At 64.9% G+C, this 53,580-nt stretch carries 57 protein-coding genes and 1 pseudogene (1 of these 58 only partly in view); 31 read left to right on the forward strand and 27 right to left on the reverse strand.

All coding sequences use genetic code 11. From position 1 onward, the window contains the following. Window positions 1–236 precede the first annotated feature (236 nt). From BM171_RS02705 to aat, 4 genes are all read left to right on the forward strand, one after another. A complete protein-coding gene (locus BM171_RS02705) occupies window positions 237–551 on the forward strand; it encodes a hypothetical protein (RefSeq protein WP_093009295.1) in 315 nt (104 codons plus the stop codon). Between the two features lie 182 nt (window positions 552–733). Continuing rightward, window positions 734–1,231, forward strand: a complete 498-nt coding sequence (gene accB / locus BM171_RS02710) for an acetyl-CoA carboxylase biotin carboxyl carrier protein (protein WP_093009296.1) — start codon at window positions 734–736, stop codon at window positions 1,229–1,231. A gap of 10 nt (window positions 1,232–1,241) precedes the next feature. Beyond that, window positions 1,242–2,594, forward strand: a complete 1,353-nt coding sequence (gene accC / locus BM171_RS02715; protein ID WP_093009297.1) for an acetyl-CoA carboxylase biotin carboxylase subunit — start codon at window positions 1,242–1,244, stop codon at window positions 2,592–2,594. A gap of 50 nt (window positions 2,595–2,644) precedes the next feature. Further along, a complete protein-coding gene (aat, locus tag BM171_RS02720; protein ID WP_245760169.1) occupies window positions 2,645–3,226 on the forward strand; it encodes a leucyl/phenylalanyl-tRNA--protein transferase in 582 nt (193 codons plus the stop codon). Here the strand turns inward: aat and BM171_RS02725 are convergent. After that, the gene (locus BM171_RS02725; protein WP_245760170.1) at window positions 3,190–3,552 is read right to left on the reverse strand and encodes a DUF2155 domain-containing protein; all 363 of its coding nucleotides are present in this window, start codon (window positions 3,550–3,552) and stop codon (window positions 3,190–3,192) included. The two genes, aat and BM171_RS02725, sit on opposite strands and share 37 nt — an antisense overlap. Next, window positions 3,549–3,932, reverse strand: coding sequence for an NADH:ubiquinone oxidoreductase subunit NDUFA12 (locus BM171_RS02730; protein ID WP_093009299.1), 384 nt, complete (start codon window positions 3,930–3,932; stop codon window positions 3,549–3,551). The genes BM171_RS02725 and BM171_RS02730 overlap by 4 nt, the downstream gene beginning before the upstream one ends. A gap of 203 nt (window positions 3,933–4,135) precedes the next feature. On the opposite strand from BM171_RS02730, the gene BM171_RS02735 reads away from it, so the two are divergent. Both BM171_RS02735 and BM171_RS02740 read left to right on the forward strand, forming a co-directional pair. Further along, complete coding sequence (locus tag BM171_RS02735) at window positions 4,136–4,822, forward strand: FkbM family methyltransferase (RefSeq protein WP_245760171.1); 687 nt, start codon at window positions 4,136–4,138, stop codon at window positions 4,820–4,822. Window position 4,823: 1 nt separating this feature from the next. Further along, window positions 4,824–5,909: a glycosyltransferase family 61 protein gene (locus tag BM171_RS02740; RefSeq protein ID WP_245760172.1), complete on the forward strand. Its 1,086-nt coding sequence runs from the start codon at window positions 4,824–4,826 to the stop codon at window positions 5,907–5,909. Between the two features lie 68 nt (window positions 5,910–5,977). Here BM171_RS02740 and clpX read toward each other — a convergent pair whose 3' ends face one another. Next, entirely contained in the window at window positions 5,978–7,243 is a 1,266-nt protein-coding gene (clpX, locus tag BM171_RS02745; RefSeq protein ID WP_093009302.1) for an ATP-dependent Clp protease ATP-binding subunit ClpX, read from the reverse strand. Window positions 7,244–7,403: 160 nt separating this feature from the next. Continuing rightward, window positions 7,404–8,036 (reverse strand): ATP-dependent Clp protease proteolytic subunit, encoded by a 633-nt coding sequence (locus tag BM171_RS02750; protein WP_093009303.1) that lies wholly within the window; start codon window positions 8,034–8,036, stop codon window positions 7,404–7,406. 182 nt (window positions 8,037–8,218) lie between these two features. Here BM171_RS02750 and BM171_RS02755 point away from each other — a divergent pair, with 182 nt between their 5' ends. From BM171_RS02755 to BM171_RS02765, 3 genes are all read left to right on the forward strand, one after another. After that, on the forward strand, window positions 8,219–9,439 hold the full coding sequence (locus BM171_RS02755) for an FAD-binding domain-containing protein (protein WP_093009304.1): 1,221 nt from the start codon (window positions 8,219–8,221) through the stop codon (window positions 9,437–9,439). Window positions 9,440–9,663: 224 nt separating this feature from the next. After that, entirely contained in the window at window positions 9,664–9,981 is a 318-nt protein-coding gene (locus BM171_RS02760) for an ArsR/SmtB family transcription factor (RefSeq protein ID WP_425438938.1), read from the forward strand. Between the two features lie 76 nt (window positions 9,982–10,057). Next, window positions 10,058–11,224: an MFS transporter gene (locus BM171_RS02765; protein WP_093009306.1), complete on the forward strand. Its 1,167-nt coding sequence runs from the start codon at window positions 10,058–10,060 to the stop codon at window positions 11,222–11,224. On the opposite strand, the gene BM171_RS02770 is transcribed toward BM171_RS02765, so the two are convergent. After that, window positions 11,194–11,781, reverse strand: coding sequence for a riboflavin synthase (locus tag BM171_RS02770; RefSeq protein ID WP_093009307.1), 588 nt, complete (start codon window positions 11,779–11,781; stop codon window positions 11,194–11,196). The genes BM171_RS02765 and BM171_RS02770 overlap by 31 nt on opposite strands. Before the next feature lie 117 nt (window positions 11,782–11,898). Between BM171_RS02770 and BM171_RS02775 the strand changes: the two genes are divergently transcribed. The 3 genes from BM171_RS02775 to BM171_RS02785 all read left to right on the forward strand — a co-directional run bounded on the left by BM171_RS02775 (window position 11,899) and on the right by BM171_RS02785 (window position 16,489). Beyond that, window positions 11,899–13,191 (forward strand): capsule biosynthesis protein, encoded by a 1,293-nt coding sequence (locus BM171_RS02775; RefSeq protein WP_245760173.1) that lies wholly within the window; start codon window positions 11,899–11,901, stop codon window positions 13,189–13,191. A 98-nt stretch (window positions 13,192–13,289) separates the two neighbouring features. Continuing rightward, window positions 13,290–14,450 (forward strand): polysaccharide biosynthesis/export family protein, encoded by a 1,161-nt coding sequence (locus tag BM171_RS02780; RefSeq protein WP_093009308.1) that lies wholly within the window; start codon window positions 13,290–13,292, stop codon window positions 14,448–14,450. A gap of 5 nt (window positions 14,451–14,455) precedes the next feature. After that, complete coding sequence (locus tag BM171_RS02785; RefSeq protein ID WP_093009309.1) at window positions 14,456–16,489, forward strand: capsular polysaccharide biosynthesis protein; 2,034 nt, start codon at window positions 14,456–14,458, stop codon at window positions 16,487–16,489. 45 nt (window positions 16,490–16,534) lie between these two features. Here the strand turns inward: BM171_RS02785 and ribD are convergent, their stop codons facing one another. The 4 genes and pseudogenes from ribD to BM171_RS02805 all read right to left on the reverse strand — a co-directional run bounded on the left by ribD (window position 16,535) and on the right by BM171_RS02805 (window position 18,897). Further along, complete coding sequence (gene ribD, locus BM171_RS02790) at window positions 16,535–17,629, reverse strand: bifunctional diaminohydroxyphosphoribosylaminopyrimidine deaminase/5-amino-6-(5-phosphoribosylamino)uracil reductase RibD (protein ID WP_281244600.1); 1,095 nt, start codon at window positions 17,627–17,629, stop codon at window positions 16,535–16,537. After that, window positions 17,626–18,084 (reverse strand): transcriptional regulator NrdR, encoded by a 459-nt coding sequence (gene nrdR, locus BM171_RS02795; RefSeq protein WP_093009311.1) that lies wholly within the window; start codon window positions 18,082–18,084, stop codon window positions 17,626–17,628. The genes ribD and nrdR overlap by 4 nt, the downstream gene beginning before the upstream one ends. 108 nt (window positions 18,085–18,192) lie before the next feature. Next, window positions 18,193–18,604 (reverse strand): annotated as a pseudogene (locus BM171_RS02800) (secondary thiamine-phosphate synthase enzyme YjbQ). A 35-nt stretch (window positions 18,605–18,639) separates the two neighbouring features. Further along, complete coding sequence (locus BM171_RS02805; RefSeq protein WP_093009312.1) at window positions 18,640–18,897, reverse strand: hypothetical protein; 258 nt, start codon at window positions 18,895–18,897, stop codon at window positions 18,640–18,642. Window positions 18,898–19,073: 176 nt separating this feature from the next. Between BM171_RS02805 and BM171_RS02810 the strand changes: the two genes are divergently transcribed. Beyond that, window positions 19,074–19,748, forward strand: coding sequence for an SDR family oxidoreductase (locus tag BM171_RS02810; RefSeq protein ID WP_093009313.1), 675 nt, complete (start codon window positions 19,074–19,076; stop codon window positions 19,746–19,748). Between the two features lie 40 nt (window positions 19,749–19,788). Here BM171_RS02810 and BM171_RS18830 read toward each other — a convergent pair whose 3' ends face one another. From BM171_RS18830 to BM171_RS02835, 6 genes are all read right to left on the reverse strand, one after another. Further along, entirely contained in the window at window positions 19,789–19,947 is a 159-nt protein-coding gene (locus BM171_RS18830) for a hypothetical protein (RefSeq protein ID WP_175497477.1), read from the reverse strand. 98 nt (window positions 19,948–20,045) lie between these two features. After that, entirely contained in the window at window positions 20,046–20,339 is a 294-nt protein-coding gene (locus tag BM171_RS02815; protein ID WP_093009314.1) for an HlyU family transcriptional regulator, read from the reverse strand. A 10-nt stretch (window positions 20,340–20,349) separates the two neighbouring features. After that, the gene (gene rpoD / locus BM171_RS02820) at window positions 20,350–22,377 is read right to left on the reverse strand and encodes an RNA polymerase sigma factor RpoD (protein ID WP_093009315.1); all 2,028 of its coding nucleotides are present in this window, start codon (window positions 22,375–22,377) and stop codon (window positions 20,350–20,352) included. A gap of 119 nt (window positions 22,378–22,496) precedes the next feature. Next, window positions 22,497–24,449, reverse strand: coding sequence for a DNA primase (gene dnaG / locus BM171_RS02825; RefSeq protein ID WP_093009316.1), 1,953 nt, complete (start codon window positions 24,447–24,449; stop codon window positions 22,497–22,499). A gap of 78 nt (window positions 24,450–24,527) precedes the next feature. Further along, window positions 24,528–24,824, reverse strand: a complete 297-nt coding sequence (locus BM171_RS02830; protein WP_093009317.1) for a hypothetical protein — start codon at window positions 24,822–24,824, stop codon at window positions 24,528–24,530. A gap of 122 nt (window positions 24,825–24,946) precedes the next feature. Next, entirely contained in the window at window positions 24,947–26,332 is a 1,386-nt protein-coding gene (locus BM171_RS02835) for a Glu/Leu/Phe/Val family dehydrogenase (protein ID WP_093009711.1), read from the reverse strand. A gap of 510 nt (window positions 26,333–26,842) precedes the next feature. On the opposite strand from BM171_RS02835, the gene BM171_RS02840 reads away from it, so the two are divergent. Genes BM171_RS02840 through BM171_RS02850 form a run of 3 tightly spaced genes read left to right on the forward strand, consistent with a single transcriptional unit; the run spans window position 26,843 to window position 29,484 of the window. Beyond that, a complete protein-coding gene (locus BM171_RS02840; protein WP_245760174.1) occupies window positions 26,843–28,186 on the forward strand; it encodes a Tad domain-containing protein in 1,344 nt (447 codons plus the stop codon). Beyond that, window positions 28,183–28,740: a TadE/TadG family type IV pilus assembly protein gene (locus BM171_RS02845; RefSeq protein ID WP_093009319.1), complete on the forward strand. Its 558-nt coding sequence runs from the start codon at window positions 28,183–28,185 to the stop codon at window positions 28,738–28,740. The genes BM171_RS02840 and BM171_RS02845 overlap by 4 nt, the downstream gene beginning before the upstream one ends. Window positions 28,741–28,749: 9 nt before the next feature. Beyond that, complete coding sequence (locus BM171_RS02850; RefSeq protein ID WP_093009320.1) at window positions 28,750–29,484, forward strand: TadE/TadG family type IV pilus assembly protein; 735 nt, start codon at window positions 28,750–28,752, stop codon at window positions 29,482–29,484. A 3-nt stretch (window positions 29,485–29,487) separates the two neighbouring features. Here the strand turns inward: BM171_RS02850 and BM171_RS02855 are convergent, their stop codons facing one another. After that, window positions 29,488–29,964, reverse strand: a complete 477-nt coding sequence (locus tag BM171_RS02855; protein ID WP_093009321.1) for a hypothetical protein — start codon at window positions 29,962–29,964, stop codon at window positions 29,488–29,490. 123 nt (window positions 29,965–30,087) lie between these two features. On the opposite strand from BM171_RS02855, the gene BM171_RS02860 reads away from it, so the two are divergent. From BM171_RS02860 to BM171_RS02870, 3 genes are read left to right on the forward strand one after another with little or no spacing between them, the layout of a single operon-like run. After that, window positions 30,088–30,771: a haloacid dehalogenase type II gene (locus tag BM171_RS02860; protein ID WP_093009322.1), complete on the forward strand. Its 684-nt coding sequence runs from the start codon at window positions 30,088–30,090 to the stop codon at window positions 30,769–30,771. Next, the gene (locus tag BM171_RS02865; protein WP_093009323.1) at window positions 30,771–31,592 is read left to right on the forward strand and encodes an alpha/beta fold hydrolase; all 822 of its coding nucleotides are present in this window, start codon (window positions 30,771–30,773) and stop codon (window positions 31,590–31,592) included. The genes BM171_RS02860 and BM171_RS02865 overlap by 1 nt, the downstream gene beginning before the upstream one ends. After that, window positions 31,592–32,572: a threonine ammonia-lyase gene (locus tag BM171_RS02870; protein WP_093009324.1), complete on the forward strand. Its 981-nt coding sequence runs from the start codon at window positions 31,592–31,594 to the stop codon at window positions 32,570–32,572. Before BM171_RS02865 ends, BM171_RS02870 begins: the two co-directional genes overlap by 1 nt. Here the strand turns inward: BM171_RS02870 and BM171_RS02875 are convergent. The 3 genes from BM171_RS02875 to BM171_RS02885 are packed head-to-tail and all read right to left on the reverse strand — an operon-like array spanning window position 32,539 to window position 34,743. Further along, window positions 32,539–33,876 (reverse strand): MATE family efflux transporter, encoded by a 1,338-nt coding sequence (locus BM171_RS02875; RefSeq protein WP_093009325.1) that lies wholly within the window; start codon window positions 33,874–33,876, stop codon window positions 32,539–32,541. The two genes, BM171_RS02870 and BM171_RS02875, sit on opposite strands and share 34 nt — an antisense overlap. After that, the gene (locus BM171_RS02880) at window positions 33,869–34,384 is read right to left on the reverse strand and encodes a PaaI family thioesterase (protein ID WP_371418175.1); all 516 of its coding nucleotides are present in this window, start codon (window positions 34,382–34,384) and stop codon (window positions 33,869–33,871) included. Before BM171_RS02880 ends, BM171_RS02875 begins: the two co-directional genes overlap by 8 nt. Beyond that, window positions 34,381–34,743, reverse strand: coding sequence for a PaaI family thioesterase (locus BM171_RS02885; protein ID WP_093009712.1), 363 nt, complete (start codon window positions 34,741–34,743; stop codon window positions 34,381–34,383). Before BM171_RS02885 ends, BM171_RS02880 begins: the two co-directional genes overlap by 4 nt. Window positions 34,744–34,969: 226 nt before the next feature. On the opposite strand from BM171_RS02885, the gene BM171_RS02890 reads away from it, so the two are divergent. From BM171_RS02890 to BM171_RS02925, 8 genes are all read left to right on the forward strand, one after another. Continuing rightward, window positions 34,970–35,344 (forward strand): MerR family transcriptional regulator, encoded by a 375-nt coding sequence (locus BM171_RS02890; RefSeq protein ID WP_093009327.1) that lies wholly within the window; start codon window positions 34,970–34,972, stop codon window positions 35,342–35,344. Window positions 35,345–35,551: 207 nt separating this feature from the next. After that, complete coding sequence (locus BM171_RS02895; RefSeq protein ID WP_093009713.1) at window positions 35,552–35,956, forward strand: MerR family transcriptional regulator; 405 nt, start codon at window positions 35,552–35,554, stop codon at window positions 35,954–35,956. Between the two features lie 26 nt (window positions 35,957–35,982). Further along, complete coding sequence (locus tag BM171_RS02900) at window positions 35,983–37,761, forward strand: acyl-CoA dehydrogenase (protein ID WP_093009328.1); 1,779 nt, start codon at window positions 35,983–35,985, stop codon at window positions 37,759–37,761. Window positions 37,762–37,808: 47 nt separating this feature from the next. Continuing rightward, on the forward strand, window positions 37,809–38,021 hold the full coding sequence (locus BM171_RS02905; protein ID WP_093009329.1) for a hypothetical protein: 213 nt from the start codon (window positions 37,809–37,811) through the stop codon (window positions 38,019–38,021). A 34-nt stretch (window positions 38,022–38,055) separates the two neighbouring features. Beyond that, on the forward strand, window positions 38,056–38,691 hold the full coding sequence (locus tag BM171_RS02910) for a glutathione S-transferase family protein (protein ID WP_093009330.1): 636 nt from the start codon (window positions 38,056–38,058) through the stop codon (window positions 38,689–38,691). A gap of 14 nt (window positions 38,692–38,705) precedes the next feature. Next, the gene (locus BM171_RS02915) at window positions 38,706–39,917 is read left to right on the forward strand and encodes an acetyl-CoA C-acetyltransferase (protein WP_093009331.1); all 1,212 of its coding nucleotides are present in this window, start codon (window positions 38,706–38,708) and stop codon (window positions 39,915–39,917) included. A gap of 4 nt (window positions 39,918–39,921) precedes the next feature. Continuing rightward, the gene (locus BM171_RS02920; RefSeq protein WP_093009332.1) at window positions 39,922–40,401 is read left to right on the forward strand and encodes a hypothetical protein; all 480 of its coding nucleotides are present in this window, start codon (window positions 39,922–39,924) and stop codon (window positions 40,399–40,401) included. Between the two features lie 151 nt (window positions 40,402–40,552). Next, entirely contained in the window at window positions 40,553–42,754 is a 2,202-nt protein-coding gene (locus BM171_RS02925) for a 3-hydroxyacyl-CoA dehydrogenase NAD-binding domain-containing protein (protein WP_093009333.1), read from the forward strand. 21 nt (window positions 42,755–42,775) lie between these two features. Here the strand turns inward: BM171_RS02925 and xseA are convergent, their stop codons facing one another. Then, window positions 42,776–44,329, reverse strand: a complete 1,554-nt coding sequence (xseA, locus tag BM171_RS02930; RefSeq protein ID WP_093009334.1) for an exodeoxyribonuclease VII large subunit — start codon at window positions 44,327–44,329, stop codon at window positions 42,776–42,778. Window positions 44,330–44,408: 79 nt separating this feature from the next. On the opposite strand from xseA, the gene purD reads away from it, so the two are divergent. Next, window positions 44,409–45,671, forward strand: coding sequence for a phosphoribosylamine--glycine ligase (gene purD / locus BM171_RS02935; RefSeq protein WP_093009335.1), 1,263 nt, complete (start codon window positions 44,409–44,411; stop codon window positions 45,669–45,671). 17 nt (window positions 45,672–45,688) lie between these two features. Here the strand turns inward: purD and BM171_RS02940 are convergent, their stop codons facing one another. The 3 genes from BM171_RS02940 to BM171_RS02950 are packed head-to-tail and all read right to left on the reverse strand — an operon-like array spanning window position 45,689 to window position 48,316. Next, complete coding sequence (locus BM171_RS02940) at window positions 45,689–46,663, reverse strand: quinone oxidoreductase family protein (protein ID WP_093009336.1); 975 nt, start codon at window positions 46,661–46,663, stop codon at window positions 45,689–45,691. 11 nt (window positions 46,664–46,674) lie between these two features. Next, window positions 46,675–47,328, reverse strand: a complete 654-nt coding sequence (locus BM171_RS02945) for a class I SAM-dependent methyltransferase (protein ID WP_093009337.1) — start codon at window positions 47,326–47,328, stop codon at window positions 46,675–46,677. Window position 47,329: 1 nt separating this feature from the next. Beyond that, window positions 47,330–48,316: an NAD(P)H-quinone oxidoreductase gene (locus BM171_RS02950; RefSeq protein WP_093009338.1), complete on the reverse strand. Its 987-nt coding sequence runs from the start codon at window positions 48,314–48,316 to the stop codon at window positions 47,330–47,332. 97 nt (window positions 48,317–48,413) lie between these two features. Between BM171_RS02950 and BM171_RS02955 the strand changes: the two genes are divergently transcribed. Next, a complete protein-coding gene (locus tag BM171_RS02955) occupies window positions 48,414–48,746 on the forward strand; it encodes a hypothetical protein (protein ID WP_139218660.1) in 333 nt (110 codons plus the stop codon). On the opposite strand, the gene BM171_RS02960 is transcribed toward BM171_RS02955, so the two are convergent. Further along, entirely contained in the window at window positions 48,737–49,420 is a 684-nt protein-coding gene (locus BM171_RS02960; protein WP_093009340.1) for a COQ9 family protein, read from the reverse strand. The two genes, BM171_RS02955 and BM171_RS02960, sit on opposite strands and share 10 nt — an antisense overlap. Window positions 49,421–49,535: 115 nt before the next feature. Here BM171_RS02960 and rpsU point away from each other — a divergent pair, with 115 nt between their 5' ends. Continuing rightward, window positions 49,536–49,742 carry a 30S ribosomal protein S21 gene (gene rpsU, locus BM171_RS02965; protein WP_036556662.1) on the forward strand — a complete coding sequence of 69 codons (207 nt, stop codon included), beginning with the start codon at window positions 49,536–49,538 and terminating at the stop codon, window positions 49,740–49,742. A gap of 119 nt (window positions 49,743–49,861) precedes the next feature. Here the strand turns inward: rpsU and BM171_RS02970 are convergent, their stop codons facing one another. Then, complete coding sequence (locus tag BM171_RS02970; RefSeq protein WP_093009714.1) at window positions 49,862–51,454, reverse strand: GMC family oxidoreductase; 1,593 nt, start codon at window positions 51,452–51,454, stop codon at window positions 49,862–49,864. Between the two features lie 58 nt (window positions 51,455–51,512). After that, window positions 51,513–51,971: an Lrp/AsnC family transcriptional regulator gene (locus BM171_RS02975; RefSeq protein WP_093009341.1), complete on the reverse strand. Its 459-nt coding sequence runs from the start codon at window positions 51,969–51,971 to the stop codon at window positions 51,513–51,515. 137 nt (window positions 51,972–52,108) lie between these two features. Between BM171_RS02975 and ald the strand changes: the two genes are divergently transcribed. Next, window positions 52,109–53,233: an alanine dehydrogenase gene (gene ald / locus BM171_RS02980; protein ID WP_093009342.1), complete on the forward strand. Its 1,125-nt coding sequence runs from the start codon at window positions 52,109–52,111 to the stop codon at window positions 53,231–53,233. A 63-nt stretch (window positions 53,234–53,296) separates the two neighbouring features. Here ald and BM171_RS02985 read toward each other — a convergent pair whose 3' ends face one another. Beyond that, window positions 53,297–53,580 carry the 3' portion of a hypothetical protein gene (locus tag BM171_RS02985; protein WP_093009343.1) on the reverse strand. It continues 115 nt past the right edge of the window, so only the last 284 of its 399 coding nucleotides appear in the window; the start codon falls outside the window, past its right edge — the gene reads right to left on this strand; the stop codon is at window positions 53,297–53,299.

Genomic DNA, 53,580 nt, shown 5'->3' on the forward strand with positions numbered 1-53,580 from the left:
AAGATCGCAGAGAACGACTACGGATCCCTCGGCGACACCTCCACCCTCGCCGAACCCGAAGTCGTCGACGACCTCATCGAGAACAGGATGAACCGCTAGCGGCGGCAGCGCGCCCGGTCTTCCGCCGGGCGCGCGTCTTTACCCGACCTTAACCAGGTCGACAGAATTCGGCCTGGACGCTGGATTATCAATGGTACTCTTCGGCGCTTCTTAATGTTCTTGCCGGAGCGCTCACCATGCATCTGCCCGTCATGCCCTATCACCTCGCCCCGATCGCAACAGGCCATCCGCTGAGCCCGCCGCCCGACCGCTGCCCGCCAATGATCGCCCCGCGCGCCCCCGACGAAAGCGGCGCATCCGGTCTTGGCGACCGCCGCGGACAGCCGCCCAGCCTTCCGACCGATCCCGAGGCCCTTCTCGACAATCCCGCAGACATCGTCGCGCCGCCTTCCCTGATGCAGCTGCGGATCATGTCGCTTCTGGATAGAGGCGCGGGATTGCGTCCACGCGGCGACACACCAGAGGACACCGCGCAAAGACCCGCCGGCTGACCCGCCGCCCGGACGCGACAAGACGGCTTGTTCCTCGGCGCGGCGCGCTCTATCTGCCCTGTGCAATTCGCCCGGAACCCTCCGGGCCGCGTCGCTTTTCTCTTGAGTCCGCTTGGCCTATAAGCGACGCAGCGTTACAGGACATACTGCCGCAGGCGGCAGGAGCATGCGTTGAGGACGGTATGAGCAAGAACACCCACGATTCCGACGTCGCCTTCATTCAGGCGCTGGCAGAGCTTCTGCGCGAGAACGACCTGACCGAATTGCAGGTCAAACGGGAATACGCGGATAATGACAGCCTGAACGTGCGTGTGAGCCGCATGCAGCCACAGGCGCAACCTCAGCAAATGCACGTGCCCGCCGCTCCAGCCCCTGCCGCCGCATCCGCCCCGGCGCAAGGCTCCGCTCCTGCCGCGCAAGAAGCGCCGGAAGATCCCGCAGCGCATCCCGGCGCCGTGCTCTCGCCCATGGTCGGCACGGTCTACCTGCAGCCCGAGCCCGGCGCGGGCGCCTTCATCAAGGTGGGCGATGCGGTCTCCGAAGGCGACACGCTCCTCATCGTCGAGGCGATGAAGACCATGAACCATATCCCCGCGCCCGCCTCGGGCACCGTCAAGCGCATCCTCGTCGAGGATGGCGCGCCCGTGGAATACGGCGCTCCGCTCGTTATCGTCGAGTGAGAGGCATCCCATGTTCGACAAGATCCTGATCGCCAACAGAGGCGAGATCGCGCTTCGCGTCATCCGCGCCTGCCGCGAGATGGGCATCGCATCGGTCGCCGTGCACTCGACCGCCGATGCGGACGCGATGCATGTCCGCATGGCCGACGAGACCATCTGCATCGGCCCGGCCTCCTCGACCGACAGCTACCTGTCCTTCCCGGCGATCATCTCGGCCTGTGAGGTCACCGGCGCACAGGCGATCCATCCCGGCTACGGCTTCCTGTCGGAGAATGCGCGTTTCGTGCAGATCGTGGAGGATCACGGGCTGACCTTCATCGGCCCGAAGGCCGAGCATATCCGCGTCATGGGCGACAAGATCACCGCCAAGGAGACGATGAAGAACCTCGGCGTGCCTTGCGTTCCCGGCTCCGAAGGCGGCGTGCCCGATCTCGAAACCGCGCAGAAGCTCGGCGAGGAGATGGGATACCCGGTCATCATCAAGGCCACCGCCGGCGGCGGCGGGCGCGGCATGAAGGTCGCCAATTCAGCCGCCGAGATGGAGCGCGCCTTCCAGACCGCGCGGTCCGAGGGCAAGGCCGCTTTCGGCAACGACGAAGTCTATATCGAGAAATATCTCACCACCCCGCGCCATATCGAGATCCAGGTCTTCGGTGACGGCAAGGGCAACGCGGTGCATCTCGGAGAGCGGGATTGCTCGCTCCAGCGGCGCCATCAGAAGGTGCTCGAAGAGGCGCCCGGCCCCATCATCACCGAGGAAGAGCGCGCGCGGATCGGCAAGATCTGCGCCGATGCGGTGGCCGAGATCGGCTATGCCGGCGCGGGCACCATCGAGTTCCTTTACGAGAACGGCGAGTTCTACTTCATCGAGATGAACACCCGTTTGCAGGTGGAACACCCTGTGACCGAGGCGATCTTCGGCGTGGACCTCGTGCGCGAACAGATTCGCGTCGCCGCGGGCCAGCCCTTGTCCTTCTCTCAGGACGACCTGACCATCCAGGGTCACGCCATCGAAGCGCGGATCAACGCCGAGAAGCTGCCGAATTTCGCGCCCTCGCCCGGCAAGATCACGCAGTATCACGCGCCGGGCGGCCTCGGGGTGCGGATGGATAGCGCACTCTATCAGGGCTACAAGATCCCGCCCTATTACGACAGCCTGATCGGCAAGCTCATCGTGCATGGCCGCGACCGTGAGGAAGCGCTCGCGCGTCTCGACCGGGCGCTCGGCGAGCTGATCGTGGACGGTGTCGATACGACGATCCCGCTCTTCCGGATGCTGCTCGAGAACGAGGACGTTCGGCGCGGCGATTACAACATTCACTGGCTCGAACACTGGCTCGAAGCCACGTTCGGGCAGGCGTGAGTGTCTCCCCTGAGCTGATTCTACAGGCGTACCGCGTCGGGGTATTCCCGATGGCGGAAAGCCGGGACGACCCTGATATCTTCTGGGTCGACCCGAAGCTGCGCGGCATCTTCCCGCTGGACGGTTTCCACATCTCGCGGAGCCTCCGCCGGGTCATCCGGCAGGACCGGTTCGACGTGACCCTTGACCGTGACTTTTCGGGGGTCATGACCGGCTGTGCGGATCGCGACGAGACCTGGATCAACGAGGAGATCACGCGGGTCTACGAGGCGCTGCATGCTTCTGGCGATGCCCATTCCCTCGAGGTCTGGCGCGGTGACGCTCTTGTGGGCGGGGTCTACGGCGTCGTGATCGGGGGGGCATTCTGCGGCGAGAGCATGTTCTCGCGCGAGCGTGACGCGTCGAAAGTGGCGCTGGCCTGGCTGGTCGATCACTTGCGGCGGACGGGCTTCGTGCTCTTTGACACGCAATTTCTGACCCATCACCTCGCCTCGCTCGGCGCGGTGGAGATTCCCCGCGCCGAGTATCACAAGCGGCTGCGCGCGGCTTTGCAGCTAAATCCCGATTTCCTTTCCCTGCCGCTGGCAGGCTCGGGTCACGAGGTGGTGCAGCGCAGCACCCAGACGTCGTAGCGCGGGTGATCCATCGGGTTGAGCGCCGGGGCAGAGGCGATCATCCAGCCTGAAAACACCGGATCCGCCACACCGACCTCACGAACCGTCAGGTAGGCATAGGCATCGCGCGCCGGATCACCTGCAGGATAGCGGCAATCCTCTAGTACGACCTCGATCCGCCCGGACGCTTGGGTCGCTCCCGCGGATACCGTAATGTCCTCGGTTGTGCCGTTCAGCTTGTCGAGCGTCCGGAGCACCGCCCCGCTCCCGGATTCCGCCTCTTGCCCAAGCGCCGGTGCCGCGGCGAGGATGAGCGCGGCCGCGAGCCTCAATTGCCGCGTCACTCCGGGCTCCACGCCTCGTAATCGGAGCGTTCGGCCGGTTGGGCCTGACGGATCGAGCCTTTCGGGGCATAGGCCAGCGCCGTGCCCGTCAGGTTTTCGATATGCGGCTTTTCCCACGATTTATGCGGCAACGGATTGTCGGTGGGCGGCTCCTTGTACGTGTGGTGGAGCCAGCCGTGCCAGTTCGGGTCGATGCGGGTGGCTTCGGCCTCACCGTTGTAGATCACCCAACGCCGCTTGCCGTCGCGGGTCTGGTAGAACACGTTGCCCTGCGCGTCCTCGCCCACCTTCACGCCGTGACGCCAGGTCCAGAGCTGGGTGTTGAGCGTTTGGCCGTTCCACCAGGTCACGGCGCGCAGAAGGGTATTCATGATCCCCATGGAAGGAACCTCATTGCATGGCTTCGGGGCCGGGTATGCACCATCCCCCGCCATGCGTCCAGTGATCGGCTGACGCAGGTCACGACAATGCGCGGCAAAAGGCCCGCAGGAGCCTGAAAAACGACAAGGGCTCGCCCTCGAATGACTATGGCGACAGCTTGCGCTCTGCTATCGTGGCGCGAAACGAGGCCATGAGCAGAGCCATGAAAGATATCGCGATCGCCACAACCTGCCTCGGCGTGCAGGTGCCGCATTCCCCATTTCTGAACGAAACCCGGATCGAGCGGATCGCCGCCGCGCGCTACGAGGGCGATGAGATCAAGGGAGCGCTGCACGTGGTGCGACCCGAGGATCGCATCGTCGAAATGGGTGCCGGGATCGGGGTCGTCGGCGCGGTCGCCGCGCATCAGGGCAAGCCGGAACGCGTGGTCTCTTTCGAGGCGAACCCTGCCCTCATCGAGCATATCGAGGCGCTCTATGCGCTGAACGGGCTCGAAGATCGGATCTGCGTGCGCAATTGCGTCGTGCTGTCCGATCCAGACGCACCCGAAACCGTCACCTTCCACGTTCACGCCTCCTATCTCGGCTCGTCGCTGATCGAACCCGAAGCGCGCCGCTCCACGGCGGTGGAGGTGCCTTCGACCAGGTGGGAGAGCGTCCGCGAAGAGATCGCGCCGACGATCCTGATCTGCGACATCGAAGGCGGCGAGCTCGACTTCCTGCGCCACGCCGACCTGTCCGGCCTGCGCGCCGTCGTCATGGAATTCCATCCCGGCGCCTATGGCCGCGAAGGCATGCGCGAATGCAAGCGCATCCTCGAGACGGCTGGCTTTGCCAAGGTCGAAGAGGTCTCGACCCGGCTTGTCTGGACCGCGACCCGCGAGGTCTGAGATGGACGGAACGGGCATCACGCAGGACAAGCCGCGGCCCGATGGCGGCTGGTCGCACGAGATCGAGGACGTGCCGGGCGCATTGGTCGTGCCGCCCACCGAGAGCGCCTTCCGGCAGGCCGCGGGTGTTTTGCGCGCCGACGGATCCCATTGCGAGACAGGTGCGTTCTGGCGGAACCACCGCCCGCTGACACTGACGCCCGACGCGCCCGCCGGCGAGGTGGAGACGCTTGAGGGACGCTGGCTCTGGGCCGGGGTGCTCTGGGTGCATTTCGGGCATTTCCTCGTGGAAAGCACGGGGCGTCTCTGGGGCCTCGACGCGTCACAACAGGAATTCGACGGCATCCTCTACATCCCGAAGCGCCCCGCCCGCGGCGAAGAGATCGCCGGCTGGCAGCGCGCTTTCTGGGGGCTTGCGGGGATCGACCTGCCCGTCCATGTCGCCACCGCCCCGACGCGGGTCGAAACCCTCGTCGTGCCCGGCCAGGGCTTCGGGCTCGGCGAGATCATCAGCGGGACGCCAGCCTTCCGATCCTTCATGACGCGTTTTGCCGAGGATATCGCGCCCGACGGTCCGGAGCGGCTGTATATCTCGCGCTCGAAGCTGGGGCTCTCCAAGGGTGGTCTTATCGGCGAAGAGCGCCTCGAACACGAGCTTGCCGCGCAGGGCTACGAGATTTTCCATCCGCAGGATCACGACCTGCCGACGCAGATCGCGCGTTACAAGGCCGCGAAGCAGATCCTGGCAGCGGAAGGCTCGGCCTTGCATCTTTTCGGCTTCGTGGGCCGCTCCGATCAGAAAGTTGCCATGGTCCTGCGCCGCCAATCGGGCGCGACGGACATGATCGCCGAGCATCTCCGCAGCTTCTGCGGGATCGAGACGGTTCAGATCGAGACATTGCAGCGCATCTTGAAGAAGAAGGGCGGCTACAAGAAGCGCCACGACCTTGGCGTGATTCACATGGAGCAGCTGCGCCAAGCGCTCGTCGCCAACGGTTTCATCGAGGACACAGCGCCATGGAAAACGCTCCGGTGGGGCGATGTGCGGCGCGTGATCGGCGACAAATACGAGCCGAGAAAGCGCTAGAGCCGCTCAGGCGAACAAAAAAGGCGGCCCCATCGGGCCGCCTTTTCCTTATCTGATCTCTGGCTTGCTCAGCTCGCCGAGGTGGCTTCCTTCTTCTGATCGGCGTAGATCATCAGGGGTTTCGCCTCGGAGGTCACGGCCTCCTCGTTGACGACGACCTCGACCACCTCGTCCATGCCCGGCAATTCGAACATCGTGTCCAGCAGGATGTCTTCGAGGATGGAGCGCAGGCCGCGCGCACCCGTCTTGCGGGCGATGGCTTTCAGCGCGATGGCCTTCAGCGCATCGTCGGTGAAGGTCAGGACCGTGTCCTCGATCTCGAACAGGCGCTGGTACTGCTTCACGAGCGCGTTCTTCGGCTGCGTCAGGATCGTGACCAGCGCGTCCTCGTCGAGATCCTCGAGCGTCGCCAGAACCGGAAGCCGGCCGACGAATTCCGGGATCAGCCCGAATTTCAGAAGGTCCTCTGGTTCGAGATCCTGGAAGATCTCGCCGACATTGCGATCCTCGACACCGCGCACATCCGCACCGAAGCCCATGGCCGAGCCCTTGCCGCGCTGCGCGATGATCTTGTCGAGCCCGGCGAACGCACCACCGCAGATGAACAGGATGTTGGTGGTGTCCACCTGCAGGAATTCCTGCTGCGGATGCTTGCGCCCGCCCTGCGGCGGAACCGAGGCGACGGTGCCTTCCATCAGCTTCAGAAGCGCCTGCTGCACGCCCTCGCCCGACACGTCGCGCGTGATCGACGGGTTCTCGGACTTGCGGGTGATCTTGTCGACCTCGTCGATATAGACGATGCCGCGCTGCGCCCGCTCCACGTTGTATTCGGAGGATTGCAGCAGCTTGAGGATGATGTTCTCCACATCCTCGCCCACGTATCCGGCTTCGGTCAGAGTTGTGGCATCGGCCATCGTGAAGGGCACATCGAGAATGCGCGCCAGCGTCTGCGCGAGCAGCGTCTTGCCGCAGCCCGTAGGGCCGATCAGCAGGATGTTCGACTTGTTCAACTCGATATCCGAGCTCTTGGCCGAATGATTCAGACGCTTGTAGTGGTTGTGCACCGCCACCGAGAGAACGCGCTTGGCCTTGATCTGGCCGATCACGTAATCGTCGAGGATCTGGCAGATCTCCATCGGGGTGGGCACGCCATCCGTGGATTTCAGGCCGGTGCCTTTCGTCTCTTCGCGGATGATGTCCATGCACAGCTCGACGCATTCGTCGCAGATGAACACCGTCGGACCGGCGATGAGCTTGCGGACCTCGTGCTGGCTCTTGCCGCAGAAGCTGCAATAGAGGGTATTCTTGCTGTCGCCGCCGTTATTCGTCGCCATCACAAACCTTTCTCGGCCGTTTTGAGCTTGGGGCGGTGGCGCTTGTGCCTCTCGGCCACCCCGTTTCGCCAAGTCCCGGAAGATTAGGATAGCCTTGCCGGGCCTACAATCGCAAATTCGTCGCGGGGGCCCAGGATAGCCCCCCGCCGTTAAGCGGAGATTAAGACTTGGCGTCTTCCAGCGCCGCGCGGCTCTGAACGATCTCGTCGATCAGGCCCCATTCCTTCGCGGATCCGGGCGACATGAAGTTGTCGCGCTCGAGCGCCTTTTCCACCGTCTCGTAATCCTGGCCGGTATGGTGGACGTAGATCTCGTTCAGACGCTTTTTCAGCTTCAGCGTCTCTTCGGCGTGGATCATGATATCCGTCGCCTGGCCCTGGTAGCCGCCTGACGGCTGGTGCACCATGACGCGGCTGTTGGGCAGCGAGAAGCGCATGTCCTTCTCACCTGCGGTCAGCAGGAGCGAGCCCATCGAGGCCGCCTGGCCGATCACCAGCGTGGACACCGCCGGCTTGATGTACTGCATCGTGTCGTAGATCGACAGCCCCGAGGTAACGACCCCGCCCGGGCTGTTGATATACATGGAGATCTCCTTGTTCGGGTTCTCCGCCTCGAGGTGCAGAAGCTGCGCCACGATCAGGCTCGACATACCGTCATGCACCGGCCCCGAGAGGAAGATGATCCGTTCCTTCAGAAGGCGAGAGAAGATGTCATAGGCCCGCTCCCCGCGGCTGGTCTGTTCGACCACCATGGGAACGAGTGTGTTCATGTATGTCTCGAAAGGATCGGTCATCGCGCCTGCCTCGGTCGGTGTTGGGAAATCCGGTCGGAAAACCTTGGTCGCAAGAGTCTTAGTGGTCGCCTCGGGGGGCTGCAAGGGGACGGCTTTGTCGAATTGTCGATGTCGCAGCCTTGGCGCGTTGAAGCTTCCCGCCCCGCCCCTACCCTTCCCGGCAGACAAGCCAGGAGCCAGAAATGACGACGCAGACGGCACTCGCCGCCTTCCCGCCGAGCCGCGAGGATGGCCTCGCACGCCTGAAAGACTTCGTGCCGCAGGCAGGCCGCGACTATGCGACACGGCGGAACTTCGACCTCGGGCAAGGCGCGCATGACAACGTCTCCTGCCTCTCGCCCTACTTGCGACACCGGCTCGTGACCGAGGAAGAAGTCCTGAACGCCGTCCTTTCGAAGCATTCGCGCAGCGAAGCCGAAAAGTTCATTCAGGAGGTTTTCTGGCGCACCTATTTCAAGGGCTGGCTCGAGATGCGACCGCCGGTCTGGGGTGGATACTGGTCGGAGCTGACCTTTGCCTGGGATCAGGTGCAGACGCAGTCGGGCCTGCGCCGCGCCTGGGAAGAGGCCTGCCGCGGCGAGACGGGCATCGAGTGTTTCGACGCCTGGGCGCATGAGCTTGTCGAGACCGGCTACCTGCACAATCACGCCCGGATGTGGTTCGCCTCGATCTGGATCTTCACGCTGAACCTGCCCTGGGCCCTCGGCGCGGATTTCTTCCTGCGTCATCTCTGCGACGGCGATCCGGCGTCCAATACGCTCGGCTGGCGCTGGGTCGCGGGGCTGCAGACGCCGGGCAAGACCTATCTTGCCCGTGCCTCCAACATTCGCAAATACACCGAAGACCGCTTTCATCCCAAATGGCAGCTGGCCGGTGAGGCCCCCGCGGTCAACGGATCGGAGAACCCGGCGCCGATGGCCGCGCCAGATGGTGACAGGCTCGATCCTGCAAGCCCTTGTGTCTTCCTTTTGCACGAGGACGACCTCTCGCCCGGCTGGCTGTTCGATCTCGGCCTTGAGCCGGAGGCCAGCGCGACGCTCGATACGACCGGGCGAATGAGCATGCTGACCCCCGCCGAACATGTGAGCGCCTTCAAGAGCCGCGCTATCGCTGATGCCGTCGCGCGACATGAAGATCGGCTCGGCCCGGTGACATCTGGCCTTTCGGACGCGAAAGCGATCGTCGACTGGGCCCGCGACCACGGCGCGTCGCGCATCGTGACGTCCTATGCGCCGGTCGGCCCGACAGCCGATCTCTTGCGCGAGATCGAAGGCATCGAGGTTGTCCGCCCGCTCCGCGCTTTCGATGCCCGCGCATGGCCTTACGCTACGAAGGGGTTCTTCAAGTTCAAGGACAAGATCCCGGAACTCTTGGGCGAGTTGCGGGGGCTTCGCGTCGCCTGAGAGCGCCGTTCGGCAAGGGTTTCCGGATGGAACACCTCCAGCTTCCCGACTGCGCCCAAAATAAGATGTCTTCTAATTAGATGTATTACCGATGCGGTCCGGCTTGAAATCGGTTAGACTCTTGGCGTGACGCACGGCGTACCTTAGGTCACCTTCGTGCGATGCGCCCGAGGCAAGGCCGGCAGAGGCCAAGGATTGCGACGATGGAACCCGAACAAGACGTGATGGACGCAAGCGATGGCGACATCGCCCAGATGCGCGAAAGCGCGGGCGAAGCGGCACGTTTTCTCAAGGCGATCGGCCATGAGGGGCGGCTCATGCTACTCTGTCATCTCGTCGAGGGCGAGAAAAGCGTGACCGAGCTCGAACATCTTCTCGGCTCGCGGCAGGCGGCGGTGAGCCAGCAGCTTGCGCGGCTGCGCGCGGAGAACCTCGTTGCGCCGCGCCGCGATGGGAAGACGATCTATTACCGGCTCGCGGACCGCAAGGTGCAGACCATGCTGGACTGCGTGCACGGGCTGTTCTGCAAGACGCATACCTGACGCCCCGGCCGCTTCGGCCTTTTCATCCGAGCCGCCCTGAGGCAGAGCGGGCGCGCAGCCGATACGGATCCGTCCCATGCGCGTCACTCTCGTCATCTTCACGATCTGGCTCGCCGGCCTCGGCGGCGCGGGGCAATATGCCAAGCTCGCGGCCGGGTTCGGTGCACTGAGCGAGGCTTATCCCGGCGCGGGTGCGGCACTCGGTTTCGCAGTGTCGCTGCTGAGTTTCCTCGGACTTCTCTTCGGCCTCTATGCCGGGCGGCTGGTGGCACGGTTCGGAGCCAAGCGCGCCCTGATCGGAGGTCTTGTCCTCGGCGCGGCCATGTCGGGGATCGAGGCGCTTTTGCCGGCTTTGCCGATCTTCCTTGCCGCACGCCTGATCGAAGGACTGTCGCACCTCGCGATCGTGGTCGCCGCGCCGACTCTGATCGCGGAGACCGCGCCCGAGCGGATGCGTCCGGCGGCGATGACGCTCTGGAGCACGTTTTTCAGCGTCGCTTTCGCGCTCGCGGCCTTCGCTGGACCTGCAGTCATCGAGGCATACGGGCTGAGCGGCCTTCTCTTCGGTCACGCCGCCTATCTTCTGGCGATGGCGGCTATCCTCGCGCCGGTTCTGCCCCGCCCCGAAAGATCCGAGCCCGCAGGCGAAAGCGATGGCATCCTCCGGCGTCACGTCCGGCTCTATGGCAATCCGTGGCTTTCGGCTCCGGGCTGGGGATGGCTGTTCTACACGTTCACCTTCGTCGCGGTGCTGACGCTGCTGCCCGAGGTCGCGCCGGGCGCGCCGCTTTGGCTCGCGACCGCGCTGCCACTCGCCGCGATCATGACGTCGCTCACCCTGGGCGTCGTGCTGCTGTCGCGCTTCAGCGCGGTGCAGATCTCAGTCGCCGGGTTCGGATTATCGGCCATTCTGACGCTTGCCCTGCTCGCCACCGGCGGGGCGACCTGGGCGCTGCTGGGCCTGTTCCTCTGCCTCGGGCTGGTGCAGGCGGCAGGCTTTGCGGCGGTGCCGCAGCTGGCCCATACGGCAAGTGACAGGGCGATGGCCAACGGCGCGATCGCGCAGATGGGGAACCTTGGAAACCTGACCGGCACACCGGTCCTGCTGGCACTGCTGTCGGTCGCGGGGCGCGACGCGGCGCTCCTGACGCTGGTGGCCTGCTACGTTGCAGGGGCGGGCGCCCATGCTGTCCTCGGAGCGCGCCGCGCGGCTCAGGACGCCTCGGCCAGCCGCGCCACGTAACGCGCCAGCGTGTCGATCTCGAGATTGACGCGGTCGCCAAGCTCGGTCGCACCCCAGGTGGTCGCCTCTTTGGTATGCGGAATGAAATTCACCCAGAAATCGCGCCCGTCGACATCGTTCACGGTCAGCGACGTGCCGTTGAGCGCAACCGATCCTTTCGGCGCGATGAAGCGCGCCAGATGTTCAGGTGCGCGGAAGGTGATGCGCGTGCTGTCGCCGTCGTTTTCCATCTTCACGACCTCGGCGACACCGTCGACATGGCCCGAGACGATATGCCCGCCAAGCTCATCGCCGACGCGGAGCGCGCGCTCGAGGTTCACGCGGTAGCCCACGGACCACGCGCCGATATTGGTCTTGGAGACGCTTTCGGCGCTGATCTCCACGTCGAACCAATCGGCCCCGACCGCGATGGCCGTCAGGCACACCCCGTCGCAGGCGATGGAGGCGCCGATCTCGATTGTGCTGGTGTCGTAGCCGGTGGTGAGCCGCGCGCGCAGGTCGCCGCGCTGCTCGAGCTCGCGCACCTCTCCGACATCGGTGATCAATCCGGTGAACATGGCTTTGCGTCCCTTCGCCTTGGCGGCCCAAGCGGACAGGTGCCGCAAGGGGCCATATTTTCGCCCATCTCAAGGGGTAGTAAGGTGCGTCGACACGGCTGGAGATAAACTGCCCCAATGCCTTACGCAACCGGAGACAAGCGGGTCTTCCTCTTTCTGCAGGGCCCGCATGGACCGTTCTTTCATCGCCTCGGCGCGATGCTGCGAAAGACCGGCGCCGAGGTCTGGCGCGTGGGCTTCAATGCGGGCGACCGCGCTTTCTGGTTCCACCCCCGGAGCTACCTGCCCTATCGCGGAACCGCAGAGGACTGGCCGGCCGAGTTCATCGCTCTCGTCGAGGAAAAAGGCGTCACCGACATCGTGCTTTACGGCGATGTCCGCAGCATTCACGCCAATGCCGTCGAGGAGGCGCGGGCGCGCGGCCTGACCGTCCACGTCTTCGAGGAAGGCTACATGCGGCCCTATTGGGTCACTTACGAGCGCGGCGGCTCGAACGGACATTCGCGGCTGATGCAGATGTCGGTCGAGGACATGCAGGCGGCGCTCGCCCTGTCCGACATGGAAGCGCCGCTGCCGCCCGCCCATTGGGGCGACATGCGCCAGCACATTTTCTACGGCGCGCTCTACCATTGGTTCGTGATGTTCCGGAACGGCGATTACCGCAGCTTCCGCCCGCACCGGTCGCTTCCCGTGACCAAGGAATTCCAGCTCTACCTCAAGCGGCTTCTCCTGATGCCGTTCGGATGGGCCGAGCGTGTGCTCGAGACCGCGCGCATCCGCTATGGCGGCTTTCCCTATCACCTTGTCCTGCTGCAACTCGAACACGATTCCAGTTTCCAGCAGCACTCGCCATTCGACACGATGCCGGACTTCCTCAAACTGGTGATCGAAGGCTTCGCCAAGGGCGCGGCGGGACACCACCACCTCGTCTTCAAAGCGCACCCCCTCGAGGATGGCCGCGTGCCGGTACGCCGCACGATCAGGGATCTGGCTCGCGCCCACGGCGTGTCTGACCGCGTGCATTACGTGCGCGGCGGCAAGCTCGCGCAGCTTCTGAACGATGCGCGCACGGCGGTGACGGTGAACTCGACCGCGGCGCAGCAGGTGCTATGGCGCGGCATACCTCTCAAGGTCTTCGGCGAGGCAGTCTATGCCAAGCCGGAATTCGTCTCCACCCAGCCCTTGCCTGAATTCTTCGCGCAGCCGACCCGGCCCGACAACCGCGCCTACAAGGATTACCGGCGATACCTGCTCGAGACGAGCCAGCTTCCGGGCGGCTTTTACTCGGCGCGCGGGCGCCGCCAGCTTCTGCGGCAGGTGGTCGACATGATGCTCTCGCCCGACGACCCCTATGAAGCGCTCTCGCGCGGCACCGCGGCCCCACGGCAACAGTTGCGCGCGGTGACCTGAGACCCCGGACGCTCAACGCTTTCTTTTCCTGACCTTTCTGGCTACGGTTTTCCAAAAAAGCACCGAGGCAGAGAAAAACAGGTCGAGGAGACCGAGCAGTGGCAGCCGTAAAATCCCGGTGGGCGCGGGGCGTCGCCCTTTTAGTCGCGACGTCGATCCTGGCGTCCTGCGGCCTACCTCGCGTGGGCCCGAACAAACGTGAAATCTATGCAGGCTCCGTTCAGCGCGAAGGCGACGCCTTCATCGTGTCGGTCAACGACCGCGTGACGCGGGCAACCGCCCTTGTCCCCTCCTTCGGCTTTACAGAACAATTCCAGAATGCCGGCGTTCTTGGCTCCGACGTGATCTCACCGGGCGACATCCTTGGCCTGACGATCTGGGAGAACGTCGATGATGGCCTTCTCGCGGGGGAAGGCGTGAACGCCACCGCGCTCGAAGAGGTGCAGGTCGACGGCGCGGGCTTCATCTTCGTGCCGTATGCAGGACGGATCCGCGCGGCGGGCAACACGCCGGAGGCTGTCCGCCAAATCATCACCGACCGTCTCTCCGACCAGACCCCGGACCCGCAGGTGCAGGTACGCCGCGTGGCGGGCGACGGCTCCACGGTGACGGTCATCAGCGAAGCGGGCACGTCCGGTGTCTTCGCCATCGAGCGCCCGACGCGGACCTTGTCGGCGATGCTGGCCCAGGCCGGCGGAATCGCCATTCCCCCAGAGATCGCGCAGATCACAGTGCAACGCGGCGGCCATACCGGGAAGATCTGGTTCCAGGATCTCTATGAGAACCCGCACATGGACATTGCGCTCCGCGGCGGCGACAAGATCCTGATTTCCGAAGATACCCGCGCCTTTACCGCGCTCGGCGCGACGGGCAGCCAGGCGCGCGTGCCCTTCGAGACGCAGACCCTGTCGGCAGTCGAGGCGCTGGCGACCGTGGGCGGCCTCGTTGCGACCGCGTCCGATCCGACCGGCGTCTTCATCTTCCGCAACGAGCCTGCCGAGATCGCAAACCAGGTGCTCGGACGCACGGATCTGCAAGGCGCGCAGCGGATGGTTTACGTGCTCGACCTGACGCAGCCGAACGGAATGTTCACCGCGCGCGACTTCGTGGTGAGGGATGACGATACGCTCTATGTCACCGAAGCCCCGTTCGTACAGTGGGACAAGACGATCTCCGCCCTGACCGGCTCGCTGGGCTCGGTCACCGCGATCGGCGATCTTGCGACATCGGTCGACGACCTCGCTACGGGCGGGCTCTGACAGGCATGCCCGGCACAGGGCCGGAACCGAACGCCGGGGGCGAAGGTCCCCGGCGTCTTTGCGTCTACACGCGGAAACTCCGCTTTGACGCCCGGCTGGTCCGCATCCTGACGCTCGCGGGCTGGCAGGTCTCGCTGGGCACACCCCGAGAGGGTGATGCCGTCGGGGTATGGGGCGCCTCGCCCCTTGCCCACCGAGGCGAACGCGTTGCCGAGGCGAAGGACGCGCCGCTCGTTCGGATCGAAGACGCCTTCCTCCGCTCGCTCTTTCCCGGCCGTGCGGGCGAGCCGCCGCTCGGCCTTCTGATCGATACCAGCGGCGCACATTTCGATCCTTCGACGCCATCCGATCTGGAGCGATTGCTGGCGGAGCATCCGCTCGACGACGCGCAGCTTCTGGCGCGAGCCCGCGCCGCGATCGCCCGCATTCGCACGAGCCATCTGACGAAATACGCTGCGACGCGCACCGATCTCGCCCCGCCTGAGCCAGGCTACGTTCTTGTCATCGACCAGACCCGTGGCGATGCCTCGGTGACGGCCTCGGGCGGCGACCGGATGCGGTTTCTCGAAATGCTCTTTCACGCGCGGGAGGCCCATCCCGGCGCCCGCATCCTCATCCGCACTCATCCCGAGACGACAGCAGGCCACAGGCCCGGCCATTTCGAGGAAAGCGACCTTGGGCAAGGACTCGCCTTTCACGACGGGAATATCTCGCCCTGGATGCTCCTAGATGGGGCGGTCGCGGTCTACACCGTGTCGTCGCAGCTGGGCTTCGAGGCGATCCTCGCGGGGCACCGCCCGCATGTCTTCGGCCAGCCCTTCTATGCTGGCTGGGGCCTGACCGAGGACGCCTTTCCAATCGACCGCCGCCAGCGCAAGCTCACCCGCGCACAGCTCTTCGCGGCGGCGATGATCCTCTATCCAGTCTGGTACGACCCCTATCGCGACCGCCGCGCCGACCTCGAAGACGTGATCGCGACGCTCGAGGCCGAGGCGCGCGCCTGGCGCGAGGACCGCACAGGCTGGGTCGCTCGCGGCATGCGGCTCTGGAAGCGAAGCGCGCTGCAAGATTTCTTTGGCGGCACCAAGCGGCTGATCTTCGAGGACAACGCCTCCAAGGCGAGGCAGCGCGCCGAAGCGGAGGGACGCCGCCTCATGGCCTGGGCTGGCAAGACCGAGCCGGACGAAGACATCGTCCGCGTGGAGGACGGGTTCCTGCGTTCGCGCGGGCTTGGCGCGGAGCTGATCCCGCCGCTGTCGCTCGCCCTTGACGATTTGGGGATCTACTACGATCCGCAGCGCCCCTCGCGCCTCGAAACGCTGATTGCCGAGAGCCCGTCCCTGCCCGCCGATGCGCTCGACCGCGCGCGGCGGCTGATCCGGTTTCTCACGCGCGAGGGGCTGTCGAAATACAATCTCGCGGGGGACTTGCCGAAATTGCCGCCGGGCTATCGCATCCTCGTGCCCGGCCAGGTGGAAGACGACGCCTCGATCCTGAGGGGCGCGGACGAGGTCGGCACCAACGCGGAGCTCTTGCGGCGTGCGCGCGCGAGCAATCCGGGCGCAAAGATCCTTTGGAAGCCGCACCCGGACGTCCTGGCGGGCTTGCGGACCGGAGAGGTCAAGAACCCCGAAGCCTATGCGGACCTGACGCTTGGCGGTGTCGATATCGGCGAGGCGCTGAACGCTGTGGACGAGGTCTGGACCATCACATCCCTCACCGGCTTCGAGGCACTTATTCGGGGCTGCCGCGTCGTGACGCTCGGCACGCCTTTCTATGCAGGATGGGGTCTGACGCGCGATCTCGGGCGCGTGCCGGCGCGGCGGCGGGGTGGGCCGGAGATCTCGCTCGAGGGGCTGGTGCACGCAACGCTCATTGCCTATCCGCGCTACCGCGATCCGGTCACGGGCCGCCCCTGCCCGGTCGAAGTCGTGGCGGAGCGGCTCGCGGCGGGCGATCTGCCCAAGATCGGGCCGTTTCATCGCGGGCTGTCGAAACTGCAAGGGTTGTTCGCGAGCCAATCGCGGCTCTGGCGCTAGGAAAACGCGGAAACGCGCGGTTTTCCCGGCGCGGAAACCACCCGGTCAGACCGGCCGCCAGACATGCAGGACATCCGCGCCCACCGCGCGGCTCTCGATCAGCTCGAAACGCGGCGCATCCGCGAGCCGTCCGACGCCAAGCGCGCCGAGCCCTGGACGCCCCTCTGCGCCAAGCACAACGCCTGCGGTGAAGCCGACCAATTCGTCGACGAGCCCCGCACCGAGGAGCGTCGCGGCAAGGGCCCCGCCGCCTTCGCAGAATACGCGGGTCAAGCCGCGCTCCCCGAGCGCCTCCAGCGCCGAAAGCGGATCGATCTGGCGTCCCGCGAGCCGGCACGGCAAGAGCGTCGCACCCAGACCTTCCCATGCCTCGCGGATCTCGGGCCGGATGTCGGGCCCGTGGCAGATCCAGACCGGCGCCTCCTGCGCTGTGCGGGCGAGCTGACCCATCAGCGGCAGATCAAGGAGCCGCGAGACCACCACGCGCACCGGCTGACGACGCGCGCCGAAGCCGCGCACGGTCAGCGCCGGATCGTCCGCCCGCGCGGTGCCCGCACCCACCATGACTGCGTCCGAGCGCGCCCGCGCGCCGTGAACCCAGACCCGTGCCTCGGGGCCTGTGATCCATTGGCTCTCGCCGCTGGCAGTCGCGATGCGTCCATCGAACGAACTGGCAAGCTTCAATGTCACACGGGGCCGGCCGCGCTGAATGCGGGCGAGGAAGCCCGCGTGATCCTCAGCCGCCTCCGCGGCCAGAACGCCGGTCGTCACCTCGATCCCCGCTGCACGAAGCGAAGCGAAGCCTCGACCGGAAACGCGCGGATCGCTGTCAGCGAAGGGAGAGACGACGCGGGCGACCCCGGCCGCGATCAGTGCCTCGGTACAAGGAGGCGTCAGACCGTGATGGGCACAGGGCTCAAGCGTGACATAGGCTGTCGCGCCCCGCGCGGCCTCGCCGGCCCCGCGCAGCGCCTCGGTCTCGGCATGGGGTCGTCCGCCAGCTTGCGTCCAGCCGCGCCCGACGATGCGCCCGTCCCGCACGATCACGCAACCGACGGCCGGGTTGGGCCAGGTCTGCCCCATACACCGGCGGCCCAGGCTCAGGGCATGGGCCATATGGCGCTCGTCTTCCCCGGTCACTTGTCGGGCGGTCTGAGCTCGCTCACGAACTTGTCGAAATCGTCCGCGGCCTGGAAATTCTTGTAGACGCTGGCGAAGCGGACATAGGCCACGGTGTCGATCCGCGCGAGCGCCTCCATGACGATCTCGCCGATCTGCTTGGAGGGAATGTCCGTCTCGCCCATGCTTTCGAGCCGCCGCACGATACCCGATATCATCTGGTCGATGCGTTCGGGCTCCACGGGCCGCTTCTGCATTGCGATCCGGATCGAGCGTTCGAGCTTGTCACGGTCGAAATCCTCGCGCCGCCCGTTGGTCTTGATGACCACCAGATCGCGCAGCTGAACCCGCTCATAGGTCGTGAAACGCCCGCCACAGGCCGGACAGAACCGCCGACGCCTGATCGAGACATGATCCTCGGCAGGCCGCGAATCCTTCACCTGTGTGTCGATATTTCCGCAAAACGGGCAGCGCATGCACCGTCCCCCTTGGTCTTTTCTGCCTCAAAAATGGGGTTGGCCCCCACTTATCCACAGTCACTATAGGAGCTTGGCCATAATTTGGGTAGAGGGGATTTTCACCCCCTATATGGAGGGTTGGTCATGCAACAGATGGGCCGCGACCTGCCGCATATGCGGCGCATCGCGATGCTCGAAGAGATAAATTCCTTGCCAGGTGCCACCCGGCCTTGATGGGAACGGACAGCGAGACGGGCAGCATCGCGGCCTTGATATGCCCCGGCATGTCGTCGGGGCCCTCGTAGGTGTGCGTGAGGTAGGACATCGACGGATCGCTCGTCGGCGGCACGAGCCGCTGCATATAGGCCAGAAGATCGTGACGAACTTCGGGATCGGCATTTTCCTGGATCAGCAAGCTGGCCGATGTGTGGCGAATAAAAAGGGTGAGCAGACCATCGCCTGTCACCCAAGAGGCCACCTCGTCGGTGAACTCGTAGAGGCCCTGCCCGCGCGTCGCGATCGTGAAGGTCGTTTGCATGAGGCGACGTTAGCGAAGCTTGAGCCGGCCCGCCATCACACCTCTGAGACGACGCAGCGCACCTCTGGCAGGTCGCTTTGCCCCCAATTGAAGAGGACGGGCGTGCCATTGTCATGTACTGCGGGCATGGAGGCGACCTGCGCCAATGTCTCGCGGCATTCAGCGAGCTCGTCGGCGGTTACGTCGATTTCGATCACCTCGCGCGTGTCCCGGTCGAGGACATCTGTCGCGCCGAGCGCTGCTGCGGCGATGAAGGTGAAGCCGGCGGCAGCGGCGAGTACGATACGGTTCATGGGACTTTCCCCCGTCTTGCTTGGCGGAAAAACGCCTATCTGCGCCAAAGGTTTCACTTCGGCCGGTGAACGCTACGTCACGAAAACGTCGACAATCCCGCGTGCTCCTTCGAAACCCCCGAGGGTCACGGTGCGTTGTCGCGGGTAATTTCACTGATGAACACAGGAGTTGGATCATGGCCGGAAAGACGATTTTCATCACCGGGGCGTCCTCCGGCATTGGTGCCGAGAGCGCCCGTGCCGCCGTTCAAGCCGGTTGGAACGTGGGGCTTTTCGCGCGTTCCGAGGACAAGATCGCGGAGCTTGCCTCCGAACTGGGCGACAAGGCGATGGCCCTGCCGGGCGATGTGACCGACATGTCCTCGCAGGTGGAGGCTCTGGACAAGCTGGCAGATCAGTTCGGCTCGGTTGATGCGGCCTTTGCCAATGCCGGCACCGGGCTCAGCGCAGCGGGCACCGAGGCGGGCGATCCAGAGGAATGGGAAAAGCTGGTGCAGATCAACATTCTCGGCCTGCTCTGGACGACGAAAGCCGCGATGCCGCACCTGAAGAAAAGCAAGGGCCAGCTGCTTCTGACCGGCTCGGCCGCCGGTCGGCGGCACATCAAGGGGTCCGTCTACGGGGCCTCTAAATGGTTCGTGCATGGATACGGCGGCAACTTGGCCGAGGAGATGCGCGAATTCGGCGGTCGCTGCACGGTGATCGCGCCGGGCATGGTCGACACGCCCTTCTTCGACAGCCCGAAGCCCGACAAGCTGCATCCCGAGGATATCGCTCGCTCCGTGGTTTTCGCGCTCGAGGCCGACCCGAGGGCGAACGTGCAGGAAGTCTTCGTGATGCCGGTCAATTGATGCGGCTCTCGGGCGGGCAGACGATGCCCGCCCGTGTCATCTATTGCTGAACTCTCGGATCGGGTTCGGGCAGGTAGACGGTGCCGGGAGCCTTGAGATCGCTCGCTTGAACGAAGGCTGCAGGCAGCGATGCTGCCGCCAAGGGAAAGCTGACAATCGCGAAAAGCGTGGTGGTCAGGATCAGGGAGGAAAGGCGCATGACGGGTCTCCTGTCTGGATCCCCTCCATATCGTCACCGACGATGCCGCCTGACAGGCCAAGCCGCGCAGAGGCGCTGTGCGCCCAGCGCGGAACGGATCAGCCGAAGAGGCGCGCGCCCTGCTCGTCGATCATCTGCTTGGCCTTGCGAACCGCCGCGTCCATCGCTTCGTCGCGATCGCGGAGCACATCCGCGCGAACGAGGCGATGACTCTTCGTCTCGCCGCCATTCTCCTTCTCGATCCGGGCGGCCAGCCGAAACTGGCCATCCTCGGGGATTGGCTCGGGAATGATGGTGAATCCCTGATAGTCCACCGCGGTCCCTGCAACGGGCGACGCACTGCCCTCGCTCTTGCTGCCACCGCCACCAAAGAGACGTTTCAGGATCGACATTTGCGCATCCTCACTGGTCGAGGAACGACCGCAGCTTGCGTGACCGGCTCGGGTGCTTGAGCTTTCTCAGCGCCTTCGCCTCAATCTGGCGGATCCGTTCGCGTGTCACGCTGAACTGCTGGCCAACCTCTTCGAGCGTGTGGTCGGTGTTCATGCCGATGCCGAAGCGCATCCGCAAAACCCGTTCCTCGCGCGGGGTGAGCGAGGATAGAACCCGCGTCGTGGTTTCCTTGAGGTTGTCCTGGATCGCGGCATCGAGCGGCAGAACCGCGTTCTTGTCCTCGATGAAGTCGCCGAGCTGGCTGTCTTCCTCGTCGCCGATGGGCGTCTCGAGGCTGATCGGCTCCTTGGCGATCTTCATCACCTTACGAACCTTCTCGAGCGGCATCTGCAGCTTCTCGGCCAGCTCTTCAGGCGTCGGCTCGCGGCCGATCTCGTGGAGCATCTGGCGGCCGGTCCGCACGAGCTTGTTGATCGTCTCGATCATGTGGACAGGGATGCGGATCGTGCGCGCCTGGTCCGCGATGGAGCGTGTGATCGCCTGGCGGATCCACCACGTCGCATAGGTCGAGAACTTGTAGCCGCGCCGATACTCGAACTTGTCCACGGCCTTCATCAGGCCGATATTGCCCTCCTGGATGAGGTCCAGGAACTGCAACCCGCGGTTCGTGTATTTCTTGGCGATGGAGATGACGAGCCGCAGGTTCGCCTCGACCATTTCCTTCTTGGCCTGCCGGGCTTCCTTCTCGCCTTTCTGGACCTGCTGAACGATGCGGCGGAACTCGGAAATGTCGAGACCGACATACTGGCCGACCTGCGCCATGTCCGAGCGCAACTCCTCGACCTTGTCGGTGGATTTCTCGATGAAGGTCTGCCAGCCCCGTCCCGGCTTCTCGGACATACGCTCCATCCAGTTCGGATCGAGCTCGTAGCCACGATAGGCGTCGATGAATTCACGGCGGTTGATGCGGGCCTGATCGGCGAGCTTCACCATCGCGCTGTCGATCGACATGATCCGGCGGTTGATGCCGTAAAGCTGGTCGACCAGCGCCTCGATACGGTTGTTGTGCAGATGCAGGCCGTTCACCAGTTCCACGATCTCGGAGCGGAGTTTCTGGTAGGTCGCCTCATCCGTCTCGGAGAAGGAGCCGTCCTCGTTCAGCGTGGCGGAGATGCGGTTGTCCTGCATCGCGGCGAGCTGTTCGTAATCCTGCGCGATCCGGTCGAGGGTCTCGAGGACACGCGGCTTGAGCGCGGCCTCCATCGCGGCGAGCGACATGTTCGCCTGCTCGTCCTCTTCCTCGTCGTCATCGTCGTTGTTGCGGATCGGGTTGCCGTCGGCGTCGAGCTCGGGCTCGTCGGATTTCTTCTCCGGCTTGCGGGCCTCGGAAGCCTGATGCTTCTCGGATGCCAGATCGTCCTGCGCCACGGCGGCGGCCAGCTCCTGGCCGTCCTCGCCCATCTGCCCCGAGAACGTCGTCTCGAGGTCGATCACGTCGCGCAGAAGAATGTCTTCGCTCAGAAGTTCCTCGCGCCAGATCGTGATGGCCTGGAAGGTCAGCGGGCTTTCGCACAGCCCCGCGATCATCGTGTTGCGGCCGGCCTCGATGCGCTTGGCGATGGCGATCTCGCCTTCGCGGGACAGCAGCTCCACCGAGCCCATCTCGCGCAGGTACATCCGCACCGGATCGTCGGTCCGGTCGAGCTTTTCCTGCCCGCCCGAGGACACCGCGACGTCCTTGCCCTTGGAGGCGTCGACGACTTCGGTCGAGGTCGACTTGCCGTCATCCTCGTCCTCGGCCTCTTCATCCTCTTCGGTCACCTGGATGCCCATCTCCGAGAGCATCGACATCACGTCCTCGATCTGGTCCGAAGAGACCTGATCCTGAGGCAACACCTCGTTCAGCTGATCGTAGGTGATGTAGCCGCGTTCCTTCGCCTCGGCGATCATCCGTTTGACCGCGGCCTGGCTCATGTCGAAAGAGACGTCCTCTTCCTGCGTGTCCGGCTTGGCGTCGTCATTGTCTTTGGCGGCCATCAATTGCTCCTTCGAAGCGGGAGAATCCGTGGGCAGGTGATTCGTTGGTCCGAATCAATAGCGCGATCACCTGATTCGCACACCCGTCTGCCCATGATTCTTTGTCACTTTCTTGCGTCTCAGCCGCGGTTTCGGCCCTTCTCGAACGAGATCGTGTCGAGAAGCGCGGCAAAGGATTGTCGTTCTGCCTTGTCCACCAGGGCACCATTCGCCCCCGTATCGTATTCCGTATCGTCCTCCCGTTGCGCGCGTGCGGCGCGCGTGCGGGCCTCTGCAGCCTGGCCGAGACGCCATGTCAGCGCCTCGTCTGCGCCCTCGCCCATGTCCTCGACCGCCTCGGCGATCTCGGCCTCGAGTCCGTGGACTGCGCCCAGCTTGGCAAGTTCCTCGGCAATCGTCAGCCGCGCCAATTCCGTATCGTCGGGATGGCGCAAACACGGCGTGATGGCGAGATGGCGCGCTCCAAGGAAAGATTCAAGAGGCTCCGCACCGATCGCCGACCGGGCGAGCTCCATCGCGGCCTCTCGGGTCTGGGGCGCGCCGCGCAGAAGGGCATCGCGCACGGCCCGGTGATCCGGCGTCTCGCATCGCATCTCCTCGAGCGCCGCATCGAACTCATCGACAAGGCCGGGCGCGTTCAGGAGCGTCGCGAGGATCACTTGCTCACGCAGATGCCGCTCGCCGGCCGCGCCACCCGAAACCAGAAGCGACGCCTTCGCCGCCTCGGTGGGCTGCGGCGGCGCATCGCGCCCCCGCCAGGTCGTCCGGCCTGCCGAAGGCGTCCGCTTCGGTCGGAAGAGCTGCCAGCGCAGCTCCTTGATCTCCTGACCGTAGTGATGGCGCAGGGACGGATCGCGGATCATCTGCACCTTCTCGCGCAGCGCCCGGTCGAGCGCTGCCTTGCGCTCGGGGCTGTCGAAGACGCGGCCTTCGGTCTCGCGCTGCCACAAGAGCTGAACCATCGGCAACGCGTTCGCCAGGACCTTCGAGACACCGTCTGCGCCTTCGCTGCGAATGAGATCGTCGGGATCGAGCCCTTCGGGCATCAGCGCGAACCGCAAGGACTTGCCCGCCTCGAGGAGCGGCAGTGCGAGGTCGATCACCCGGTAGGCCGCGCGCACGCCCGCCGCGTCGCCGTCGAGCGCGATGATCGGCTCGTCCGCGACGCGCCAGAGGAGATGCAGCTGGTTTTCCGTGACCGCCGTGCCGAGCGGCGCGACGGACGCCTCGAACCCCGCCCGGGAAAGCGCGATCACGTCCATGTAGCCTTCAGCCACGATGAGCTGCTGTCCCTTGCCCGCAGCTTCCCGCGCGGGACCGAGATTGTAGAGATTGCGCCCCTTGTCGAAGAGCTCGGTCTCGGAGGAATTGAGGTACTTCGCCTTGTCCGCCGGGTCCATCGCCCGGCCGCCGAAGGCGATGGCGCGCCCGCGCCCGTCGCGGATCGGGAAGAGGATGCGGTTGCGGAAGACATCGTATGGCTTGCCGCCCTTCGACGATGGCCGCGCAAGGCCCGCCTGAAGGATCAGGTCCGCCGCGATCCCCTTGCCGGTCAGATGATCCCAAAGCGTCTGCCAGCCTTCGGGCGCAAAGCCGATCTCGAACCGTTCGAGGGCCGCCGCATCGAGGCCGCGGCGCTTGAGATAGTCGCGCGCCTCCCCCGCAGCCGAGGTATTGAGCTGCATCCGGTAGAAGCGGACCGCATCTTCCATGACGCGGGCAAGCTCGGTGCGGTGGTCCGCCTTTTCCTGTGCCTTGGGATCTCGCGCGGGCATCGTCAGCCCGGCTTCGCCTGCAAGGATCTCGACGGCTTCCATGAAGCCGACATTCTCCGTGTCCTTCACGAAAGAGATCGCGTCGCCCTTCGCATGGCAGCCGAAGCAGTAGTAAAAGCCCTTCTTGTCGTCGACATGGAAGGAGGCGGTCTTTTCGTGGTGGAAAGGACAAGGTGCCCAGAGGTCGCCCTTGGCCTGGTTCGACTTGTGCTTGTCCCACATGACTTTCCGTCCGACGACCTGGCTCAGGCTCGTGCGGCTGCGGAGTTCATCCAGGAAACCGGGGGGCAGACTCATGGGTAGAATATCGGGCCTCGCGCGGGCCGAGTCCAGAAGGCGCGCGCGAGGCGGATCATGCGGCGGGTCCGTGGCCGGTCACATGTTCTCACATTGTGCGGCCCAGCTCTCTCCGACTTCGGGGCCGAGCTGGTCCTCGGGCAGCGAGTAGATCCATTCGGAAATCTGCGGCACGACGGATACGTACTTCTCGGCCGAGCCGGTCAGCTCGCCCGACACCTTGGCTTGCGCGGCCTGCCGGCTGTCGCCGGATTGGCGTGCTTCCACCACCTGCATGACGATATCCGACTGGACCCCACATTCCGATCCGGCGTCCTGCGCGAGGATCGGAGTTGCGAGTGAGGAGAGCGCGATGGCTGCAATTGCTGTTCTCATTGGGTCGTCCTCTCGAAAGGTGCGAATTGCCGTATAAACGCCTCGCGTCAGAAAGAGTTGCGGACGCGATGGCGCGTCGGCTCCGCTGACGGCGGAAAAAAGCCGAAAGGCTCACGGCCGTGTCAGAGTCCCTTGGCACGATAGCTCTGCGCCACGCGGTCGATCGCGACCATGTAGGCTGACGTGCGGAGATCGGTCACGTCCTCCCGCTCGATCCACGGCTCGCGCATGGACTGGTAGGCCACGCGCATCGTGTCATCGAGCCCCGAGCGGACGAGTTCCAGCTCGTCGGCGCCATGCAGGTAGCGCTGCTTAAAATCGTCCGACAGGCTCCACGTCCCGCCAAGCGCGGAGGACAGCCGGTCGAGCTCGTTCACGATCAGCTCCTGCCGCCCCTCATCGAGACGCCGCTGCATCCGGCCGAAGCGGATATGGCTGAGGTTCTTGACCCATTCGAAATAGGACACGGTCACACCGCCAGCATTGGCGTAGAGGTCGGGAATGACCACGGTGCCCCGCATCCGCAGACGCTCGTCGGCCCCGGCGGTGATCGGTCCGTTCGCCGCCTCGATGATGAGGGGGGCCTTGATCCGGTCGACATTACCGAGATGAACCACGCCTTCGAGCGCCGCCGGGATCAGGATGTCGCATTCGGCTTCGATCAGCGACGCACCGTCGGTGATGTATTCCGCCTCGGGAAATCCTTTCAATCCGCCGGTCTCGTTCATGTATTCGCGGACGTGATCCACCGCGATCCCGGCCTCGTTCCACAGCCCGCCATCGCGCTCGGCGATGCCGACGATCCGGGCGCCATCCTCCTGCGCGAGGAACTTCGCCGCGTGGTAGCCCACGTTCCCGAGGCCCTGAACCACGACCCGTTTTCCGTCGAGCTTGCCCTCGAATCCGGCACGGCGGACGTCCTCGGGATGCCTGAAATACTCCCGCAGGGCGTATTGCACGCCGCGCCCCGTCGCCTCGACGCGGCCGTGAATGCCGCCCGCGTTGAGCGGCTTGCCGGTCACGCAGGCACGCGCGTTGATGTCGGTGGTGGCCATGCGCGCATATTGGTCCGCCATCCACGCCATCTCACGCTCGGACGTGCCCATGTCGGGCGCGGGCACGTTCTGGGACGGATTGATCAGGTCGCGCTTGATCAGCTCATAGGCGAAGCGGCGGGTGATCAGTTCCATCTCGTGCTCGTCGTATTCGCGCGGATCGACGCAAAGCCCGCCCTTCGAGCCGCCGAACGGCGCCTCGACAAGCGCGCACTTGAAGGTCATCAGCGCCGCCAGCGCCTCGACCTCGTCCTGGCTGACCGACATGTCGAAGCGGATACCGCCCTTTACCGGCTCCATATGCTCCGAATGGACGGAGCGGTAACCGACGAATGTCTGGATCTCGCCGCGCAGCCGCACCCCGAACCGCACCGTGTAGGTGGAATTGCAGACCTGGATCTTCTTTCGAAGGCCGGGGCTGATCTCCATCAGGTCTGCCGCGCGGTTATACATGATGTTCACGCTGTCGCGGAACGACGGCTCGGTCGGTCTGGTGCCTTGGATCGTCACTGTCGCACTCCCTGCCCCGCGCCGCGGGAAGATCAGGCGTCGCCGCCGGCGCGGGCGCGCGGCGACACGCCCCGAGCTTCGCGCACCTGAGCCGCGGCGTCCATGCGAAAGCCTCAAGGTTAACAATTGCGGCGAAATCGTGGCGATCAGTTTCGGGCCCGGAGACAGATCGAAACGCCGCACATGATTGTCAGCCCGGCGTCACCAAATGCCCAAATCCATTGGGAAAACGGTCTTATTTTAGCCCATTTGCCAGTGCAAGAACCTCCGGTGCGGGACCGATCCGGTCTCAAAAAAGACGGTTAATGCCGCAGGCCCCATCAGGGGCGGGAAAGGTACGGAATGTGCAAGACCAGTGAAAAGGGACGAGCCCTTCGTCACCAGGGCATCGCGAAGCTCTCTCACAGAGCGTCGACTGCGGTCGCGCGGTTCTTCCACTCCGAAGATGGCAACATGTCGATCTTCGCTGTGTTCGGATCGCTCAGCCTGATCGCAATCGGCGGTGTGGGCATCGACATGATGCACGCGGAGATGAAGCGCACAAAATTGCAGAACACGCTCGACCGCGCGGTGCTCGCAGCGGCCGACCTCGACCAGACACTCGATGCCGAGAGCGTGGTGCGCGATTACTTCGACAAGTCGCGTATGCCCGACGCGCTCACCTTCGTCGATCCCGACGAGGGGCTGAACTATCGCCGCGTGACGGCCAAGGCCGAGGAATCGCTCGACGCGAACTTCACCAAGATCCTCGGGATCGACCGGTTCAACGCCAAGGCGACGGCGGTCGCGCAGGAACATATCCAAAACGTCGAGATCTCGCTTGTGCTCGACATCTCGGGCTCGATGGCCGACCCGGCAAGCGGAACCACAGACGACAAGATCGACCTGCTGCAGGACGCGGCGGACACATTCATCGAAACCGTGCTCGGCGAGGACAACGAAGGCCTCGTATCCGTGTCTCTGGTTCCCTATTCCGAGCACGTGAATGCTGGCCCCGACATCGCCAACCAGCTGAACGTGGACTGGCGGCACGGATATTCCCACTGCCTCGAGTTCCCCGACTCTGCATTCACGTCCGCTGCGCTGAACACGCATACGACGTACGAGCAGATGCAGCATTTCCAGTGGAACTACTTCGGATCGAACGAGGTCGTCGACACGATCTGCCCGCAATACAGCTACGAGCGGATCCAGGCGTTCTCCAACAACGAGACATCGCTGAAGAACCAGATCGACAAGCTCGAGCCGCGCGCCGGCACGTCGATCTTCCTCGGCATGAAATGGGGCACGGCGCTGCTCGATCCCTCGACGCGCGGCATCGCGACCAACATCAACTCCAGCGCGGCCGACGACTCGCCGCTCAAGGGGCGCCCGTTCGATTACGGACGCGAGGACGTGCTCAAGACAATCGTTCTGATGACGGATGGTCAGCACGACAAGTCATACCGGCTGTCCAACTGGGTGTATGACCACCGTGACGAGGTCGCGCACTGGGCGCGCTACAACCTCTGGTATTACCTGAACCGGAACGTCCATTCATACAACCGCTCGTCCTTCTACTACCAGAAGTACAACGCCGAACTCGGTGACAGGCTTCTCGACGACATCTGCGATGCCGCCAAGGCGAAGGACATCGTGATCTGGGCCGTCGGCTTCGAAGTGGAGGATCACGGCCGGTCCGTGATGCAGAACTGCGCCTCGTCGCCCTCCCATTACTTCGACGTGGACGGCGTGGAAATCGAAGACGCGTTCCGCTCCATCGCTCGCTCGATCAACCAGCTGAGGCTCACCCAATGATGCGCTCACTTCTCAACCCTACCCGCGGCTTCTGGCGCGACGAAGACGGATCGTCCGTCGTGCCATTCGCCCTCTGGGCACCGGTCTTCGTGGCCGTGATCCTCTCGGGCGTCGAGCTTGCGACCCTGACCGCACGCCACACCTCGCTGGAGCAGGCGCTCGACCTGACCGTGCGCGACGTGCGCCTCGGCACCGGGACGACCTACACCCGCGCCAGCCTGAAGGAAGCGATCTGCGACCGGGCCAGCATCCTGCCCGATTGCATCGAGAACCTTCAGCTCGAGATGGTCAGCCTCGACCTGCGCGACTGGACGGACCCGCCGAGCCAGGCCGCCTGCGCCGACACGAGCGGCGGCGGTGGCAGCAACGTGGGCGAAGCGACCCCGGTCGTGAAATTCGAATACGGGCGTGACAACGAAATGATGTTCCTGCGCGCCTGCTACATGTTCGATCCGATCGCGCCGACGTCCGATTTCAGTCAGGCGCTCGTCAAGGACGCCAATGGCTACTCGGCCATCGTCTCCAGCGCTGCCTTCGTGCACGAACCGAGCTGAGGTGAGACCATGCTGACACGTTTCAAATCCGCACTGGCCCGGTTCCGCGAGGACACCGCTGGCACGGTAACCGTCGAGGCGGTGATCGTCTTCCCGCTCCTGCTGTGGCTTTTCGGAGCGACATGGGTCTGGTTCGACGTCTCGCGCCAGCAGGCCGTGAACCAGAAGGCCAACTTCACCATCGCCGATGCGATCTCTCGCGAGACCGATCCGCTGACGCAAGACTACATCGACAACGCCTACAAGCTCATGAAGCACATGTCGAAGGCCGGCAACGACGACCTCGACATGCGTATCAGCGTCGTTCGGTATACCAGTAACAACGACAGGTACGATGTGCTCTGGTCGGAGGCGCGTGGCGAATATTCCGCGCTGCAAACGAACGACGCGAACACGTTTCGCAGCCGACTGCCGGTCATGGCGAACAACGACCAGCTGATCCTCGTCGAGACCTGGGACGACTACGCCCCCGTTCTGGAAGCTGGATTGTCGCCCTTCGAGATCGAGACCTTCTCCTTCACCCGTCCGCGTTTCGCGCCGCAAGTACTGTTCGAAGGCAAGACCTACAACGCGAATAACGGTCACGGGAACGGCGACCAGAATGCGCCCGGCGGGTCACTCTGCAACAACAATGCAGAGAATGCCGACGAAGGCGATGCCGCCAACGAATGCAACGAGAATATCGACGGCTCGGAGAACCAGGGCACCGGCGAATCGAAGAAAAAGAAATGGTGGTGGTGGTAATCGTCACCCCATCTCACGCTCCGCGAGCATGATGGAGATCGCATCGGCCATCGGCCGGGTCTGGGACGCGGGCGTCACGCCCCCCACGGCCACCCGCCGCCCCAGCGACCAATAAAGACCGGGCCGCCAGCTTCGCGCTTGGCGGCCCGTCATCTTCAGAACGAAGCCGTTCGACGGCTTCATCGCGAACATTCCCCGGTCCACTGCCACAACGTCGTCGAGCCGTGCCAGCACACGGCCCGTGCTGTCTCTGAGCTCATGCCGCGTCAGCTCCAGCCGCAACGCCGTGGCCTTGTGCATCGCCTGCGCCATCCAGAGCGCGCCGAGCCCGATCACGACCAGAACGATCATCCAGCCCAGCGGCGGTGGCGAGGCTGCGGCAACGTAGAGCGAAAACGCGCCCACGATCGCGAGGCTCAGGATCCCGAACCAGCGGCGGCCCTGCGAGGCACGGATTTCGGCGAGGATTTCGTCGGACATGGGGTGGCCTTCGATCTTGATCTCGTCCCGCCTTTAGGCGCTCGGCCCGGTGAAGGGAAGCCGGGGCCTTTCCCTTGCCCGCGCCCCATGCCACCTTCCCTTTCGAAACGGAGGCACACCCGCATGGCCATCACCACCTGCATCTTCGACGCCTATGGCACGCTCTTCGACGTCGCTGCCGCTGCCCGCACCGCCGCCGAAGAGCCTGGCCGCGACGCGCTCAAAGCCGTCTGGACGGAGATCGCGGAGGATTGGCGGCTGAAGCAACTGCAATACACCTGGCTTCGGACCATCACCGGAGAGCACGTGCCCTTCTGGGACGTCACGAAGGACGGGCTCGACTGGGCGCTGGAGCGGCAAGGGCTGAGCGAGGATCTGGAGCTGCGCGAGCGCCTTCTCGCGCTCTACTGGGAGCTCGCGCCGTTCCCCGAAGTCCCGAAGATGCTGGCGCAGCTGAAGGCCGCCGGCAAGACCTGCGCGACCCTCTCGAACGGCAGCCCGGACATGCTGGAAGGTGCTGTCGACAGCGCCGGGATCGAGGAATATCTCGACGCGGTTCTTTCGGTCGAAGAGGTGGGCATCTTCAAGCCGGCCCGCGCCGTCTACGACATGGTCGGCGCGCGGTTCGGCACGACGCCGGACGAGGTGCTGTTCGTGTCCTCCAATGGCTGGGATGCCGCCGGAGCGGCGGGATACGGGTTCCAGACGGTCTGGGTGAACCGCAAAGGCGAGCCCACTGACCGCTTGCCCGGCCGTCCCCATCACAACCTGCCCGACCTTTCGGGCCTGCCGGAGCTTGTGTCCTGATGCCCCGTTTCACCACCTCTGACGGTCTGTCGCTGCATTATACCGACGATGGCGCGGGCCTGCCGCTGCTGTGTCTTGCCGGGCTTACCCGCGACGGGCACGATTTCGACTACGTCGCTCCGCATCTCGAAGCCGTGCGGCTGATCCGGCTCGATTATCGCGGGCGCGGGCAATCCGATTGGGGCGATCCCGAGACCTACACGATCCCGGTCGAAGCGCGTGACGCGGTGGAGCTGCTGGATCATCTCGAGATCGACAAGACGGCGATCCTCGGCACGTCGCGCGGCGGGCTCATCGCGATGATGCTGGCTGCGACCGCGAAGGACCGCCTCTCGGCTGTCGCGCTCAACGATATCGGGCCGGAAATCGCGCCCGAGGGCCTCGAGGTCATCAAGGATTACCTCGGCCGCAACCCGGTCTGGAAGAGCTACGAGGAAGCCGCCGACGTGATCGGTGCCCGGATGGCGGGATTCGACAACGTGCCGCCGGAACGCTGGGCGCAGGAGGTGCGGACGCTGTTCCGCGAAGGGCCGGACGGGCTCGTCATCCCCTACGATCCGAAACTGCGCGAGGCGGTTCTTGGCAGCGGCGCGCAGCCCGCGCCCGACCTCTGGCCGCTCTTCGAAGCGCTCTCGGGCCTGCCGCTTTGTACGATCCGGGGCGCGAACTCGAACCTCTTGTCGCCCGAGACCTTCGCCGAGATGCGCAAGCGCCGTCCCGACATGGTCGCGACCGAAGTGCCAGACCGGGGGCATATTCCCTTCCTCGACGAGCCGGAAGCGCTCGACGCGCTGTCGCGCTGGCTGAAGATGGTGCGCTGATGGACATCGATCGCATCCGGGCCGCGAAAGCCCGCCTCGACGGACATGCGCGCGTCACGCCGCTTCTGTCGTCGCCCTTCCTAGACGAGATCGCGGGACGGCGCGTCCTGGTCAAACCGGAGTGCCTGCAAGTCACCGGCAGCTTCAAGTTTCGCGGTGCGTGGTCGGCGCTTTCGGCGCTCGAGCCCGCCGCGCGCTCGAAGGGCGTGATCGCCTTCTCCTCGGGAAACCACGCGCAGGGCGTGGCTCATGCGGCGCGCCTCCACGAGGTGCCGTCCGTCATCGTGATGCCGGCGGATGCGCCGAAGCTGAAGATCGACAACACGCGCGCGCTTGGGGCCGAGGTGGTGCTATACGACCGCGCGACCGAAGACCGGGACGCCATCGGTGCAGAGCTTGCCGAGGAGCGCGGTCTGACTCTGGTCAAACCCTTCGACGAGCCGGAAGTGATCGCCGGACAAGGCGCCTGCGGGCTCGAAATCGCGGAGCAGGCGCGTGCGCTCGGCATCGAGGAGGCAGACCTCCTTGTCTGCTGCGGTGGCGGCGGCTTCACGTCCGGCATCGCGCTGGCCTGCGAGGCCGATGCGCCGGGCCTCCGGGTGCGCCCGGTCGAGCCCGAGGGGTTCGACGATGTCACCCGCTCCCTTGAAGCCGGCACGCCGCAGCGCAACGCGGCTCTCTCCGGCGGCCTGTGCGATGCGATCGTGACGCCTGAGCCCGGCAAGCTGACCTTCCCGATCATGCAGCGGCTCTGCGGGCCCGGCGTCGTGGTCAGCGAGGCGGAGGCGCTTGCCGCGATGCGCGAGGCGTTCCTGCGCCTGAAGCTCGTGGCGGAACCTGGCGGCGCGGTGGCGTTGGCCGCGGCGCTCTACCATTCAGACCAGATCGCGGGGGATGCAGTGATCGTTACGATCTCCGGCGGCAATGTCGATCCGGAAATCTTCGCTCAAGCGCTCGCCGCGCGCTCGAGTGCCGGATAACGCCAGGCCATCGTCAGCCCGCGGAAAACGAAGGACAGGATCAGCGCCGCCCAGAGCCCGTGGTTGCCGTAGGCCGGGATCAAAAGCGCCGCGACCACGAAATAGCCCGCCGCGGAAATGACCATCAGGTTCCGCATGTCCGCCGTCCGCGTCGCGCCGATATAGATGCCGTCGAGCATCCAGGCGGCGAGCCCGAGCACTGGCGCCGCAACCATCCACGGCAGGTAGCGACGGGCCTCGTCGACGACCTCGGGCGCATCGGCCATGATCTCGATGATCGCACTGCCGAAGAGCGCGAAGGCGAGCGCCAGAAGGACGGTCGAGACCAGCCCCCAGAAGGAAGCGATAAGGCTGCCGCGCCGCACGGTGGCGACGGCGCGCGCTCCGAAAGCCTGTCCGACGATGGCTTCCGCCGCGAAGGCAAACCCGTCGAGGGCATAGGCCGTGATATGCAGGAATTGCAAAAGCACCTGGTTGGCCGCGAGCGTGACATCGCCAAGGCCCGAGCCCATGAACATGAAGGAGGTGAAGATCGCCGTCAGCAGGGCGGAGCGGATCAGGATATCGCCGTTCACCCGCGCCATGTTCGCAAGTTTCATCCGGTCGAAGACCCGCGCCCAGTCGCGCCAATCGGGCACGCGGAACGCCGCGCGGCAGAGCCAGAGCCCGAGCGCCAGGCCCGCCCATTCGGCGATGAACGTGCCCCATGCCGCGCCTTCGACGCCGAAACCGAGGCCCAGGACGAGCCAGATCGACAGCGCGGCATTGAGAAGGTTCATGCCCACTTGCAGAACGAGAACGGCGCGGGTGCGCTCCGCCGCGATCAGCCAGCCGACGATGCCGTAGATCGCAATCGCCGCCGGGGCGGACCAGACGCGGATTCCCATGTAGTCGCGCGCGAGGTCTTCGACTTCGGCGCTGGCGGGGGCAAGCTGGAACGCGCCCCAGAACAGAAGGCTCTGCGCGGCGATGAAGACCGTGCCCGCCGCAAGGCCGATCATCAGAACCCGCGTCAGGAGCGCGGCGACCTCGGCACGGTTGCCCTGCCCCGCTGCCTGGGCGGCAAGTCCCGTCGTGCCCATCCGCAGAAAACCGAAGATCCAGTAGATCGATTGCAGGATGATCGCGCCGAGCCCCACGGCGCCGATGGGCGCGGCAGCTCCAAGCTGGCCGACGACGCCCGTGTCGACCGCGCCGAGGATCGGGATCGTGGCGTTCGACAGAACGATCGGCAGCGCGATCTTCAGAACGCGCCCATGGGTGACATCCTCGGGACGGGTGAGTCCCTCGGCCGTCTCAGACATCGCCGCGCGGCATCAGGAAATGCGCCGTGCCCATCGCGAAGGGCCGGTCGCGGTTGTCCTGCCAGGCCTCGGCCATCACGCTGGCGTAACGGCGGCCCGAACGGGTGACGCGGGCGCGCGCATAGGCGTCGCGCGGCAGGCCCGAGCGCAGGTAATCGACCGTGAAATCGATGGTCTTCGGCAGCCGCGGCAGTTCTCCGGCCTCGAGCTCGTCGACGCGAATCTCTCCGGATTCGACGTCCTCCCAGAGCCATTGGTAGCTGAGCGTGATGATCGCGGTCATCTCCAGGAAGGCCGCCGTCACCCCCCCGTGGATCGCCGGCAGGAACGGGTTGCCGATCAGATCGTCCTTGAACGGCAGGATCGCGGTCAGTTCGTCCCCCCGCCGGTCGAAGACAATACCGAGCGTCTGGATATACGGAACGCCCCCTGCCAGCGCATGAAGCGCGGCATCGCGGCGCTGCTTGACGACCTGCACGGGTTCGGGGCGGCGTCTGTCGGCCATCATTTGCCCTCCACGGTGAAGGCGCCGGTCGCGGTGGCGACCGGGTTGTCGCTGTCCGCGTCGGTCGCGGTGGCGCGCACGAAGGCGACGTTGCGCGTGATATGGGTGCAGCGTGCCTCGGCGGTGATCGTATCGCCGGGCTTGGCCGCGCGCATGTAGTCGATCCTGAGATCGATCGTGGCGGTGCCGCCGGGCGCGGTCGGATGGCTCATCACCGCCGCTCCGCCGCAGGTATCCATCAGTGCTGAAACCGCCCCGCCATGAATGACGCCGGTTTTCGGATCGCCGACGATCCGCTCGCTATAGGGCATGGTAATGCGGGCATAGCCATCGCCGATCTCCTCGATCTGCATTCCGAGCATCTTGGAATGCGGAATTGCGGCGATGAATTCCCGTGCGATCCGCGCCTTGTCTGCTGCCACCTCGAAACCCCTCTTTGACCGTCTTCGGTCCGTTCGGTTCGGGTTATCGACCCTTGGACCGGCGGGAACAAGCCCCGAGCCTGCCGGGTTGCTCCTCTTGCTGTGGCATCGTGATTGGCATTACGTGTCGGGGCACGGTGCGGCGGAGAAGCGTGAGGAGAGACGCATGACAGACGAGACCCGCCTGAGCTTCAAGGAAATGTGCGCGAAGTTCGAGGTCACGCCGCGCACCCTGCGATATTACGAATATATCGAGCTTCTTCAGCCCGAACGGGAGGGCCGTTCGCGATTCTACGGGCCGAGGGAAATCGCGCGGATGACGCTGATCCTGCGGGGCCGCCGGTTCGGCTTCCAGCTCGAGGACATCCGCCAGTGGCTCCTGATCTATGAGAAGGAAGGCACCGAGGCGCAGATGCGGGCCTGGATCGAGATGGCCGACCGGCAGATGGAAGAGCTGGCCGAACAGCGCGCGCAGCTCGACGAGGCAATGGCCGAGCTTGGCGCCTTGCGGGACGAAACCGCGCGCTCGCTCAAGGGCTGAAACGCGCCAGCGCGATCACCGCCGCCGCCCCTGCGCGGATCTTTACCTTACGAAAATTACGCTGACCCAGGGTCAATATTTTCTGATCTTACGTCACCGGCAAAGTGACGTGACGTTGAGATTACGTAAACGTCACCCTTCATTGTATGAGACCACCGAAGCGCATTAATCCATCGCGATCGGACCACGGCTCAAATGAAAGACATCATGACCGACGACCGCACAATGAGCATCCGCGAGATGTGTGACGCCTTTCACGTCACTCCGCGAACGCTGCGCTTTTACGAATCGAAAGAACTTCTGTTTCCCCATCGGGAAGGCCAGAAACGTCTCTTCACCCGGCGCGATCGCGCCCGTCTGAAGCTGATCCTGCGCGGCAAGCGCTTCGGCTTCAGCCTCGAGGAAATCCGCCAGCTTCTGGACCTCTACGACATGGGCGACCAGCAGCGCACCCAGCTCGCGCGCACCTACGAAATCGCGCAGGAGCGGCTGGATGCGATGATCGCCCAGCGGGACGAGCTGAACGAGGCCATAGCGGATCTCGAAGAACAGATGCGTTGGGGCGAGAGGATCCTCGCCTCGATGGAGCACAACCACAAAGCCGCAGAGTAACAATCCGCACGATCTGGGAGGATTCCATGCCCGTCTATCACGCCCCTACCAAGGACATGCTCTTCGTTCTGGACGAAGTGCTGAAGATTTCCGAAGCCGATATTCCGGGCTACGACGATCTCGACCGGGAAACCGTTCAGGCCATTCTCGACGAGGCCGGCAAACTGTCCGAGAACGTCCTCGCGCCGCTGAACCCGGTGGGCGACAGCCAGGGCTGCACGCTCGAGAACGGCGTCGTTCGCACGCCCGAGGGCTTCAAGGATGCCTATGAGCAGATGCGCGCCGGTGGCTGGATGGGCCTTGATGCCGATCCCGAATATGGCGGCCAGGGCATGCCTTACGTGCTGAACTGCGCTGTGGGCGAGATGTTCGTCTCCTCCAACATGGCGTTCAACATGTACCAGGGCCTGACGCATGGCGCCTACTCGGCGATCCACGCGCACGGCTCGGACGAGCAGAAGGCCACGTACCTTCCGAAGATGATCGACGGCGAATGGTCGGGCACAATGAACCTGACCGAGCCTCATTGCGGCACCGATCTCGGCCTCATCCGCACCAAGGCGGAACCGCAGGACGATGGCAGCTATGCGATCTCGGGCCAGAAGATCTGGATCTCCGCGGGCGAGCATGACCTCTCGGAGAACATCATCCACCTCGTTCTTGCCAAGATCCCCGGCGGCCCGGATGGCATCAAGGGCATCTCGCTCTTCATCGTGCCGAAGTTCCTGGTGAACGAGGATGGCAGCCTCGGCGAGCGCAACAGCCTTTCCTGCGGTGGCCTCGAAGAGAAGATGGGCATCCACGGAAACGCCACCTGCGTGATGAACTACGATGGCGCGAAGGGCTTCCTGATCGGCGAGATGCACAAGGGCATGCGCGCGATGTTCACCATGATGAACGAAGCGCGGCTCGGCGTCGGCCTTCAGGGCTACGCGCAAGGCGTTGTCGCCTACCAGAACGCGCTGGCCTTCGCGCAGGACCGTCTGCAGGGCCGTGACGTGACCGGCGTGAAGAACCCCGATGGTCCGGCAGATCCGATCATCGTGCACCCCGACGTGCGCCGGAACCTGATGCACCAGAAGAGCTTCGTCGAGGGCGCGCGCGCCTTCACCTTCTGGGGGGCGCAGATGATCGACCGGGCGCATCGCAACGAGGATGCGGCGGCCGAGGGCATGATCTCGCTCCTGACGCCGGTCATCAAAGGCTTCCTGACCGACAAGGGCTTCGATACGACCGTTCTGGCGCAGCAGACGCTTGGCGGGTCGGGCTTCACCAAGGAATGGGGCCTCGAGCAGTTTGTCCGCGATGCCCGGATCACGATGATCTACGAAGGCACGAACGGCATCCAGTCGCTCGACCTCGTGGGCCGCAAACTGGGCGTCGATGGCGGCAAGCACGTCATGGCCTTCTTCGACATGGTCAAGGACTTCATCAAGGAGAACAAAGGCCAGGACGAGGCGTTCGACCGCGACTTCCTCGAGCCGCTCAAGGCCGCTTCGAAGGATCTTCAGACCGCCGGCATGTACTTCATGCAGAACGGCATGAAGAACCCCAACAACGCGCTCTCGGGCAGTTACGACTTCATGCACCTCTTCGGGCATGTCTGCCTCGGCCTGATGTGGGCGAAGATGGGCCTTGCCGCGAAAGCCGCGATGGATGCGGGCGCGAGCGATGACTTCTATGCAACCAAGCTGGCGACGGGGCGCTACTACATGGCCCGCCAGCTTCCCGCGACGGGGATGCACCTCAAGCGCATCGAAAGCGGCGCCGAGACGGTCATGGAACTGGACGCCGCGAACTTCTGAGGTGACGGTGGGCGGGTGACCGCCCACCTCATCCGCCAGGAGGCCTCATGCCGAAACGCTTTCGCCTGACCAGACGTTTTCCCGTCGCAATGACCGAAGACGGATATCGCAGGCTCAAACGCTTCGCGGCGGAGGCCGGCCTCGACGAGGGGGAGGCTCTGAGTTTCCTCTTCGAGAATTTCGACAGCGTCACGGATGACGAGGCGCTGCCCGCCCGGCTCAGGCTCTTCAATGCCGAGCTCGAGGCGCGGAAACGCTGAACGTCAAAGCGACCCTTTGGGAGGAGGGCAGAGAATGATCCAGCTTCACTGCTTCGGCGAGAGCGGCAATGCCTACAAGGCCGCGCTGGCGCTCCAGCTCTCCGGCCTCGAATGGGAGCCCGTCTTCGTCGATTTCTTCGGCGGCGCGACCCGCAGCGAGGAGTACCGCCGCGATCTCAATCCTATGGGCGAAGCGCCCGTGATGGTCGACGGCGAGGTCAAGCTTACGCAGTCCGGCGTCATCCAGATGTATGTCACCGAGAAGAGCGGGAAGTTCGGCGGCACGAGCCCCGAAGACGCGCGCGAAGTCATGCGCTGGGTGTTCTGGGACAATCACAAGCTGTCGTCCCAGGCAGGCATGACGCGGTTCCTCATGAACTTCCTGCCCGAGGAAAAACGCCCCGCAGAGGTGATCGGCTTCATGCAGGGCCGCCTCAAATCCGCCTACCAGGTGCTCGATGCCCATCTTTCGGGCCGCGACTGGATCGTCGGAGACGGCGTCACCAATGCCGATCTCTCCTGCTGCGGCTACCTCTATTACCCCGAACCTTTCGGTTTTGACCGCAAGGACTGGCCCAATATCGATGCCTGGCTGACGCGCCTGTCGCAGCAACCCGGCTGGAAACACCCCTACGAGCTGATGCCCGGCAATCCTTCCGACCGGGCATGAAAGGAGATCACAGGATGACCGAAGCTTATATCTACGACGCGATCCGCACGCCGCGCGGCAAGGGCCGCAAGGACGGCGCGCTGCACGAGGTCACGAGCGTGCGCCTGTCTTCGCATGTGCTGAACAGCCTCAAGGAGCGCAACAACCTCGAAGGTCACGCGGTCGAGGACGTGATCTGGGGCAACGTGACCCAGGTCGGCGAACAGGGCGGCTGCCTTGCGCGGACCTCGGTTCTGGCCTCCGATCTCGACGAGTCGATCCCCGGCCTCTCGATCAACCGATTCTGCGCCTCCGGCATGGAGGCCGTGAACCTTGCGGCCAACCAGGTCCGCGGCGGCGCGGGCGAAGCCTATATTGCCGGCGGGGTGGAGATGATGGGCCGCGTCGCGATGGGCTCGGACGGTGCCGCGATCGCGGTCGACCCGTCCGTCGCGATGGACAGCTATTTCGTGCCGCAGGGCATCTCGGCGGACATCATCGCCACCGAATACGGGTTCTCGCGCGATGACGCGGATGCCTTCGCGGTCGAAAGCCAGCGGCGCGCAGCGGCGGCTTGGGAAGACAAGCGCTTCGAGAAATCCATCGTCGCCGTCCGCGACCAGAACGGTCTGCCGATCCTCGATCATGACGAATACATGCGTCCCGGCACCGACATGCAATCGCTGGGCGGGCTCAACCCCTCCTTCAAGGAGATGGGCGAGACGATGCCCGGCTTCGACAAGGTGGCGCTTCTGAAATACCCCCATCTCGAGCGGATCAACCACATCCACCACGCGGGCAATTCCTCGGGCATCGTCGATGGTGCGGCGGGCGTTCTGATCGCGTCGAAGGAATGGGGCGAGAAGCACGGGCTGAAGCCCCGCGCGCGCATCAAGGCGACCGCGAAGATCGGCACCGACCCGACGATCATGCTCACGGGCCCCGTGCCGGTGACCGAGAAGATCCTCGCCGACAACGGTATGAACATCTCCGACATCGACCTCTTCGAGGTGAACGAGGCGTTCTCGTCGGTCGTGCTGCGCTTCATGCAGGCATTCGACGTCGACCACGGTAAGCTCAACGTCAATGGCGGCGCGATCGCGATGGGCCACCCCCTTGGTGCGACCGGCGCGATCATCATCGGCACGCTGCTCGACGAGATGGAGCGGTCCGACAAGCAGACCGGCCTCGCCACGCTTTGTATCGCCTCGGGTATGGGGGCGGCCACGATCATCGAGCGGGTGTGACGTCATGAGCGGCGTTCAGGACGATGACCCACTTGCATGGGAGATCGCGAAAGAACTGCTTCAGCGCACGGGGCGGGCTCTCGAAAGCCGGGATTTCCCGCTCATGCTGAGTGCGTTCCATCTGCCCTACACGCATGTGACAACCGAAGGGGTCGTGGTCCTGAACAGCGAAGACGACTTTCGCACATTGTTCGCGAATGTCCGGGCGCATTTCGAAGGGCTCGGAATGACCCATCTCGATCGCGAGGTCGTCAGCGCGAGTTTCGTCAGCACGTATTGCATCCGCACCACAAATCGTTCGCGGATCATGAAAGGCGAGACCTTGCTGAACGAGCCTTACGAGACGATGGCCGAGATCGTGCGGCGCAATCATCGCTGGGGCATCGCGTGCAGCAATTACGGCGTCCAGAACGACAAGGCGCACCAGGACGCGCTTCTTTCCGTCCGGTTTCCCGACGAGAAGCCGTTTCGCCTGATGAACTAGGCCGGCCACGGGCCGGCTCCGCTCCGGCGGGCAGGCGCACAATTGAGACACGAGCGACCGGGCTGCGGCCCTGTCGCGCACCGAAATTCGAGGCGGCACGCGTGAGGGTCATTCCCCGCACGATCCAACCGCAAACCAGAGGAACGACACCATGACCGATTTCACGATGGAGAAAGGCGCCGACGGCGTCGCGATCATCACCTGGGATTGCCCGGGCAAGTCCATGAACGTCTTGTCCATCGACGCGGCCCTGCATCTTGAGAGCCTCGTCGACGACGCGCTCGCCGATGATACTGTGAAAGGCATCGTCATCACCTCCGGCAAGGACAGCTTTGCCGCGGGCATGGATCTCAACGTCATCGCCGGCATGAAGGCCGAGGCGGGCGAGAACGCCGCCGAAGGTCTCTTCGAGGGAATCATGTCGCTCCACAAGGCGCTTCGGAAAATCGAACTTGCCGGCATGGACCCCAAGACCCAGAAGGGCGGCAAGCCGATCGCCGCGGCGCTGCCCGGTACCGCGCTCGGCATCGGGCTCGAATTGCCCCTCGCCTGCCACCGCATCTTCGTGACCCCGAACCCCAAGGCCAAGATCGGCCTGCCCGAGATCATGGTCGGCATCTTCCCGGGCGGCGGCGGCACGACGCGGCTTGTCCGCAAGCTCGGCGCGATGACCGCCTCGCCTTTCCTGCTCGAAGGGAAACTGTCCGATCCGATGAAGGCGAAATCGGCGGGGCTCGTCGATGAGGTCGTCGCCGATCCGGTCGAGGCGGCTAAGGAATGGGTGCTGCAGGCAAGCGACAAGGACATCGTGAAGCCTTGGGATGCCAAGGGCTACAAGATGCCCGGCGGCGCACCCTATCACCCGGCAGGCTTCATGACTTTCGTCGGTGCCTCGGCAATGGTGCACGGCAAGACCAAGGGCGTCTATCCTGCGGCAAAGGCGCTTCTCTCGGCGGTCTATGAGGGCGCGCTCGTGCCCTTCGACACCGCGCTCAAGATCGAGGCGCGCTGGTTCACCAACGTTCTGATGAACCCGTCCTCGTCCGCGATGATCCGCTCGCTCTTCATCAACAAGGGCGCGCTCGAGAAAGGCGCGGTCCGCCCCGAAGGCATCGACGACCAGTCGGTCAAGAAGGTCGGCGTTCTTGGTGCGGGCATGATGGGCGCGGGCATCAGTCTCGTCTCGGCAATGGCCGGGATCGAGGTCGTCCTGATCGACCAGAAGCAGGAAGCCGCGGACAAGGGCAAGTCCTATACCGAGTCCTATCTCGACCAAGGCATCAAGAAGAAGAAGGTCGACGAGGCCAAGAAAGAGAAGGTGCTCGGCCTCATCACCGCGACCACGGATTACGCGGCGCTCGAAGGCTGCGACCTCATCATCGAGGCGGTCTTCGAAGATCCCAAGATCAAGGCCGAGGTGACCGCCAAGGTTGAAGAGGTCATCGGTGACGACTGCATCTTCGCGACCAACACCTCCACCCTGCCGATTTCGGACCTTGCCAAGGCCTCGAAGCGCCCCGATCAGTTCATCGGCATCCACTTCTTCTCACCCGTGGAGAAGATGAACCTCGTGGAGATCATCCGCGGCAAGGAAACCGGCGACCGCGCCGTTGCGAAGGCGCTCGATTACGTCCGCCAGATCCGCAAGACGCCGATCGTGGTGAACGATGCACGCTTCTTCTACGCCAATCGCTGCATCATCCCCTTCATCAACGAAGGCATCCGCATGGTGGCCGAGGGTGTGAACCCCGCGCTCATCGAGAATGCCGCGAAGATGGTGGGCATGCCGCTCGGGCCGCTGCAGCTCGTGGACGAGACATCCATCGATCTCGGTGCCAAGATCGCTCGCGCGACCAAGGCCGCGATGGGCGACGACTATCCCGACGAAGCCGTGGATGAGGTGATCTTCTGGATGGAAGGCGAAGGCCGCCTTGGCCGGAAGTCCAACGCGGGCTTCTATGCCTATGACGAGAAGGGCAAGCGCCAGGGTATCTGGGACGGACTCGCCGCGCGTTATTCCGAGGCCGAGACGCAGCCCGAGCTGACCGACGTGCAGCACCGTCTCCTCTTCGCGCAGGCCCTCGAAGCGGTGCGCGCGCTCGAGGAAGGCGTGCTCATGGACATCCGCGAAGGCGATGTCGGCGCGATCCTCGGCTGGGGCTTTGCCCCCTGGTCGGGCGGCCCGCTCTCCTGGCTCGACATTCTCGGCGCACCCTATGCGGCAGAGCGCTGCGATGCGCTTGAAGCCAAGTTCGGGGAGCGGTTCTCCTGCCCGGCGCTTCTGCGCGAGATGGCCGAGAAGAACCAGAGCTTCTACGGGCGCTTCGGCCCCTCCGAGGCGGAAGCGGCGTAAGGCCTCCGCAGATTGCGGAAACTAGAAGAGAGAGCCCTGTTCGGGGCTCTCTTTTTTCTTGGCGGAGGAGGATTTCGCGCTGCCACCGATCTTGAGGCGGCCGTCCTTGAACTCGATCTCGAGCCCCCCCGCCGCTTCGGCAGCGGCCTTCGTCGTCACGACGCCGCTTTCTGCGCGCACCACCGCGTAGCCGCGCTCCAGCGTCGCCTTGTAGCCCAGTGTCTCGTGCAATCGGCCGAGCGCGTCGAGCTTGCGGCGGCTTGCCTCTGCCGTATCCCCGAACGCCCGGTCGAGCCGGCGAGAGAGGTCGGCGACACGCTCGCCGCCCTGCATGATGCGCGTCGTGATGGGGCGGATGTCGAGACGGTCGGCCTGTCGCCCAAGGCTCTGGCCCCGCGCCTCTGTTAGCCGCAGCAGCGCGGGCGCAAGGCGTGCACCCCATTGCGCGACACCGCGCTGCCCTTCGGAGAGACGCCCGCGCAGCATCGACGGGCGCAGGCTCCCCGCGCTTTCAGACAGGCTCACGCGGCGGCTTTGAACGCCCCGGATCAGGGCCGCGGGCAGACGCTCACCGCTGGTGTCGAGCCGCTGGCGCGCAGTGTCGAGCAGCGTCTCGGGCCGGGGAAGCGCGCGCGACAGATCGCCAAGCCGCTGGCCGCGATACTCGATCCGCTGCGACACCGCCCGGCCCAGCCGCGCCTGCATCTCGCCGGTCCAGGCCAGAAGGTCGCGCCTGACCGGCACGGCAAGCTCCGCCGCCGCCGTCGGTGTCGGCGCGCGCAGATCGGCGGCGAAGTCGATCAGGGTCGTGTCCGTCTCGTGGCCCACGGCGGAAATCAGCGGAATCTCGGACGCCGCGGCCGCGCGCACGACGATCTCCTCGTTGAAGCCCCAAAGATCCTCGATCGATCCGCCGCCCCGCGCGACGATCAGAAGGTCGGGCCGGGGCAGCGCGCCGCCCGGCGTCAGCGCGTTGAATCCTTCGATCGCGCGGGCGACCTCGGGGGCGCATTTCTGCCCTTGCACCGCGACCGGCCAGATCAACACCTTGCGTGGAAAGCGTTCGCGCAGACGGTGCAGGATATCGCGGATCACCGCGCCCGAGGGCGAGGTCACGACGCCGATGATCTCGGGCAGGAAAGGCGGCTTGCGCTTGCGCCCTGCATCGAAGAGCCCCTCGGCGGCGAGCGCCGCGCGGCGCTTTTCCAGCATCGCCATGAGGGCGCCCTGCCCGGCTGGGCGGATATCCTCAATCACCACCTGGTACTTGGACTGGCCGGGGAAAGTGGTGATGCGCCCGGTGGCGATCACCTCCATTCCCTCTTCGGGCTGCGTCTCGATGCGTGCGGCGACGCCTTTCCACATCACGCCCGAGATGACCGAGCGGTCATCCTTCAGGTCGAGATAGACATGCCCCGAACGCGGCCGCGAGACGCGTCCCACTTCGCCGCGAATGCGGACATGGCCGAACGCCCCCTCGATCGTGCGCTTCACCGCGCCCGAGATTTCGGAGACCGTGAATTCGGGGGTATTGCCGCTTTCCGCGCCCTCGCCGTCGTCGTCGATGAGATCCATCAGCCTGCCGCTTGTCCTTTGCGTGACCGCACCCTAGAACGCCGGCCCGAGAGGGACAACGCGAGAGGACGCCCGCGCCATGAACATTCTCATCCTCGGAGGCGGCGGACGCGAGCACGCGCTCGCTTGGGCGGCGATGCAGAACCCCAAATGCGACAAGCTGATCGTCGCGCCGGGCAATGCCGGGATCGCAGAGATCGCGACCTGCGCGCGCCTCGACATCGAGGATGGTTCCGCCGTGGCGGAGTTTGCAGGCGACAACGCCATCGATCTCGTGATCATCGGACCCGAAGCGCCGCTTGTCGCGGGCGTTGCCGATACGCTGCGCGCGGCGGGCATCCTCGTCTTCGGACCCTCGCAGGAGGCCGCGCGGCTCGAAGCGTCCAAAGCCTTCACGAAAGAGATCTGCGACGCTGCCGGCGCGCCGACCGCAGGCTACGCCCATTTCACCGATCTCGACGCCGCGCGCGACCATGTTCGGCAAGGCCCCTTCCCGGTCGTCATCAAGGCCGATGGGTTGGCCGCCGGAAAGGGCGTCATCATCGCCGAGACGCTGGAAGAGGCCGAGGCCGCGCTTGAAGACATGTTCGGAGGCACGTTCGGCGCGGCAGGCGCTGAAGTCGTCATCGAGGAGTTCATGACCGGCGAGGAAGCGTCCTTCTTCGTCCTCTGCGATGGCGAGACGGTTTTGCCCATCGGCACCGCGCAGGACCACAAGCGCGTCGGCGAGGGCGATACCGGCCCCAATACCGGCGGCATGGGAGCCTATTCGCCTGCGCCCATCATGGACGACGCGGTGACCGAGGCCGCGCTCGAACAAATCGTGAAGCCGACAATGGCGGAGATGGCGCGGCGCGGGCATCCCTATCAAGGTGTCCTCTACGCAGGGCTGATGATCGAGGACGGCGCGCCCCGGCTCGTGGAATACAACGTCCGTTTCGGCGATCCCGAATGCCAGGTGTTGATGATGCGGCTCGGCGGACAGGCGCTCGACCTCATCCATGCCTGCGCCGAAGGCCGGCTGGCGGAGGCGCAGGTGAACTGGGCGGACGATCATGCCATGACGGTGGTTCTGGCCGCCAAGGGCTATCCCGGTAGCTACGAGAAAGGCAGCGTCATCGGCGGATTGGACAATCTGCCCGAGGACAGCTTCCACATGACCTTTCACGCTGGCACGGCCGAGGCGGATGGCCGGATCGTCGCGACAGGCGGGCGCGTCCTCAATGCGACGGGCCGCGGTTCAAGCCTTACCGAGGCGAAAGCCCGCGCCTACGCGCAAGTCGACGCGATCGACTGGCCCGAGGGGTTCTGTCGCCGGGACATCGGCTGGCGCGCGCTCTGAGGCGCGCGCCGCGCGGGTCACATCGTCAGAACGGTCGAACCCGTCGTCTTGCGCGCCTCGAGCGTGCGATGGGCCTCCGCCACATCCGTCAACGGGAAGCGCTGATCTATGCGGATCTTCACCGCGCCGCTTTCCACCTTGGACATCAGCATCCCCGCCATCTCCTGGCAGGTCGCGTGATCGGCGATATGCGTGAACAGCGTCGGCCGCGTGATCTTGAGCGAGCCCTTTCCGCCTAACTCCGCGATGTTGAACGGCGGCACCGGACCCGAGGCATTGCCGAAGGAGATCATCATGCCAAGCGGGCGCAGCGAATTGAGCGAGCCTTCGAACGTATCCTTGCCCACCGCGTCCATCACCACGTGCACGCCCTTGCCATCCGTCAATTCCCGGACGCGGGCCGGCCAGTCCTCGTCGCGGTAATTGATACAGGTCTCCGCACCATGCTCTTCGGCGAGACGGCATTTCTCGTCCGTCCCGGCCGTGCCGATAAGGCGGATGCCTTCGTCCCGCGCCCATTGGCAGGCGATGAGCCCCACGCCCCCGGCGGCGGCATGAAACAGCACCGTGTCGCCTTTCGAGATCGGCGTCGTGCGGTGGAAAAGATACTGCACGGTCAGTCCCTTGAGCATCATTGCCGCGCCTTCCTCGAAGGAGATCGCATCCGGCAGCTTGCAGACTTGCGCCGCGGGCATCACCCGCGCTTCGCAATAGGCGCCCGGCGGTGCGCTGGCATAAGCGGCGCGGTCGCCTTCCTTCAGATGCGTGACGCCCTCGCCCACGGCTTCCACGACCCCCGCAGCCTCCATGCCGAGCGCATGGGGCAGTTCCATCGGGTAGAGCCCCGTGCGTTGGTAGACGTCGATGAAGTTGAGCCCCGCCGCCTCGTGGCGGATACGGATCTCGCCCGCGCCGGGATCGCCGATCTCGCGGTCCTCCGGCTTGAACATCTCGGGTCCGCCATGTTCGGCGATAATCATCGTTGTGGCCATGTCCCTCTCCCTCAGAGAATTTCGATCCCCACCGCCTGCTCCGAGAAGGCGATGAAGCGGTATTGATCGGCAGTTAGCACCTCCGACAGCGCCTTCCACTCGTGATGACGCCAGCCGGGATAGCCGTAAAGCTCGTCGAACAGCAGCACGCTGCCCCGGGCGAGGCGCGCGGCGATGGCGTCGAGGACGAAGCGCGTCGGCGTGTAGGTATCGAGATCGAGATGCGCGAAGTGGATCGGCATGCCCTCGTGATCCGAAAGCCAGCCCGGCACGGTGTCTTGCACCCAGCCTTTGACGAGCCGGACGTTCGGCGCGACCTCGGGCAGCGTCCCGTTCAGCGAAAAGCGGCCCGCCTGTCCGCCCTTGGCATGGCCGGTCCAGTCTTCTTCGAGGCCCTCGAAACTGTCGAAGCCCCAGATCGTCACACCCGGGAGCTGCTTGGCGAAAAGGTTCACCCCATGACCGCGCCAGACACCGAACTCAGCGAATAGCCCGCCCTGGCCGCAACTTTCGACAGCGCGCGACAGGCAGTATTTGCGGATCTGGCGCTTCTCGGGAAACAGCATCGCGCCGGACATCTCGACGCGGAACGCCTCGAAACTGTCCTTGACCGCCCAATCGTAGAGGTGGTCGAGCGGGCTTTTGCGCGGGCTCTCCTCGCCCATGTCACCCGGCGACCTTGAGAACGATCTTGCCGATATGGGTCGAGCCTTCCATCCTCCGATGCGCCTCTGCCGCCTCTTCGAGCGGGAATTCGGAATCCATGATCGGTCCGATCCGCCCGGCATCGAGAAGCGGCCAGACATGCTCTTTCAGCGCCTCGGCGATGCGCGCCTTCGCGAGATCCGATTGCGGACGCAAGGTCGAGCCGGTGATCGTCAGGCGGCGCACCATAAGCGGCGCGAAATTGACCTCGGCCTTTGGCCCGCCCAGGAACGCGATCTGCACGAGCCGGCCGTCATCGGCGAGCGCCTTGAGGTTGCGCGGGATGTAATCGCCCCCCACCATGTCGAGGATGAGGTTCGCGCCGCCCTCGGCCTTCAGGATCTCGACGAAATCCTCCTCTCGGTAATTGATCGCGCGCTCCGCGCCGAGTTTCTCGCACGCCGCGCACTTGTCTGCGGAGCCGGCTGTCGCGAAGACGCGCGCGCCGAAATGATGCGCGAGCTGGATCGCGGTCGTGCCGATCCCGGAGGAGCCGCCATGCACGAGAAAAACTTCGCCGCCTTCAAGCCCGCCTCGCTGGAACACGTTCGACCAGACGGTGAAATAGGTCTCGGGCAGGCAGGCCGCTTCCTTCATGCCCATGCCAGCGGGCACGGGCAGGCAATGATCGGCTGGCGTGACCGCATATTCCGCGTATCCCCCGCCCGGCAGCAGCGCACAGACGGTGTCGCCGATGGACAGCCCGGTCGCGCCGGGGCCAAGCGCGACGACCTCGCCGGAGGCTTCGAGCCCCGGCAGATCGGACGCTTCGGGGGGCGGTGCGTAATTGCCCGCACGCTGGAGCGCATCGGGGCGGTTCACACCCGCATAGGCGATCTTGAGAAGAACCTGTCCGTGGCCGGGTTCGGGCCTCTCGCGCGTGACGGGGACCAGAACCTCGGGCCCGCCGCTTTCAGAAATCTCCACCGCGCGCATCGTCTCAGACATCGTCTCGCTCCTCTATCGCTTGGCGCGGAGACTGGCCAATCGCCGCAGCGGGGGCAACCGGATTGCGCGCGCCCGAACCAGCGCTAGAGTGGCGCGCATGATCTGGGTGTCTTTCCTCGTGAATATCGCCGTGCTGGTGCCGGTCCTCGTCGGGCTCGTGCGCGGCATCAAGGGCATGGACGGCGCTTTCGGCCCCGACACGCCGTCGCGGCGCATCCTTGCCTGCGTCTACGCTACGATCCTTCTGGCCTCGCTCGCCGCTTTGGTCTTTCCCGACAAGGCCGCAGAGATCGCGCATACGCTGTTTCCGCTGCAGATCCTCTACAAGATCCTGACCCTGCCCGCGCTCGGCCTCCGCCATCCCGTGGCCCGTGCGAATGCCGCCATCGCGGTGCTTCACACGGTCACGATGGTCACGCTTTACACCTGATCGGAGCGCATCTGGCCGGGCAGATCATCCCGCTTTCGCGGCGGCTTGATCGCAGCGCCGAGCCGGTTCGGCACGGCCATGAGGCGCGACAGGACGGGGTTCTTGTTGATCCGCGCCTTGGCATCTTCGATCTTCATCACATCGTCGATGCGGCGGTCCAGGAAATCCCAGGTCGCCTGACTGTCAATCGAATCGTCACCTAGCCAATAGAGCACGGTCGAGGAATACACGCCCGAAAGCGTCGCGCGCTTGGTGTACCAGTTCACATCGTCAGACGTGTCGCCGAGCGTGGTCCAGATCGCGTCCGCCGTGCCCCAAATCGCCTTCGCGCCATCGGGCGCATAGGGCGGCAGCGAAAAGAGCGTCGTGCCCCGCCGCACCGCCTCGCGATCCTCCGCGGCCTTGATCCGCGTCCGCACGGCGAAAGCAACCTTGTCGCGAAAGCGCATGCCCGAGAGGTCAGCCTCCTTGAGCTTGGCGATCATCGCCTCGTCGCCCCGCTTGTGAAAGGCAAGCGCGAGGTCGACGGCGCCGCGCGGGAACAGCGCCTTCGCGACGGTCGGATCGACCTCGGAATCCTCGATGGCGGCGCGGAAGCTCGTCTCTGTCCAGCCATCGAACGGGACATGCATCAGGGCGGCATCGATGAGCTTGTCGCGGGTATCGTCGGTCATGGCGCCTCTCTGGCTGGTTGTCTGCGGTACCCTAGACAAGCTAGCGAGCCTTTGCTATACGGCCACCTCCTGCAAATTTCATTGCAACTCAACTTAGGAAGGTGGTGACAACCACATGCAGGTAAGTGTTCGCGACAACAACGTCGATCAGGCACTTCGTGCGCTGAAGAAGAAACTCCAGCGTGAGGGCGTGTTTCGGGAAATGAAGCTTCGGCAACATTTCGAGAAACCCTCCGAGAAGAAAGCCCGAGAGAAGGCCGAAGCGATCCGCCGTGCGCGCAAGCTGGCGCGCAAGAAGGCACAGCGCGAAGGCATGCTCTGAGCTGCCAGATTGAACACTGAGGGCGCTTAGCCCGAGTGAGACGACCCCCGCCGGTGGAAACCGCGGGGGTTTGTCGCTTTTGGGGGGCTTCTCCGGTTTCGGCCCGACGTTTTCTCCGCTCACCCGCCCCGCGCAGCTTGCAAGATCATGTCGCTCGCCTTTTCGGCAATCATCACCGTCGGCGCGTTCGTGTTGCCCGATGTGATGGTGGGCATCACGCTCGCATCGACAACCCGCAGACCCTCCGTGCCCCGTAGCCGCAACGCCCCGTCGAGCGGCGCGGCCTCGTCCGTACCCATCCGCACCGTTCCCACCGGATGGAAGATCGTCGTGCCTATATCACCTGCCGCGCGCGCGAGGTCGGCGTCGCTCTCGATCTGCGCGCCCGGTTTCATCTCTTCCGGCGCATAGCTGGCCATCGGGCCCTCCGTCATGATCCGCCGCGTCAGCCGGATCGCGTCGATCGCAACCCGGCGGTCGCCTTCGGTCGACAGGTAATTCGGCGCGATCTCCGGCGCGTCCCGGAAATCGTTGGACGTCAGCCGCACATGCCCCCGGCTCTCTGGGCGCAGGTTGCACACGCTTGCGGTGATCGCCGGGAACGGATCGAGCGGCTCGCCGAACGCCGGCAGCGATAGCGGTTGCACATGGTATTCGAGGTCCGGCGTTTCGAGCCCGGCGCGCGATTTGGCGAACGCGCCGAGTTGCGACGGCGCCATGGACATCGGCCCGGATCGGCTCACAAGGTATTCCAGCCCGATCCGGGCCTTACCCCAGAGCGAATTGGCGAGCGTGTTCAGCGTCTTCGCACCTGTCAGCCGCCAGGAACAGCGCAGTTGCAGATGGTCCTGAAGATTGCCGCCGATCGCGGAAATGTCGCGCCGCACCTCGATTCCGTGCGCTGCCAGATGATCGGCGGGCCCGAGCCCCGAGAGCATCAGGATCTGCGGCGAGCCGATCGCGCCTGCCGAAAGGATCACCTCGGCCCGCGCGCGCGCCTCGCGCCGCACGCCGCCTTGCTCGAAGCCGAGGCCCGTGACGCGGGCGCCGTCGAAGGTCAGCCCCGTCACCTGGGCCCCTGTCTCTATCCTGAGCCGAGCCTTGTCCGCGCCCTTGAGGAAGGCCGAGGCCATCGAGACCCGCCATCCGCGCTTCTGGCTGACACGGAAATAGCCGACGCCCTCGTTGTTGCCGGTGTTGAAATCCCGCGTCTTCGGCAGGCCGGCCGCGTGGGCCGCTTCCATCCAGTCGTCGAGCACCTTCCAGCTCAGCCGCTGGTCCTCGATCCTCCAAGGCCCGCCCGCGCCGTGCATGTCGCTGGACCCGTCGACGTAATCCTCGCTCTTGAGAAAATAGGGCAGCACGTCGTCCCAGCCCCAACCGGACAGGCCGCTCTGCCGCCAGCCGTCATAATCCGCCGCCTGCCCGCGCAGGTAGAGCATCCCGTTGATCGCCGAGCAGCCCCCGAGGATGCGCCCCCTCGGATACAGGAGCGAGCGCCCGTTGAGGCCCGGCTCCGCCCGCGTGCGAAACATCCAGTCGGTGCGCGGATTGCCGATGCAGTAAAGATACCCCATCGGGATATGCACCCAATGGTAATTGTCGCGCCCGCCCGCCTCCAGGAGCAGGACGGAATGGCCCGCATCGGACAAGCGGCGCGCCAGAACGCAGCCTGCGCTGCCCGCGCCCACGACGATGTAGTCGGTTTCGATCACGGCTCTCCTCCCCCGAGCTGCAGGCTCGCCCATGCCGCGGCCGGGCGCAAGACGCTCAGAGCGGCAGCGCGGTCGTCTGCGAGACCCCTCGCAGCGAAAACGACGAATGCATCTGCGCGACGCCCGGCAAGCGCGTCAGGTATTGCCGGTGAATGCGCGCGAAATCCTCCGTATCCTCGGCCACGATCTTCACGAGGTAATCCGCCGTCCCCGCCATCAGGTGACACTCGAGCACGTTCGGGATGCGCCGGATCGCGGTCTCGAACGCATCGAGCGTCTCGTCCGATTGGTGGGTCAGCGTGATCTCGACGAAGATCGTCGCCGAGAGGCGCACCTTGCGCGGATCGACCAGCGCGACATAGCCCGCCACGTAGCCTTCGGCCTCGAGCCGCGCGACACGGCGATGACAGGCCGAGGGCGACAGGCCCGCCGCCTCCGCAAGATCGGCATTCGAGATCCGCCCGCGCTTCTGCAGAAGCCGCAACAGCCGACTGTCCATCGTATCGAGTGACATGATGCGCGAAGATCCTTCGACCAAACCAGGTTTTCGCGCATGAATATTGCCCGTTCTACCCCCGAAGACCAGAGGATTGCCGAGGACATTGCGCGTGCCCTCTGCGAGCCTCTTGGCAAATCAGAGGAGGAGTTGCCATGAAGATCGGATGTCCCAAGGAAATCAAGGCGCAGGAATTCCGCGTCGGCCTCACGCCGGAAGCGGCAGGCGAGGCCATCGCGCATGGCCACGAGGTGCTGATCGAGACCGGAGCCGGCGCAGGCGCGGGCTTCGAGGACGACGCCTATACGAGCCTTGGCGCGCGGATCGTACAAACCGCCGAGGAGATCTTCGCCGAAGCCGAGATGGTGGTGAAGGTGAAAGAGCCCCAGCCCGCAGAGCGACGCATGCTGCGCGAAGGCCAGGTGCTCTTTACCTATCTCCACCTTGCGCCCGACCCCGAACAGACGCGCGAGCTGATGGAAAGCGGCGCGACCTGCATCGCCTACGAGACCGTGACTGACGGCAAGGGCGGCCTGCCGCTTCTCGCGCCGATGTCCGAGGTCGCGGGCAAGCTCGCACCGCAAATGGGCGCCTGGACCTTGCAGAAGGCCAATGGCGGACGCGGCGTGCTGATGGGCGGCGTGCCGGGCGTGATGCCTGCCAACGTCGTGGTGATCGGCGGCGGCATCGTCGGCACCAATGCGGCGCGGGTTGCCGCGGGCATGGGCGCGGACGTGACGGTGCTCGACCGCTCCCTGCCCCGTCTGCGCCATCTCGACGAAGCCTTCCGCGGGGTGTTCAAGACCGCCTATGCCAGCCGCGCCGCCACGGCCGAGCTGGTGGCCGAGGCCGACATGGTCATCGGCGCGGTGCTCATCCCCGGCGCCGCCGCGCCGAAGCTCGTCACCCGCGATCAGCTCTCCGAGATGAAGCCAGGCGCGGCGCTCGTCGATGTTGCGATCGACCAGGGCGGGTGCTTCGAGACCTCGAAGGCCACGACGCACCAGGATCCGGTCTACGAGGTGGACGGGATCATGCATTACTGCGTCGCCAACATGCCGGGCGCAGTCGCGCGCTCCTCCACGATGGCGCTCGGCAACGCGACCATGCCGCATATGCTGGCGCTGGCCGACAAGGGCTGGCAGCAAGCGATGATCGACGATCCCAACCTCATGGAAGGGCTCAATGTCCATGCGGGCAAGCTGACCTATTACGCGGTCGGCCGGGCGCTCGGCCTCGACGTCACCTCGCCGCAGCTCATCCTCAAGGGTGGCGACTGAGCCCTTCTTCGGGTTGGTCCAAATACCCGGGGAGCGCGAGGGGCTGGCCCCTCGCATCTGCCATCAGGGGTCGAGAGCCACCTGCTGGTAGAGGCATCCCTCCTCGGCATCGAAACTCTGCGCGCGGCCCGTCAGACGCTCGGGCCGCTCGAAATCGGCGCAGATCCGGTATTCTTCCTTGTCCACGATCTCGTAGCGATAGGGCGCATCCGTATAGGGATCGTTGAGGCGCACATCGTAGCGGCATGACGCGCTTTCGGTCAGATCCTGCGGCAGGACATTGCCCTCCGTCGTCGCCTTGCAGGTGACGAGCGATGTCAGCGACAGAAGATCGGAGAAGCGGGTTT

The organism is Roseivivax halotolerans (genome assembly GCF_900115815.1).
GTDB classification, from domain to species: domain Bacteria; phylum Pseudomonadota; class Alphaproteobacteria; order Rhodobacterales; family Rhodobacteraceae; genus Roseivivax; species Roseivivax halotolerans.

What these genes read in the sequence shown, in the direction of transcription:
- BM171_RS02705 (WP_093009295.1), top strand. Translation starts at nt 237, where the DNA reads ATGCATCTGCCCGTCATGCCCTATCACCTCGCCCCGATCGCAACAGGC.
- accB (WP_093009296.1), top strand. Translation starts at nt 734, where the DNA reads ATGAGCAAGAACACCCACGATTCCGACGTCGCCTTCATTCAGGCGCTG.
- accC (WP_093009297.1), top strand. Translation starts at nt 1,242, where the DNA reads ATGTTCGACAAGATCCTGATCGCCAACAGAGGCGAGATCGCGCTTCGC.
- aat (WP_245760169.1), top strand. Translation starts at nt 2,645, where the DNA reads ATGGCGGAAAGCCGGGACGACCCTGATATCTTCTGGGTCGACCCGAAG.
- BM171_RS02730 (WP_093009299.1), bottom strand. Translation starts at nt 3,932, where the DNA reads ATGGGGATCATGAATACCCTTCTGCGCGCCGTGACCTGGTGGAACGGC.
- BM171_RS02735 (WP_245760171.1), top strand. Translation starts at nt 4,136, where the DNA reads ATGAAAGATATCGCGATCGCCACAACCTGCCTCGGCGTGCAGGTGCCG.
- BM171_RS02740 (WP_245760172.1), top strand. Translation starts at nt 4,824, where the DNA reads ATGGACGGAACGGGCATCACGCAGGACAAGCCGCGGCCCGATGGCGGC.
- clpX (WP_093009302.1), bottom strand. Translation starts at nt 7,243, where the DNA reads ATGGCGACGAATAACGGCGGCGACAGCAAGAATACCCTCTATTGCAGC.
- BM171_RS02750 (WP_093009303.1), bottom strand. Translation starts at nt 8,036, where the DNA reads ATGACCGATCCTTTCGAGACATACATGAACACACTCGTTCCCATGGTG.
- BM171_RS02755 (WP_093009304.1), top strand. Translation starts at nt 8,219, where the DNA reads ATGACGACGCAGACGGCACTCGCCGCCTTCCCGCCGAGCCGCGAGGAT.
- BM171_RS02760 (WP_425438938.1), top strand. Translation starts at nt 9,664, where the DNA reads ATGGACGCAAGCGATGGCGACATCGCCCAGATGCGCGAAAGCGCGGGC.
- BM171_RS02765 (WP_093009306.1), top strand. Translation starts at nt 10,058, where the DNA reads ATGCGCGTCACTCTCGTCATCTTCACGATCTGGCTCGCCGGCCTCGGC.
- BM171_RS02770 (WP_093009307.1), bottom strand. Translation starts at nt 11,781, where the DNA reads ATGTTCACCGGATTGATCACCGATGTCGGAGAGGTGCGCGAGCTCGAG.
- BM171_RS02775 (WP_245760173.1), top strand. Translation starts at nt 11,899, where the DNA reads ATGCCTTACGCAACCGGAGACAAGCGGGTCTTCCTCTTTCTGCAGGGC.
- BM171_RS02785 (WP_093009309.1), top strand. Translation starts at nt 14,456, where the DNA reads ATGCCCGGCACAGGGCCGGAACCGAACGCCGGGGGCGAAGGTCCCCGG.
- nrdR (WP_093009311.1), bottom strand. Translation starts at nt 18,084, where the DNA reads ATGCGCTGCCCGTTTTGCGGAAATATCGACACACAGGTGAAGGATTCG.
- BM171_RS02805 (WP_093009312.1), bottom strand. Translation starts at nt 18,897, where the DNA reads ATGAACCGTATCGTACTCGCCGCTGCCGCCGGCTTCACCTTCATCGCC.
- BM171_RS02810 (WP_093009313.1), top strand. Translation starts at nt 19,074, where the DNA reads ATGGCCGGAAAGACGATTTTCATCACCGGGGCGTCCTCCGGCATTGGT.
- BM171_RS18830 (WP_175497477.1), bottom strand. Translation starts at nt 19,947, where the DNA reads ATGCGCCTTTCCTCCCTGATCCTGACCACCACGCTTTTCGCGATTGTC.
- BM171_RS02815 (WP_093009314.1), bottom strand. Translation starts at nt 20,339, where the DNA reads ATGTCGATCCTGAAACGTCTCTTTGGTGGCGGTGGCAGCAAGAGCGAG.
- rpoD (WP_093009315.1), bottom strand. Translation starts at nt 22,377, where the DNA reads ATGGCCGCCAAAGACAATGACGACGCCAAGCCGGACACGCAGGAAGAG.
- dnaG (WP_093009316.1), bottom strand. Translation starts at nt 24,449, where the DNA reads ATGAGTCTGCCCCCCGGTTTCCTGGATGAACTCCGCAGCCGCACGAGC.
- BM171_RS02830 (WP_093009317.1), bottom strand. Translation starts at nt 24,824, where the DNA reads ATGAGAACAGCAATTGCAGCCATCGCGCTCTCCTCACTCGCAACTCCG.
- BM171_RS02835 (WP_093009711.1), bottom strand. Translation starts at nt 26,332, where the DNA reads ATGTATAACCGCGCGGCAGACCTGATGGAGATCAGCCCCGGCCTTCGA.
- BM171_RS02840 (WP_245760174.1), top strand. Translation starts at nt 26,843, where the DNA reads ATGTCGATCTTCGCTGTGTTCGGATCGCTCAGCCTGATCGCAATCGGC.
- BM171_RS02845 (WP_093009319.1), top strand. Translation starts at nt 28,183, where the DNA reads ATGATGCGCTCACTTCTCAACCCTACCCGCGGCTTCTGGCGCGACGAA.
- BM171_RS02850 (WP_093009320.1), top strand. Translation starts at nt 28,750, where the DNA reads ATGCTGACACGTTTCAAATCCGCACTGGCCCGGTTCCGCGAGGACACC.
- BM171_RS02855 (WP_093009321.1), bottom strand. Translation starts at nt 29,964, where the DNA reads ATGTCCGACGAAATCCTCGCCGAAATCCGTGCCTCGCAGGGCCGCCGC.
- BM171_RS02860 (WP_093009322.1), top strand. Translation starts at nt 30,088, where the DNA reads ATGGCCATCACCACCTGCATCTTCGACGCCTATGGCACGCTCTTCGAC.
- BM171_RS02865 (WP_093009323.1), top strand. Translation starts at nt 30,771, where the DNA reads ATGCCCCGTTTCACCACCTCTGACGGTCTGTCGCTGCATTATACCGAC.
- BM171_RS02870 (WP_093009324.1), top strand. Translation starts at nt 31,592, where the DNA reads ATGGACATCGATCGCATCCGGGCCGCGAAAGCCCGCCTCGACGGACAT.
- BM171_RS02875 (WP_093009325.1), bottom strand. Translation starts at nt 33,876, where the DNA reads ATGTCTGAGACGGCCGAGGGACTCACCCGTCCCGAGGATGTCACCCAT.
- BM171_RS02880 (WP_371418175.1), bottom strand. Translation starts at nt 34,384, where the DNA reads ATGATGGCCGACAGACGCCGCCCCGAACCCGTGCAGGTCGTCAAGCAG.
- BM171_RS02885 (WP_093009712.1), bottom strand. Translation starts at nt 34,743, where the DNA reads ATGCTCGGAATGCAGATCGAGGAGATCGGCGATGGCTATGCCCGCATT.
- BM171_RS02890 (WP_093009327.1), top strand. Translation starts at nt 34,970, where the DNA reads ATGACAGACGAGACCCGCCTGAGCTTCAAGGAAATGTGCGCGAAGTTC.
- BM171_RS02895 (WP_093009713.1), top strand. Translation starts at nt 35,552, where the DNA reads ATGACCGACGACCGCACAATGAGCATCCGCGAGATGTGTGACGCCTTT.
- BM171_RS02900 (WP_093009328.1), top strand. Translation starts at nt 35,983, where the DNA reads ATGCCCGTCTATCACGCCCCTACCAAGGACATGCTCTTCGTTCTGGAC.
- BM171_RS02905 (WP_093009329.1), top strand. Translation starts at nt 37,809, where the DNA reads ATGCCGAAACGCTTTCGCCTGACCAGACGTTTTCCCGTCGCAATGACC.
- BM171_RS02910 (WP_093009330.1), top strand. Translation starts at nt 38,056, where the DNA reads ATGATCCAGCTTCACTGCTTCGGCGAGAGCGGCAATGCCTACAAGGCC.
- BM171_RS02915 (WP_093009331.1), top strand. Translation starts at nt 38,706, where the DNA reads ATGACCGAAGCTTATATCTACGACGCGATCCGCACGCCGCGCGGCAAG.
- BM171_RS02920 (WP_093009332.1), top strand. Translation starts at nt 39,922, where the DNA reads ATGAGCGGCGTTCAGGACGATGACCCACTTGCATGGGAGATCGCGAAA.
- BM171_RS02925 (WP_093009333.1), top strand. Translation starts at nt 40,553, where the DNA reads ATGACCGATTTCACGATGGAGAAAGGCGCCGACGGCGTCGCGATCATC.
- xseA (WP_093009334.1), bottom strand. Translation starts at nt 44,329, where the DNA reads ATGGATCTCATCGACGACGACGGCGAGGGCGCGGAAAGCGGCAATACC.
- purD (WP_093009335.1), top strand. Translation starts at nt 44,409, where the DNA reads ATGAACATTCTCATCCTCGGAGGCGGCGGACGCGAGCACGCGCTCGCT.
- BM171_RS02940 (WP_093009336.1), bottom strand. Translation starts at nt 46,663, where the DNA reads ATGGCCACAACGATGATTATCGCCGAACATGGCGGACCCGAGATGTTC.
- BM171_RS02945 (WP_093009337.1), bottom strand. Translation starts at nt 47,328, where the DNA reads ATGGGCGAGGAGAGCCCGCGCAAAAGCCCGCTCGACCACCTCTACGAT.
- BM171_RS02950 (WP_093009338.1), bottom strand. Translation starts at nt 48,316, where the DNA reads ATGTCTGAGACGATGCGCGCGGTGGAGATTTCTGAAAGCGGCGGGCCC.
- BM171_RS02955 (WP_139218660.1), top strand. Translation starts at nt 48,414, where the DNA reads ATGATCTGGGTGTCTTTCCTCGTGAATATCGCCGTGCTGGTGCCGGTC.
- BM171_RS02960 (WP_093009340.1), bottom strand. Translation starts at nt 49,420, where the DNA reads ATGACCGACGATACCCGCGACAAGCTCATCGATGCCGCCCTGATGCAT.
- rpsU (WP_036556662.1), top strand. Translation starts at nt 49,536, where the DNA reads ATGCAGGTAAGTGTTCGCGACAACAACGTCGATCAGGCACTTCGTGCG.
- BM171_RS02975 (WP_093009341.1), bottom strand. Translation starts at nt 51,971, where the DNA reads ATGTCACTCGATACGATGGACAGTCGGCTGTTGCGGCTTCTGCAGAAG.
- ald (WP_093009342.1), top strand. Translation starts at nt 52,109, where the DNA reads ATGAAGATCGGATGTCCCAAGGAAATCAAGGCGCAGGAATTCCGCGTC.